At 66.3% G+C, this 57447-nt stretch carries 48 protein-coding genes and 1 other RNA gene (1 of these 49 only partly in view); 26 read left to right on the forward strand and 23 right to left on the reverse strand.

The genetic code is table 11. From position 1 onward, the window contains the following. Nucleotides 1-479: 479 nt before the first annotated feature. The gene (locus ABQZ09_RS19110; RefSeq protein WP_349777646.1) at nt 480-2585 is read right to left on the reverse strand and encodes a bifunctional DedA family/phosphatase PAP2 family protein; all 2106 of its coding nucleotides are present in this window, start codon (nt 2583-2585) and stop codon (nt 480-482) included. Nucleotides 2586-2748: 163 nt separating this feature from the next. Between ABQZ09_RS19110 and ABQZ09_RS19115 the strand changes: the two genes are divergently transcribed. The 4 genes from ABQZ09_RS19115 to ABQZ09_RS19130 all read left to right on the forward strand — a co-directional run bounded on the left by ABQZ09_RS19115 (nt 2749) and on the right by ABQZ09_RS19130 (nt 6643). Continuing rightward, the gene (locus ABQZ09_RS19115; RefSeq protein WP_039566131.1) at nt 2749-3408 is read left to right on the forward strand and encodes a serine/threonine-protein kinase; all 660 of its coding nucleotides are present in this window, start codon (nt 2749-2751) and stop codon (nt 3406-3408) included. A gap of 163 nt (nt 3409-3571) precedes the next feature. Then, complete coding sequence (locus tag ABQZ09_RS19120; RefSeq protein WP_349777647.1) at nt 3572-4387, forward strand: SDR family oxidoreductase; 816 nt, start codon at nt 3572-3574, stop codon at nt 4385-4387. Between the two features lie 222 nt (nt 4388-4609). Further along, complete coding sequence (locus ABQZ09_RS19125) at nt 4610-5593, forward strand: YiiG family protein (protein ID WP_503019474.1); 984 nt, start codon at nt 4610-4612, stop codon at nt 5591-5593. Between the two features lie 96 nt (nt 5594-5689). After that, nucleotides 5690-6643 carry a YiiG family protein gene (locus tag ABQZ09_RS19130; protein WP_228335808.1) on the forward strand — a complete coding sequence of 318 codons (954 nt, stop codon included), beginning with the start codon at nt 5690-5692 and terminating at the stop codon, nt 6641-6643. A gap of 608 nt (nt 6644-7251) precedes the next feature. Here ABQZ09_RS19130 and ABQZ09_RS19135 read toward each other — a convergent pair. Further along, complete coding sequence (locus ABQZ09_RS19135; protein WP_228335584.1) at nt 7252-8124, reverse strand: ion transporter; 873 nt, start codon at nt 8122-8124, stop codon at nt 7252-7254. 72 nt (nt 8125-8196) lie between these two features. On the opposite strand from ABQZ09_RS19135, the gene ABQZ09_RS19140 reads away from it, so the two are divergent. Further along, nucleotides 8197-9423: an acetylornithine transaminase gene (locus ABQZ09_RS19140; RefSeq protein ID WP_184389124.1), complete on the forward strand. Its 1227-nt coding sequence runs from the start codon at nt 8197-8199 to the stop codon at nt 9421-9423. Between the two features lie 319 nt (nt 9424-9742). On the opposite strand, the gene ABQZ09_RS19145 is transcribed toward ABQZ09_RS19140, so the two are convergent. After that, a complete protein-coding gene (locus ABQZ09_RS19145; RefSeq protein WP_349777678.1) occupies nt 9743-10360 on the reverse strand; it encodes an HAD-IA family hydrolase in 618 nt (205 codons plus the stop codon). Nucleotides 10361-10655: 295 nt separating this feature from the next. Here ABQZ09_RS19145 and ABQZ09_RS19150 point away from each other — a divergent pair, with 295 nt between their 5' ends. From ABQZ09_RS19150 to azu, 6 genes are all read left to right on the forward strand, one after another. Next, a complete protein-coding gene (locus ABQZ09_RS19150) occupies nt 10656-12938 on the forward strand; it encodes a TonB-dependent receptor (protein WP_349777679.1) in 2283 nt (760 codons plus the stop codon). A 94-nt stretch (nt 12939-13032) separates the two neighbouring features. Continuing rightward, nucleotides 13033-14616 carry a flavin monoamine oxidase family protein gene (locus ABQZ09_RS19155; RefSeq protein WP_349777680.1) on the forward strand — a complete coding sequence of 528 codons (1584 nt, stop codon included), beginning with the start codon at nt 13033-13035 and terminating at the stop codon, nt 14614-14616. Further along, nucleotides 14613-15038, forward strand: a complete 426-nt coding sequence (locus ABQZ09_RS19160) for a c-type cytochrome (protein ID WP_349777648.1) — start codon at nt 14613-14615, stop codon at nt 15036-15038. The genes ABQZ09_RS19155 and ABQZ09_RS19160 overlap by 4 nt, the downstream gene beginning before the upstream one ends. Before the next feature lie 23 nt (nt 15039-15061). Continuing rightward, on the forward strand, nt 15062-15565 hold the full coding sequence (locus tag ABQZ09_RS19165) for a RidA family protein (RefSeq protein WP_039411795.1): 504 nt from the start codon (nt 15062-15064) through the stop codon (nt 15563-15565). Nucleotides 15566-15595: 30 nt separating this feature from the next. Next, nucleotides 15596-16792 (forward strand): pyridoxal phosphate-dependent aminotransferase, encoded by a 1197-nt coding sequence (locus ABQZ09_RS19170; RefSeq protein ID WP_349777649.1) that lies wholly within the window; start codon nt 15596-15598, stop codon nt 16790-16792. 219 nt (nt 16793-17011) lie between these two features. Further along, the gene (gene azu, locus ABQZ09_RS19175; protein WP_349777650.1) at nt 17012-17461 is read left to right on the forward strand and encodes an azurin; all 450 of its coding nucleotides are present in this window, start codon (nt 17012-17014) and stop codon (nt 17459-17461) included. Between the two features lie 153 nt (nt 17462-17614). Here azu and ABQZ09_RS19180 read toward each other — a convergent pair whose 3' ends face one another. Both ABQZ09_RS19180 and hemL read right to left on the reverse strand, forming a co-directional pair. Continuing rightward, entirely contained in the window at nt 17615-20386 is a 2772-nt protein-coding gene (locus tag ABQZ09_RS19180) for a winged helix-turn-helix domain-containing protein (protein WP_349777651.1), read from the reverse strand. Nucleotides 20387-20924: 538 nt separating this feature from the next. Beyond that, nucleotides 20925-22214, reverse strand: a complete 1290-nt coding sequence (gene hemL, locus ABQZ09_RS19185) for a glutamate-1-semialdehyde 2,1-aminomutase (protein ID WP_228315411.1) — start codon at nt 22212-22214, stop codon at nt 20925-20927. A gap of 306 nt (nt 22215-22520) precedes the next feature. On the opposite strand from hemL, the gene ABQZ09_RS19190 reads away from it, so the two are divergent. Continuing rightward, nucleotides 22521-25700, forward strand: coding sequence for an outer membrane beta-barrel protein (locus ABQZ09_RS19190; protein ID WP_349777652.1), 3180 nt, complete (start codon nt 22521-22523; stop codon nt 25698-25700). 1018 nt (nt 25701-26718) lie between these two features. Here ABQZ09_RS19190 and thiE read toward each other — a convergent pair. Continuing rightward, the gene (thiE, locus tag ABQZ09_RS19195) at nt 26719-27339 is read right to left on the reverse strand and encodes a thiamine phosphate synthase (protein WP_349777653.1); all 621 of its coding nucleotides are present in this window, start codon (nt 27337-27339) and stop codon (nt 26719-26721) included. Nucleotides 27340-27390: 51 nt separating this feature from the next. Between thiE and ABQZ09_RS19200 the strand changes: the two genes are divergently transcribed. After that, nucleotides 27391-27603, forward strand: coding sequence for a rubredoxin (locus tag ABQZ09_RS19200; protein WP_503019476.1), 213 nt, complete (start codon nt 27391-27393; stop codon nt 27601-27603). Nucleotides 27604-27684: 81 nt separating this feature from the next. On the opposite strand, the gene ABQZ09_RS19205 is transcribed toward ABQZ09_RS19200, so the two are convergent. The 8 genes from ABQZ09_RS19205 to ABQZ09_RS19240 form a co-directional block, all read right to left on the reverse strand. Continuing rightward, entirely contained in the window at nt 27685-28566 is an 882-nt protein-coding gene (locus ABQZ09_RS19205) for a SirB1 family protein (RefSeq protein WP_039410446.1), read from the reverse strand. A 40-nt stretch (nt 28567-28606) separates the two neighbouring features. Continuing rightward, nucleotides 28607-29053, reverse strand: coding sequence for a DUF192 domain-containing protein (locus ABQZ09_RS19210; RefSeq protein ID WP_047696879.1), 447 nt, complete (start codon nt 29051-29053; stop codon nt 28607-28609). 423 nt (nt 29054-29476) lie between these two features. After that, the gene (rpiA, locus tag ABQZ09_RS19215) at nt 29477-30124 is read right to left on the reverse strand and encodes a ribose-5-phosphate isomerase RpiA (protein WP_349777655.1); all 648 of its coding nucleotides are present in this window, start codon (nt 30122-30124) and stop codon (nt 29477-29479) included. 100 nt (nt 30125-30224) lie between these two features. After that, a complete protein-coding gene (locus ABQZ09_RS19220; RefSeq protein WP_047696875.1) occupies nt 30225-30695 on the reverse strand; it encodes an EVE domain-containing protein in 471 nt (156 codons plus the stop codon). Next, nucleotides 30692-31312: a 5-formyltetrahydrofolate cyclo-ligase gene (locus ABQZ09_RS19225; RefSeq protein ID WP_228314860.1), complete on the reverse strand. Its 621-nt coding sequence runs from the start codon at nt 31310-31312 to the stop codon at nt 30692-30694. Before ABQZ09_RS19225 ends, ABQZ09_RS19220 begins: the two co-directional genes overlap by 4 nt. Nucleotides 31313-31689: 377 nt before the next feature. Beyond that, nucleotides 31690-31873: non-coding RNA, 6S RNA (ssrS, locus tag ABQZ09_RS19230), on the reverse strand. Nucleotides 31874-31969: 96 nt separating this feature from the next. Continuing rightward, nucleotides 31970-32269, reverse strand: a complete 300-nt coding sequence (locus ABQZ09_RS19235; RefSeq protein WP_039410433.1) for a cell division protein ZapA — start codon at nt 32267-32269, stop codon at nt 31970-31972. Then, nucleotides 32266-32487, reverse strand: a complete 222-nt coding sequence (locus tag ABQZ09_RS19240; RefSeq protein ID WP_039410450.1) for a TIGR02449 family protein — start codon at nt 32485-32487, stop codon at nt 32266-32268. Before ABQZ09_RS19240 ends, ABQZ09_RS19235 begins: the two co-directional genes overlap by 4 nt. Before the next feature lie 235 nt (nt 32488-32722). Between ABQZ09_RS19240 and ABQZ09_RS19245 the strand changes: the two genes are divergently transcribed. Continuing rightward, on the forward strand, nt 32723-33265 hold the full coding sequence (locus tag ABQZ09_RS19245; protein ID WP_039410430.1) for a YecA/YgfB family protein: 543 nt from the start codon (nt 32723-32725) through the stop codon (nt 33263-33265). Nucleotides 33266-33278: 13 nt separating this feature from the next. Then, complete coding sequence (locus ABQZ09_RS19250) at nt 33279-34607, forward strand: aminopeptidase P N-terminal domain-containing protein (RefSeq protein ID WP_349777656.1); 1329 nt, start codon at nt 33279-33281, stop codon at nt 34605-34607. A gap of 157 nt (nt 34608-34764) precedes the next feature. On the opposite strand, the gene ABQZ09_RS19255 is transcribed toward ABQZ09_RS19250, so the two are convergent. The 8 genes from ABQZ09_RS19255 to rph all read right to left on the reverse strand — a co-directional run bounded on the left by ABQZ09_RS19255 (nt 34765) and on the right by rph (nt 42510). Beyond that, nucleotides 34765-35163: an XVIPCD domain-containing protein gene (locus ABQZ09_RS19255; protein ID WP_349777657.1), complete on the reverse strand. Its 399-nt coding sequence runs from the start codon at nt 35161-35163 to the stop codon at nt 34765-34767. A 139-nt stretch (nt 35164-35302) separates the two neighbouring features. Beyond that, entirely contained in the window at nt 35303-36628 is a 1326-nt protein-coding gene (gene pepQ, locus ABQZ09_RS19260; RefSeq protein WP_349777658.1) for a Xaa-Pro dipeptidase, read from the reverse strand. Nucleotides 36629-36689: 61 nt separating this feature from the next. Beyond that, nucleotides 36690-37037: a PilZ domain-containing protein gene (locus tag ABQZ09_RS19265; RefSeq protein WP_349777659.1), complete on the reverse strand. Its 348-nt coding sequence runs from the start codon at nt 37035-37037 to the stop codon at nt 36690-36692. Beyond that, nucleotides 37034-39445, reverse strand: a complete 2412-nt coding sequence (locus tag ABQZ09_RS19270; RefSeq protein WP_349777660.1) for a DUF1631 domain-containing protein — start codon at nt 39443-39445, stop codon at nt 37034-37036. The genes ABQZ09_RS19265 and ABQZ09_RS19270 overlap by 4 nt, the downstream gene beginning before the upstream one ends. Nucleotides 39446-39625: 180 nt before the next feature. After that, entirely contained in the window at nt 39626-40783 is a 1158-nt protein-coding gene (hemW, locus tag ABQZ09_RS19275) for a radical SAM family heme chaperone HemW (RefSeq protein WP_349777661.1), read from the reverse strand. A 16-nt stretch (nt 40784-40799) separates the two neighbouring features. Then, nucleotides 40800-41399: an RdgB/HAM1 family non-canonical purine NTP pyrophosphatase gene (gene rdgB, locus ABQZ09_RS19280; protein WP_349777662.1), complete on the reverse strand. Its 600-nt coding sequence runs from the start codon at nt 41397-41399 to the stop codon at nt 40800-40802. After that, on the reverse strand, nt 41396-41788 hold the full coding sequence (locus tag ABQZ09_RS19285; RefSeq protein WP_349777663.1) for a VOC family protein: 393 nt from the start codon (nt 41786-41788) through the stop codon (nt 41396-41398). Before ABQZ09_RS19285 ends, rdgB begins: the two co-directional genes overlap by 4 nt. Beyond that, entirely contained in the window at nt 41785-42510 is a 726-nt protein-coding gene (gene rph / locus ABQZ09_RS19290; protein WP_005996762.1) for a ribonuclease PH, read from the reverse strand. The genes ABQZ09_RS19285 and rph overlap by 4 nt, the downstream gene beginning before the upstream one ends. 109 nt (nt 42511-42619) lie before the next feature. On the opposite strand from rph, the gene ABQZ09_RS19295 reads away from it, so the two are divergent. From ABQZ09_RS19295 to ABQZ09_RS19310, 4 genes are all read left to right on the forward strand, one after another. Beyond that, nucleotides 42620-43480 carry a YicC/YloC family endoribonuclease gene (locus ABQZ09_RS19295; RefSeq protein ID WP_039410400.1) on the forward strand — a complete coding sequence of 287 codons (861 nt, stop codon included), beginning with the start codon at nt 42620-42622 and terminating at the stop codon, nt 43478-43480. A gap of 152 nt (nt 43481-43632) precedes the next feature. Then, a complete protein-coding gene (gene gmk, locus ABQZ09_RS19300) occupies nt 43633-44244 on the forward strand; it encodes a guanylate kinase (RefSeq protein ID WP_005996765.1) in 612 nt (203 codons plus the stop codon). A 291-nt stretch (nt 44245-44535) separates the two neighbouring features. Further along, nucleotides 44536-44835 (forward strand): DNA-directed RNA polymerase subunit omega, encoded by a 300-nt coding sequence (gene rpoZ, locus ABQZ09_RS19305; RefSeq protein ID WP_002812428.1) that lies wholly within the window; start codon nt 44536-44538, stop codon nt 44833-44835. Nucleotides 44836-44963: 128 nt separating this feature from the next. Further along, a complete protein-coding gene (locus ABQZ09_RS19310) occupies nt 44964-47135 on the forward strand; it encodes a RelA/SpoT family protein (RefSeq protein ID WP_039410369.1) in 2172 nt (723 codons plus the stop codon). Between the two features lie 178 nt (nt 47136-47313). Here the strand turns inward: ABQZ09_RS19310 and ABQZ09_RS19315 are convergent, their stop codons facing one another. Beyond that, nucleotides 47314-48183, reverse strand: a complete 870-nt coding sequence (locus ABQZ09_RS19315) for a LysR family transcriptional regulator (RefSeq protein ID WP_039410367.1) — start codon at nt 48181-48183, stop codon at nt 47314-47316. Nucleotides 48184-48479: 296 nt separating this feature from the next. Here ABQZ09_RS19315 and kdgD point away from each other — a divergent pair, with 296 nt between their 5' ends. The 7 genes from kdgD to ABQZ09_RS19350 all read left to right on the forward strand — a co-directional run. Continuing rightward, on the forward strand, nt 48480-49397 hold the full coding sequence (gene kdgD, locus ABQZ09_RS19320; protein ID WP_349777664.1) for a 5-dehydro-4-deoxyglucarate dehydratase: 918 nt from the start codon (nt 48480-48482) through the stop codon (nt 49395-49397). Continuing rightward, complete coding sequence (locus tag ABQZ09_RS19325; protein WP_349777665.1) at nt 49397-50977, forward strand: aldehyde dehydrogenase (NADP(+)); 1581 nt, start codon at nt 49397-49399, stop codon at nt 50975-50977. Before kdgD ends, ABQZ09_RS19325 begins: the two co-directional genes overlap by 1 nt. Before the next feature lie 116 nt (nt 50978-51093). Continuing rightward, on the forward strand, nt 51094-52473 hold the full coding sequence (locus tag ABQZ09_RS19330) for an MFS transporter (protein WP_349777666.1): 1380 nt from the start codon (nt 51094-51096) through the stop codon (nt 52471-52473). 19 nt (nt 52474-52492) lie between these two features. Continuing rightward, a complete protein-coding gene (gene gudD, locus ABQZ09_RS19335) occupies nt 52493-53848 on the forward strand; it encodes a glucarate dehydratase (RefSeq protein WP_184556263.1) in 1356 nt (451 codons plus the stop codon). A 76-nt stretch (nt 53849-53924) separates the two neighbouring features. Continuing rightward, a complete protein-coding gene (locus ABQZ09_RS19340; RefSeq protein WP_349777667.1) occupies nt 53925-55196 on the forward strand; it encodes an OprD family porin in 1272 nt (423 codons plus the stop codon). A 36-nt stretch (nt 55197-55232) separates the two neighbouring features. Then, nucleotides 55233-56774, forward strand: a complete 1542-nt coding sequence (gene garD, locus ABQZ09_RS19345; RefSeq protein ID WP_349777668.1) for a galactarate dehydratase — start codon at nt 55233-55235, stop codon at nt 56772-56774. 347 nt (nt 56775-57121) lie between these two features. Further along, a protein-coding gene (locus tag ABQZ09_RS19350) for a RidA family protein (protein WP_349777669.1) crosses the window boundary here: on the forward strand, nt 57122-57447 show its 5' portion. Its footprint extends 55 nt past the window's final position; 326 of the gene's 381 nt are visible here — the first part of the coding sequence; it begins with the start codon at nt 57122-57124; the stop codon falls past the right edge of the window.

Raw genomic sequence — 57447 nt, forward strand, 5'->3', positions numbered from 1 at the left:
CACCGAGCCTACAGGGACGTACTTGCGGCGTGTCCCGCGAGCGGTGAGGGCGCCGCGCCCTCGACCAGGCTTGAAGAGAACCAAGCAATCACGATACGAAAGATGCAGTCGTCGCTACCTGATTGCTCAATACCCGCAGCAACGGCGCAGAGCGGATGATCTGCGCCGTTGCTGTAGGGCCCTTGCCCGCCCACCATCGCAGGACACGCTGCAAGTACATCCCTGTGGGCTCCGTGGCGGCATCCATGCCGCCAAGGGTCCCGCGACGGTGGGCGGGCAAAGACCCGTCGAGTTGGTCGGTCTGCATGGATTTCAACAGCGACTAGCAAGCTGCGACGCGGTGTCTTTGCTATTCCGCAGCCTTTCACCCTGAAAGTCCAGCTGCACCTGGGCGACGCCAGGACGTGACCGACAGCGAGACAGTCTTCAAGAGATAGCGCTGCCAGGTCTTTCCAAGCGGACTGCGCGAATGCAGGCCGCTAGCGATTGCTGCCCGATCGATCACCGCGCTGTGGCGGTCCTGATGTTGCCGGCCTGGACGTAGTGATTTCGGTTTGCGGTGCAGGTTTGTCCCTGTCCTCGCCACGTACCGCATTGCCCGAGGTGCTGTCTATCAGGATCACCGGGGCCTTGGAGCGTCGACGCTGTTCGACGCGATGCGGCAGCGGGCTCAGTGCATCGCGCAACGCGCTCAGCGCCGGGTCCACGCCACGCAGCGGATACCACAGGCCGATCAGGCTGAAGTGGCGGCTGTAGCGCAAGGTCTGCGTGCTGCCGACCCATAGCGGTTGTGCGCCGGGCTGCAGGCGCGCGGCCGCGGGCCACAGGCGCAGCACATGCACGTGCCCGGGCGCCGCGTGGCGCACCATCAGCAAGGCTTCGACCTGGGTATCGAGCGTGGCCGGCAGGATCGGCACTTCGTCCGGGCGACCGCTGGCATCGAGCAGATGCAGCGCCTGTTCCCAGCCGGCCTGCGGTTGGGCCCGCCAGCCGCGCGATTCCAGCTGGCGCTGCAGCGGTGCAAGCGGCCCGGCCACTTGCACGTCCAGCGGCCAACGCTGGTCGTCGTCGAACTCGTTGCGCCGCGCCGGCAGCAGGCGCCATTGGCTGTTCCACCAATCGCGGGCGGGCAGATCCATCAGCAACGGCGGCGGCGGTTCGAACTTGGCCAACTTGGTCTCGAGATTGCGCGGCGCAAAGAAGATCGCGCAGCACACGAACACGCCGTAGAAGATCCACGACACCGGCTTGACCCAGAACGCGCGCGTGGCGCGGCGACGGTAGGCGATACCGAGCACCAGCAGCCAGAAGATGCCGAACAACATGCCGCCGACCACGTCGCTGAGCCAATGCGCGCCCAGGTACAGGCGCGCAAAGCCGATCAGCGAAACGATGGCGCCGCTGACCAGGTACGGCCATACCCGACGACGCCCCGGCAGCTCGCGCGCGATCAGCAGCGCGAAGAAGCCGAAACCAATGGTGGCCATGGTCACCGCGACCGATGGAAACCCGAAGCCGCTGCTGGCTGCCGGCGGGCGCACCACCTGCACGGTGGCGCCCAGCAGCTGGGTCAGCGCCAGACCGAAGGCCAGCGCGATCACCCAGTGCGTCACTGCCATCCAGCGCTGGCGCCAGGCCAGGTAGCCCATGGCCGCGACAATCGCCGGCAGCAGCACCTGCCAGTCGCCCAGCGAGGCCAGCGCCACCATCGGGTAGTCGGCCAGCGGGTTGCGCAGGGCCAGCATCAGGTCGTGCACGGCCAGGTCCACACGCAGCGGTTCGCCATGCGCCAGCACCACCATCAGCAACACGAACCAGCCCCAGCCCAGCAGCAACAGCATCAGCGCCATCATCGCCAGCGGCACCGACTCGCGACGGCGCGGGTCGAACACGCTGACCGACCAGTTGCCCAGCACCGGGTGCCGGTGCGACCACTCCAGCAAGCGTGCCAGCAAGGCATCCAGATGGCCTGCCGACCAGCGATACGAATACAACACCACCGCCCAGGCCAGGCCGATGACCGCGGCCAGCAATGTGACGACAACGAACAGGCGCCCGGCCACGGCCGCCACCGCGTCGTAGGCGGTTCCCAGCACCCAGCCCGGGACCAGAAACAGCAAGGCCCACGACACGCAGGCAAGGCCGCTGGCAATCAGATAGCGCTTGAACGGCATGTGCGACATGCCCGCAATGGCCGGCACGAACGGCCGCACCGCACCGACATAGCGGGCGATCAGGATGCTCTTGAAGGCGTTGCGCCGGAACAGCAACTCGCCGCGTTCCAGCAATTGCGGATAGCGGCGAAACGGCCAATAGGTATGCAGCTGGTGGCCCCAGCGATGGCCGACCCAGAAGCTCAACGCATCGCCGACGAACGCGCCCAGCGTGGCGCAGACCACCGCATACGGTCCGTTGATCTGGCCGAGCCCGATCAGCACGCCGATGGCGAACAGCAGGGGCAGCGCGGGCACGATGGCACCGAGCACGATCACCGCATCACAGAATGCGATGGCAAAGATCACCACGCCAGCCAAGGTGGGGTGGTGTCCGATCCACTCCAGCGTGGCGTCGATCCATGAGTTCATCCCCGAATTATAGGTGGGCACGGCGACGGCTGACTTGCGCGGTGCTCACATCCGGCTGTCCGCTTCACCTGAGGTTGCATCCAGGCCGCCAGCGCCTGCCGGTGCCACCTGCAGGCACGCCCGGGGCGGTATGGCGATGCACGGCGCCCGCCTACAATGGGGGATGAGTGACGACCGCGCGGGCAATCTGCCACTGAAGTCCGATACGTTCGGACGCATCCTGCTGATCCGCGACGCCGGCCGGGTGTTCGTGCGGCGCGACCTGAGCGTGGCGCCGTGGCTGTTGCGTGGTGTGGCCTGGTGGCTGGCGCGTCGCGAAGCGCTGGCCTTGCGCCAGCTGGACGGCCTGCCGCGCACGCCACGGTTGCTGCGCTGGGACGGGCGTCATCTGGACCGCAGCTATCTGACGGGCGATGCCATGTACCAGCGTCCGCCGCGTGGCGACCTGGCCTATTTCCGCAGTGCGCGCCGGTTGCTGCAGCAATTGCATCGGCGTGGGGTTGCCCACAACGATCTGGCCAAGGAAGCCAACTGGCTGGTACAGGACGACGGCAGCCCGGCGGTGATCGATTTCCAGCTGGCCGTGCGCGGCAACCCGCGCGCGCGCTGGATGCGCCTGCTTGCACGCGAGGATCTGCGCCATCTGCTCAAGCACAAGCGCATGTACTGCCCGGCCTCGATCACGCCGGTGGAACGTCGCGTACTCAAGCGTACCTCCTGGGTGCGCGAACTTTGGTTCGCCACCGGCAAACCGGTCTACCGCTTCGTGACCCGTCGCGTGTTGCACTGGGAAGACAACGAGGGGCAGGGGCCGAAGCCCTGAGGGGCGGGGATTGGTTGTTCGGGATTGGGGATTCGTAAAGGCGGATGGTGCAGGGCTGGTGGCTGGTCGGTTGAATCCAGCAGCGGCACATGACGCGTTCCGATTCGGCGCCGGTCACCGGCTGTAAGCTCTGACGAATCCCTAATCCCGATTCCCCAATCCCATGACCTTAAAAGGCAAAACCCTCTTCATCACCGGCGCCTCGCGCGGGATTGGCTTGGCGATTGCACTGCGCGCGGCGCGCGATGGGGCCAATGTGGCGATCGCGGCCAAATCGGCGGTGGCCAATCCCAAATTGCCCGGCACCATCCATAGCGCGGCCGCGGCGGTGACTGCGGCCGGTGGGCAGGCGCTTGCGCTCAAATGCGATATCCGCGACGACGCGCAGGTGCAGGCCGCCGTTGCTGCAACCGTGGAGACGTTTGGCGGAATCGACATCCTGGTCAACAACGCCAGCGCGATCTGGTTGCGCGGCGTCCTGGAGACGCCGATGAAGCGCTTCGACCTGATGCAGCAGGTCAATGCGCGGGGCAGTTTTGTGTGCGCGCAAGCCTGCCTGCCGCATCTGTTACGGTCATCCAATCCGCACATCCTCACCCTCGCGCCGCCACCTTCATTGAATCCGGCATGGTGGGGTGCACATACCGGCTACACATTGGCGAAGATGGGCATGAGCCTGGTCACGCTGGGGCTGGCCGCCGAGTTCGGCCCGCAAGGCGTGGCGGTCAATGCGTTATGGCCGCGCACGGTGATCGCCACCGATGCGATCAACATGCTGCCCGGCGTAGACGCCGCTGCCTGCCGTCGCCCGGAGATCGTGGCCGATGCGGCGCATGCGGTGCTGACGCGCGAGGCGGCCGGATTCCATGGCCAGTTCCTGATCGACGACGACGTCCTGGCCAAGGCCGGCATCACCGACCTGAGCAGTTATGCGGTCGACCCGTCGCATGCGTTGTTGCCGGATCTGTTTCTGGATTGAGTGCAGCGAACATCACTGCCCGCGTCGTTGGCGGGCTGCGGAGCGCGAACGGGAAGCGGCGCACGCAGGTACCGCGATTTCAGCGTGTGGGTGCGTTCGACCAGCGGTCGCGCCGTGCAGATCCGGCAGCCTCGCATACCACCTGAAGCGAGCACACGAGGTTCACGGCAGGGTTTGCTATGGTGCCCGACTGAAAACGTTTCCAACAAGGATGTGTCGCGCGTGTCTCCGAAGTTCCGTGTGCTCGTCCTGGCGGCATCTGTCCTGGCGGCCGCGTGTGGCGGCAAGCCGCAGCAGCCTGCAACTGGTGCCGAACTTGCCGGTGCCAAAACGTCTGAAAGACAGGCGGATTCCGTGCAGGGCGTGACCGCCAAGCTTGCCGCTTACATCGACTGCTTCAACGGCGTCAACGCAAAGGTCCACGCCGGCGCCAGGTATTACACCGGCTGGATGCAGGACCCGTTCGCCGGTCCGACCGGTGGAGAGTCCGGCATGACCGGTCCGTACGATATCGACGATCACGACATGAAGCAGTGCGACGCACCGGTCCGCGCGGCCGCTGGGGCGACACCGGCGCTACCGGCATTGGACAAGGCAGCAGGCGACTATCGTGCGGCCCTGAAGGCACTGCAGCCGATCAGTCACGCGCTGGCCGATTACTACACGCGCCAGGACTACGAAGACGACCAGTTCGCCAAGGGCAAACAGCTGCACCCGCAGCTGATGGAGGCGCTGTCCGACTACGCCGATGCCAGTACCGCCTTCAGTGCCGAACTGGACCTGCAAAACGACGCGGTGCAGCGCGAAAAACTCAGAACACTGGAGCAGGGCGGGGGCCGTACGCGCGCGTACTACCGTCTGGCGATGATGCTCGACGCCAAGGAGATCGCCGATGCGCTGGAAGAAGAGTCGTTCGACGTGCCACGTGCCAACGCGCTGCTGGACGGCTTCAACCGTCTCTGCGATGAGGCGCACGCCCAGGTGGCCAATCAGGAGCCGGGCAAACTGAGCTGGAACAGCTTCGAAACCGCCGCGGAAAACTTCCGCAGGCAAGCCAAGGCGCGGGTGAAACGCGTGGTCGAAAAAACGCCGTATAGCAAGATGGAGCAGGGCTGGCTGGATAACCCCCTGATGGCGCCCGAAGGCTCGTCGCGCAAGTTGCTCGACACCTACAACGCGCTGGTGTCCGAAAGCAATCGTCAATAGTCAGTGCTGCCTCAGCCATCACACATGTGCCGGGCGATCGGCTGCGCCAGATACCTTTCGGCCGCACGCCGCGGCGGCCTTCTTCTTCAACCATCAATGGAACACAAGATGATCCACCAACTTCGTTATGTGCCACTCACCGCAGCGATCGCTTTTGCCGCGCTGTTTGCCGGCTGCCAGAAAAACGCACCTGCCGCTGCGGTGGAGGGCGCCGACAAGATCAATGCCTACATCGCGTGTTTCAACGGCGTCGAGCAGCCGATCCATGAGAGCTACCAGCAATATATCGGCTGGATGCAGAACCCCGAGGCGGGTCCGACCGGCAAGGAACGCGGTATCCGGGCCCCGGGCACGGTGCTGTCGCATCACGTGGACGAATGCGGCGCGCCGATGACCGCGGCGTTGGCGCAAACGCCGGCCAACCCCGAGCTCGACCCGGTGGCCAAGACCTATCAAGAACGCTTCACCACGCTCAACGACCGTATCGGGGAAGCGGTGCGCTACTACGACCGCGAGGATTATCTGCGCGATGACGGCAAGGGCATGAAGGCGCTGCACGCGCCGCTGATGCAGGCCTATCACGCATTCTTCGAGGCCGGCGAGGCCATGAGCGCCGCGCTTGAACATAACGAAGACACGCGTCGTCAGGCCCAGATCGATACGATCGAAAAAGAGGAAGGCCGCAGCGCGTCCTGGTATCACTTGAAGATTATCGGCGAGGGCAAGCAGCTGGTGCAGGTGCTGGACAACGACACGCCGGATCTTGCCGCAGCGCAGTCCCAGCTCGCGCGCTATCAAAGCATTCTGGAAGAGGCGCAGAAGGCCAAGGTCGGCCAGGGCGATGCGATGTGGGGCCACATGGAACGCTCTGCCGACAAGCTGGCGCGCGAGTCGGGGCGGTTGGTCGAGCGTATCCGGACCAAGACACCGTTGAACAAGAGCGAGCAGATGCTGCTGGAAAGCGGCTCGCTCCCACCGGGCGGCACGCGCCAGGCAGTGCTGGCCAGTTACAACGATCTGATCGACATGAGTAATCGCATGTCGCACTGAGGCTGTGCGCTTTCGCTGCCGCGTTGTGGATCGGATCGATCAGGTGAGTAGCAAGTTTCAATGGCACGGCTATTTCGAGTAGCCTGATTTAGATGGAGTTAAAAACCTAGTCGGTCGAGTGCGCGGTGCCCTCACCGCTTGCGGGACACGCCGTGAATCCGTCCATGGAGGACCCTTGGCGGCATCCATGCCGCCAAGGGTCCCGCAAGCGGCGAGGGCACCGCACCAGTAAGATTCAAGGTGGCTTCATTGGAAGCCTGCTCATTCTTGGATTGTTTTGGACAACTGAGTGGTGCGTCTAAGTGGTGGCGCTTTATACGAACACGCAGGTCATGCTCTGCTTGCACCGGCACACCGACCATCGTCGATGGTCCTCGCCCGCTCACCGTCGCGGGACCTTGAGCGGCACGGATGCCGCGCCAGAGCCTCCAGGGACGGATTCACGGCGTGTCCTGCGATGGTGAGCGGGCGAGGGCCCTGCAGCCAAGCGACAGATCATCGCTCTACGACTGATCTATCCGAACTATCCATCGCTACTCGGTGGGGCCTTGGGCTGTGGAAGGCCGCGAAGTAGTTGCGTTCGCCGCTCCAGGTCCGCAGCCCCCGCGTTAGCCGTTGGAGATATCCGGCAGCGGCTCGGCACATTGCCGGCAATAGCGTGCGTCGGCCGCGTGGCCTTCCAGCCCGCAGCGGGCGCAGTTGCGCGTATCGCGCTTGCCGGTGTGGCCACCGTCGCGCAGCGTGCTGGCCAGTTCGGCGGTGTAGATGCCAGTGGGCACGGCGATGATGCTGTAGCCGATCAGGATCAGCGCCGAGGTGACGAAACGGCCCAGCGTGGTCTGCGGCACCAGGTCGCCAAAGCCCACCGTGGCCATGGTGACGATGGCCCAGTACATGCTGGTGGGGATACTGGTGAAGCCGTGCTGCGGGCCTTCGATGACATACATCGTGGCGCCGGCGATCACGGTGATGGTGAGCACGCTGAACAGGAAGACCAGCACCTTGCGGCGGCTGCGCCATAGCGCGTCCACCAATTGCCCGCTTTCCTGAATGTAGCGGGTGAGCTTGAGAATGCGGAACAGCCGCAGGATGCGCAGCACGCGCACCACCAGCAGTGTCTGTGCGCCGGGCACGAAGAACGACAGATAGCTGGGTAGGATCGAGAGCAGGTCGATCACGCCCCAGATGCTGAGCGCGTAATGCAGCGGGCGCCGCACCACCGACAGCCGCAGCGCGTATTCGACGGTGAACAGCACCGTGAACGCCCATTCCAGCGGGACCAGCCAGTGCGCCGAGTGCGCATGGATGCGCGGCACGCTGTCGATCATGATCACCACCACGCTGGCCAGGATGGCCGCGACCAGCAACAGGTCGAAATTGCGCGAGGGGCGGGTGTCGTGCCGGTAGATGATGTCGAACCATTGCCGGCGCCAGCCGTCGTCGGTGGCGGGGGTGAGCTGAGGATCGGAGAAGGGGCGCATGCGCGCATTGTGCCGCAGCCGCGCGAATGCGCGAGAATGCCGGTCTCCCTTCCGCGTCTGTGACCCACCATCATGAGCACCGCTGCCGATTCGCCCCTGTCCCTCGCGCACTACTACCTGCCGGTGTATCGCCCGCGTCAGGTAGTGCTGGAGCGCGGTCAGGGCAGTCGCGTGTGGGACGATGCGGGGCGCGAGTACCTGGACCTGTCCTCGGGCATTGCGGTCAGCGGGCTGGGCCATAACGATCCGGACCTGGTAGCGGCGCTCACCGAGCAGGCCGGCAAGCTGTGGCACACCAGCAACATCTTCTATAGCGCGCCGCCGCTACGTCTGGCCGAAGAGCTGGTCACCGCCTCGCGCTTTGCTGAAAACGTGTTCCTGTGCAATTCCGGCACCGAGGCCAACGAGGCGGCGATCAAGCTGGTGCGCAAGTGGGCCAGCAGCCAGGGGCGCCCGGCCGACAGGCGCGTCATCGTGACCTTCCGCGGCAGCTTCCATGGCCGCACGCTGGCCTCGGTGACGGCCACCGCGCAGCCCAAGTACCAGGAAGGCTATGAGCCGCTGCCGGGTGGATTCCGCTATGTGGATTTCAACGACGTGGCGGCGCTGGAAACGGCGATGGCCTCGGGCGATGTGGCAGCGGTGATGGTGGAGCCGATCCAGGGCGAGGGCGGGGTGATGCCGGCCGCGCCGGGCTTCCTGGCCCGTGCGCGCGCGCTGTGCGATCAGCACGACGCCTTGCTGGTGCTGGACGAGATTCAATGCGGGATGGGCCGCACCGGCACGCTGTTTGCGCATTGGCAGGAGCAGGTGACGCCGGACATCGTGACGCTGGCCAAGGCGCTGGGCGGCGGTTTTCCGATCGGTGCGATGCTGGCCGGTCCCAAGGTGGCGCAGACCATGCAGTTCGGCGCGCACGGCACCACCTTCGGCGGCAATCCGCTGGCCGCGGCGGTAGCGCGGGTGGCATTGCGTAAACTGGCCTCGCCGGAGATTGCGGCCAACGTGGAGCGCCAATCGGCGGCGTTGCGCGCAGGGCTGGAGGCATTGAATGCCGAGTTCGATCTGTTTGCGCAGATCCGCGGACGCGGCCTGATGCTGGGCGCGGTGCTGGCACCGGCGCATGCCGGTCAGGCGGGGGCAATCCTGGATCTGGCCGCCAAGCACGGCTTGCTGGTGCTGCAGGCCGGCCCCGATGTGCTGCGCTTTGTGCCGGCACTCAATCTGACTGATGCCGAGCTGGCTGAGGGTTTGGCGCGTTTGCGGCTGGCGATTGCCGAGTATGTCGCGCAGTCGTGATGGATGCGTGCGTCCTGCGAAGTGCAGGATGATAGGGCTTGGCTTGGGGTGAGCGTGCGCAGTCTGGCGGGCAGGATTGCGAGGGCTGTCACTCGTTTGGTTTTGAGGTTCTGGCCTAATTTGGGGGCTCAGCTCGCTGCTGTGAGTTGCTTGTCTTCCGCCGTACCCTCACCCCAACCCCTCTCCCAAGGGGAGAGGGGCTGAAGGCATCGCTGTGGTGTCTGGTGGCGCGCACTGCTCGTGGGAGCTGCATGCAGTACCGCCGTTCGCTGCGGTTTGCGGCGCTTCCGATCCCCGAGCCCCGAATCCCGATATTTATTTATCCCAAGCCGTGACGTTTCAACACCCGTCGTAATGCGCGGGCGTCGCGCACCGTGTCGGCGTGCAAGCCGGCCGCGCGTGCGCCGCGCACGTTGACGAACAGGTCGTCGACAAACAGCGTGCGCTCGGCGCGTTCGCCGAGCTGCGCAAGCGCGCGCTGATACACCTGTACATCTGGTTTGCGGCCGCCGAGTGCGCCGCTGCATAGCACGCGGCCCTGCAGCAGCGGGAACAGCGGCGGCACGATCCGCTCGATCGCGTCCATCATCAGCGGGCCGTTGTTGGTGAGCACCGCCACCGCCGTGGTCGCCGCCACTGCCAGCACCTGCGCCACGACCGATGGGTCGGCGCGGCAGGCGGCGACGCGGGTCGCGAGCCAGGTGGCGCGATCGATCGTGTGCCCGAGCCCCTGGCTCAACTGCGCCAGGTACCCCTGCGTGTCGATCGTGCCGGCATCGTAGGCGCGCTCCAGGCCCTGCACGAACAACACCTCGTGCACCCGCTGCGGTGCGCAGCCCGCCGCCGCCGCCAGCGCGGCCATGCGCCGTGGCCGCGCGTAGTGCGCGAGCACGCCATCGAAATCGAGCAATAGCAGCGACGGTGGTGCGGGCGGCATCGGTGTGCTCATGCGGTGGCTGCGCAGCGTTGTCGATCTGTCGCGGCATGGCAAGCGCGCAAGACCTGTGATGCCCGAAACCGCCCAGGTAGGTCGCCGAGGCCTATTCAGAGTTTTGAATCCGATAGGAACCTACCCGCTTGCGCCGACCCTACCCTCCGCACCGCGGTTGCGGCGGAACTGTGCTGGTTATGGTCGATGCATGCCGCATTTGCGGTGTCAGCCGGTCTCGGGGGAGCGCCCGGTCACTCAGCACGCTACACGTCTCCAGGGGTTTGATTGCATGCGAAAGTGCCTGAATACCGATCACCTGGCGGCCTCGGTCGCCGCCCTCCTCAGCACCGCCCGCTCGCGCCGCACGCTGGCGTCGATGACCCTGTTGCTGGCCGGCGCACACAGCCTGCCAGCCGCCGCCCAGGATGCGCGCACGCTGGATGCGGTCAGCGTGGTGGGCACCGGCTCGACGCGGACCACCGCATCGATTTCGGTTGCCGAGATCCAGGCGCAGGTGCCGGGCGTGGCACCGCAGCAACTACTGGCCAGTTTGCCGGGCGTGAATGTGCAGACCACCGACCCGTTCGGGCTATACGAATTCGGCGATTCGATGACCATCCGCGGGTTCTCCGCCAACCAGATCGGCGTGACCCTGGACGGCATTCCGATCGAGACCTTCGACACCCGCGAAGGCGGGCCGATCACCCGGTACGTGTCCAGCGAGAACCTGCTCGATGTCACGGTGTCGGCCGGCTCGGGCGATGTCACCCAGCCGTCGTATCACGCACTCGGTGGTGCGATCCGCTACACCAGCCTGCCGCCGAAGGGCGGCGACAGCTGGAGCGGCAATCTCACCCAGACCATTGGTTCGGACGATCTGGTGCGCAGCTTCGTGCGCCTGGACACGCCGCAGTGGTGGGACGGCGGCCCGACTGCGTATGTCTCTGCCTCGCGCACCCAGGGCGGGGTGTGGGACATGGAGCCGGCCACGCAGAAAAGCGATCACTTCGAAGCCAAGATTCGCCAGGCCTGGGACGCGGGCACCCTGACGCTCGGCTGGATCTACAACAACCGTAAGGACTACGACGTGCAGTCGTACAACTCCGACGGGTCGGTGGCGTGGGACCTGCACGAGCGCATCACCGGCAACCCGGAAGTAGACGCCGAGCATTACAGCGAATGGCAGAACGGCCGGCGCGATTCGCTGCTCAGCCTGCATGGCGATTTCATGTTCAACGACGCCATCGGCGCCACGTTCACCGGCTACTACGAAAACAAGCATGGCTACGGCGTCGGCGGTACGCCGCCCAGCACCGCCACCGGCCTGTACAACGATGCGATCGCCGGCACGCCGGGGCGCACCGATATCGCCATCAACGACCCGCAGATCGTCGATGCCAACGGCAATGTCACCCGCGTCGGCGCCATGACACGGCGCGAAGAGATCATGGGCGGCGACCGTTACGGCATCACCGGTGCGGTGGCGTGGGACACCGAACACAACAAGCTCGAAGTCGGTGCGTGGTACGAAAACTACGATTTCGATCAGGTGCGCCCGCTCTACAACCTCGACCCGGCGACCGGTGCCTTGCTCAAGGGCTCGCGACCGGTCGTCATCTACTACGACAATCACTTCTCCACCGAAGTGAAGCAGCTCTACATCAAGGACACGCTGCGCCTGCTGGATGACCGGCTCACCATGGAGTTCGGCGCCAAGGGCCTGGACGTCAAACGCGACTACAACGGCATCGCCAACCTGGACGATTTCAATATCGGTGTGCGGCGCAATGTGACCATCAAGAACAGCGACTGGTTTCAGCCGCAGGTGGGTGCAAGTTTCCAGCTGGCCGATGGTGTGCAGGTGTTTGCCAACTACGCCGAAAACTTCAGCTCGGCGCCGCGCCTGGCGCTGACCTCCGGCGCGTTCAATCCGGACATCGCCCCGGAGGAGTCCACCAATATCGATATCGGCATCCGCGCCGAATCCACGCAATGGAGCGGCTATCTGGCCGCCTACAAGATCGACTACGAAAACCGCATCATCGCGCTGACCGACCCGGACCCGCTGGTGGTGGCTCCCACGGTATACGCCAATGTCGGCGACGTGCAGACCTATGGCGCGGAACTGTCGGGCATGTGGAAGCCGGCGCCAGGCTGGCGGTTGGGTGCATCGTTGACCTGGAACAGGTCCGAATTCCAGGACAACTATTTCGGCCCGGTCAGCGGCAATCTGGTACAGGTCAAGGGCAACGATGTGCCCGACGCACCGAAGGTGATGTTCAGCGTCAACGGTGGCTGGGAAGGCGAGCACTTCTTCGCCAACCTCGATACCAAATACACCGGCAAGCGCTACGGCGACACGCTCAACACCGATCAGGTGGATGCCACCTTCATCGTCAACGGCAGCGTGGGCTACCAGGGCGGCCACGCGGGATTCCTGGCAGGCGGCAGGTTGCAGTTGTCGGTCTACAACCTGTTCGACAAGGACGATGCGATCGGTGCGGTGTTTCCCAACGAAAGCTCCGGCTCGTATCAGCTGATCGCGCCACGCCAGTTGTTCGCCAGCCTGTCCTACCGGTTTTGAAACACAGCCGCGACCGGCCGTGCGGCCGGTCGCGTGCGTTTGTCCATGACATGCAGGGGACTATGCAGTGACGCAAGGCAATTACTCAGGAGCGATGACGCGGCGGCAATTGCTGGCGCGCATCGGCATGACCGCCGGCGGCGCCATGATGTACCAGGCGATGAGCAGCCTGGGCATGGCGGCCGAATCCAATTTCAAGGGGCCATTGCAGCTGGATGGCGACCCCAAGGGCGCATCGGTGTTGATCCTGGGCGCCGGTCTTGCGGGCATGAGCGCCGCCTTCGAGTTGCGCAAGGCCGGCTACCGCGTGCAGGTGCTGGAATACAACGGCCGCCCCGGCGGGCGTAACTGGACCCTGCGTGGCGGCGACCGCTACACCGAGCTGGGCGGTGCCGCCCAGCACTGCCAGTTCGACGAGGGGCTGTATCTCAACCCGGGGCCGTGGCGCATTCCGCATCATCACAAAGCAGTGTTGAGTTACTGCAAGCAGTTCGGGGTGGCGCTGGAGGCGTTCAATCAGGTCAACTACAACGCATTGCTGCACAGCCAGAAGGGTTTCGGTGGCAAGCCGCAGCGCTTTCGCGCCATCGATGCCGATTACAAGGGCCATGTCTCGGAGTTGCTGGCCAAGTGCACGCAGCAACACGCCTTGGACAAGAGCGTGAGCCGCGAAGACCAGGAAGTGTTGCTGGAATCCTTGCGCACCTGGGGCGCGCTCGATCAGAAGTTTGGCTACGTCAAAGGCAAGGACAGCAGCGAGCGGCGCGGCTTTGCGCGGTATCCCGGTGGCGGTCTGTCGGGCAAACCGGAGTTCTCCGATCCCTTCAGTGTGCAGGACGTGTTGCGCTCGCGCCTGTGGACCACGCTGGCGGCCGGCAACAACTACGAAATGCAGACCACCATGTTCCAGCCGGTGGGCGGCATGGACCAGATCGGCAAGGCGTTTGCGCGTCAGCTCGGCGATGCCATCACCTACAACGCCAAGGTCACCAGGATCGACCAGGACGGCAGCGGCGTGCGCGTGTCCTGGCAGGATGCGGCGCATGGCGGCGAAGAACGTATCGCCAGCGCAGAGTGGTGCATCTGCACGATTCCGTTGTCGGTACTCAGCCGCATTCCGGTGACCGCCAGCGACGCGATGACCACCGCGATCGGCAAGGTGCCGTACGCGGCATCGGTGAAGGTGGGGCTGCAATTCAAACGCCGTTTCTGGGAAGAGGACGAAGCGATCTACGGCGGCATCAGCTACACCGATCTGCCGATCACCCTGATCAGTTACCCCAGCACCGGCTATCACAGCCCCGGCAAAGGTGTATTGCTCGGTGCCTATGTCTGGGGATTGGATGCCTACCAGTTCACGTCGATGACGCCGGAGCAGCGCGTGCGCAAGGCGGTGGAATACGGTACGCAGCTGCATCCGCAGTATCCGAGCGAATTCGAAAACGGCATCGCCGTTGGTTGGCACCGCGTGCCGTTCACGCATGGCTGCTTCGGCATGTGGAGCGATCAGGCGCGCGCCGAGCATTACGAACCGCTGTGCCAGATCGACGGGCGCCTGGCGCTGGCCGGCGAGCACGTGTCGTACATCCCGGCCTGGCAGGAGGGCGCGATCCTGTCTGCGCACGATGTCGTCGGCCGTCTGCATCGCAGGGTGCTTGCCGCAGGAGGCCGCGCATGAGTCTGTTGCCACGCGCGCTGGTCGCCGCCGTCGCGCTGCTCATCGGCGCGTTGCTGTTGCCGCCGGGTCTGCGCGATGCGCGGGCGCAAAGTTCCGATGCCACCCAGCTGTTTCCGCAGCAGGGCTTTGCCAAGGCATCGGGACAGGAGGTGTACCAGGCCATCTGCCAGGGCTGCCACATGCCGGCCGGGCACGGTGCGCAAGGTGCGGGCGAGTATCCCGCGCTTGCCGCCAACCCCAAGCTGGCGGCCGGCCCCTATGTGACCATGATGGTGCTCGACGGCCACGCCGGCATGCCCGGCTTCGGTGACATGCTCGACGATCGCCAGGTGGCCGACGTGGTGAGCTATGTGCGCACGCATTTCGGCAACGATCACAGCGAACGTGTTACCGCCGACGACGTCAAGCTGCTACGCCATTGATCTTTCCCTGCCAAGGAGTTGCCATGTACCGCCCCATCGCACGCGCCCTCATCGCCACCCTCATCTGTTCTGCGGGTGTTGCCGCCGCCGACGCGGCCGAGGTGGTTCGACACAAGATTCCCAACAGCGATTTCCCCATTGCCGCGGCGGTGGAAATCCCCGCCGGCAAGGCCACGGTGTACGTCAGCGGAAAGGTGCCGGCAGTGGTGGATGCCAGCGCGCCCAAGGACTCCGCTGCCGCATATGGCGACACCAAGGCGCAGACGGTGAGCGTGTTGAACCAGATCAAGCAACAGCTGGCCGCGATCGGGTTGGGCATGGGCGATGTGGTGAAGATGCAGGTCTTTCTGGTCGGCGACCCCGCGCTGGGCGGGAAGATGGACTTCAACGGTTTCATGGAAGGGTATCGCCAGTTCTTCGGGACCAAGGAACAGCCCAACCTGCCGGCACGCTCGGCGTTCCAGATCGCGGCGTTGGGCAACCCGCTGTACCGCGTGGAGATCGAAGTGGTCGCCGTACGTCCCTGAGCCGGTATCGGCGCCTTGCTGGAGGTTGTGATGAAACCTGATATGTCGCGCCGCATGTTCCTGCGGGACTCGGCCCTGTTCGCCGGTGCTGCGGGTACCGGCACGGTGCCGCTACTGGCCAGTGCCGCCGAACGTTCCGTCGCCGTTGCACCGACCGCGGCCAACACGCTGGCACCGGTGATGATCGGCTCCAACGAATTCCCCGACGGACCGTCGGCGGCCGCAGTGAAGGCCATCGCGCAGATCGCACCGCAGGGCGGGCGTTATTTGCGCGATGTGCAGATGGAACTGATGAACACCCTGGCCGCGGAACTCACGCTGCCGGTCGACCACTTGATGGCCTACGCCGGCTCCACCGAACCGCTGGACTACACGATGCTGGCCTTCACTTCGCCGAGTGCGGCGTTGGTCACCGCCGACCCGACCTATGAATCGGGCTGGCGCGCGGCAACCCGCAATGGTGCGCGGCTGATCAAGGTGCCGTTGCGCAAGGATTTTTCGCACGACGTGCAGGCCATGTGCGCGGCCGACCCCAACGCAGGCGTGATCTACATCTGCAACCCCAACAATCCCACCGGCTCGGTCACTGCGCGCAAGGACCTGGACTATGCGCTCGCGCACAAGCCCAAGGGCAGCGTGCTGGTGGTGGACGAGGCCTACATCCACTTCGCACAGAGCACGCGCAGCGTAGTCGACATGGTCGCTGCCGGCGAGGACGTGGTGGTGCTGCGCACCTTCTCCAAGCTCTACGGCATGGCCGGCATCCGCTTGGGGTACGCGGCCGCACGCCCGGAGCTGCTGGCCAAACTGATGTTCTACAGCGTCAACAGCCTGCCGGTGACCGCGGCGGCCGCAGGCCTGGCCAGCCTGCGCGATCCGGCGCTGGTGCCGCAGCGGCGTGCACGCACCACGGCCACCCGGCAGGATGTCATCGGTTTCCTGGTCCGGCAGGGCTATGCCTGCACGGCCTCGGAAAGCAATTGCTTCATGGTCGATGTGAAGCGGCCGGCCGCAGGTTTCAAGGACGACATGGCAACGCATGGGGTCTTCATCGGCCGCAGCTGGCCGGTGTGGCCCACGTGGTCGCGGATCACCGTGGGTACCGAGGCGGAGATGGCACGCTTCAAGCAGGCATTCGTGCAGGTGATGGCCGGCAAGCGCGGCCCCTTGCCAGTGCCGCAGGTCGCGGCGCATGCGTCACTGGATGGCTGTTTCCATTACGCCTGAGGCAGGGATTGCGCGCTGGCATGGTGTGCGCGGTGGCAGGCGCGATCTGCAACACGTGGTGCCCCGGTGGATCTGCTCGCTGCGGGTGCTCGCTGCGCGCAGGCGAGCTGCAGCCGAGGTTCTGTAGATCGCGGCCAGGCGGTACCCTGGCAAGGCCGGCGCAGCGCGAGCGTCGGTGGGGTTGGATGCATCGCGTATTTCTTATCGCAGGAGTGTGCCTTGAAGCTGTTTTCGACGATTGCCGTGCTCGGCCTGGTGCTGATGGCACCTTCGGCCTGGGCCCGGACATGTGCGGTGACCATCACCGGCAACGACCAGATGAAGTTCGACCAGAGCGCCATCAAGCTGGCGCCCGACTGCACCCAGGTGAACCTGACGCTCAAGCACTCCGGCAAGATGGCCGCCACGGTGATGGGCCACAACTGGGTGCTGACCAAGTCCGCCGATTTCCAGGCGGTTGCCAACGCCGGCGTGCGCTCGACCATTGCCGACAGCTACCTGCCCAAGGGCGATGCGCGCGTGATTGCGCATACCAAGGTCATCGGCGGCGGCAACAGCACCACCGTCAGCTTTCCCACCAGCGCATTGACCAAGGGCGGCGCGTACACGTTCTTCTGCTCGTTTCCCGGGCACTGGGCGATGATGAAGGGCACGCTGAGTTTCGGATGACCGCGGCGCGCCACCGGGCCGGTCCCTGTGGCGCGCTGTATCGGTTGGCTGCCTCCGGCATCGTGTGAACGACGCTGCTGCCTCGCTACGTGGTCGCGCGCCGTTCCCCGCCATGTGAGGCACGCCAGGCAGGCGCCATGACGTGCACGCCCCTCACGGTGGCGGTGCGTCCATTGCGTGCTGGACGTCCCCGCCGCGTAACACGCCGCGTTGCAGCGCCTGCGCCAATGCGCCTTCGCGGCTGCGTGCATCGAGCTTGCGGTACAGATTCTTGAGATGGAATTTGACCGTGTTTTCCGACAGGTGCAGGTGGCGGGCGATCTGCTTGTTGGAATAGCCACGCGCCAGCTGTGCCAGCACTTCCAGCTCGCGCTCGCTGAACACGTCGCTGGAGGGATCGTCGTCGCCGCTGAGGCGTTCGAGCAGGGCCTGGATGGTCAAGGCACGCGTGGTGCCGCCCACGGTGTGCGGGTCGTGCTGCCGGAGCGAGCGCAGCATCGCCTTGGCGGGCAGGCCGAGTTCGACGATCGCCTGCCAGCTCTGTGTCAGCGCCACGTGGTCCAGGGCGCTGTACAGGTAGGGCAGGGCGGCGAGCAGTTCGCCGCGTTGCTGCAGCACCAGCGCGATGCGGGCGCGGGTGCGCGCGAGATGGCACAGGTTGTCGTTGCTCAGGCAGGCCTGCTCGATCTGGCCGAGGATGACCAGCGCTGCGCTGCTGCGTCCGGCCAGGCGGTGCCAGCGTGCCAGTGCGAACCCCATCGCCGCGCGATCGCGCCACCGGTGCGCCGCGCGCAATGTGTGTGCCAGCGAGGATTCGCCGCCGGTGCGTGCGATCAGCACATCGATGGCCGCGTTGCCGGGATGTTCCAGCAGCAGCATCAAGCGCCACGCCGACGCCAGCTCGGACAGCCGCATCAGCTTGCGCCCGTGGGCGATCTGCTCGATATGGTCGAGCACCGCCAGGGCGCTGCGTCCGCTATGGTCGCGCACGCGCTCCAGTCCCAATGCGGTGTCGTACGCGGCTGCCAGCACATCCACGCCGGCATCGTGTTGCTCGAGCGTTTCCAGTGCCGGGTGCAGCAGGTCCGCCGCATCGTCGTGGTGGCCACGCTCGTAATGCAGCTGCGCGAGCAGGCAGCGGCCGGCCGCCTCCAGCACGCGGTCTGGCTGTGGCGTGCGCGCGCACCCGTGCAGCGCTTGCCGGTAGCATGCCTCGGCGTCGCCGAGCTGCCCACGGTAGAAAAAACTCTGGCCCAGCGCCAGTAGCGCCTGGCCGGCGCCCGCATCACTGCCGCCGCGCTGCATCGCCTCGCGTGCCGCCAGTGCGTAGCGTTCTGCCACTGCAAACGCCCCCTGTGCGATGGCGGTGGTGGCGCAGATGCAGAGCAGCATGCCGCGGCCAAGCTGGTCGTCCTCGTCCAGCGCGCGCGCCTGTGCCGCGATCTGGGTCAGGCCATGGGGGTTTCCGCAGATTTCGTCCAGGCGGTCGCGCAGCACGGCCACCACCACGGTGTAGTCGCGCTGCAGGGGTTCGCGCAGGGCCGCCGGGAAATCGCGAAAGCGTTCCAGCAACAGGCGCGCATGGCTGAACTCGCCCAGCTTGATGTGCAGATGCGCCTGGGTGAGGTTGAGCGCCGGCGTCTCGCGGATGGTGCGGTGGTCGAAATGGCGCAGCAATGCACGCACCTCGTGCAGGCCGTGCGTCAGCAGCAACTGCCAGGTGCCGGCGCGCGCGATGTAGCTGGCCGCCAGATCGCCGCACTGGCCATGCGCGGCGTGTCGTACCGCGTCGGCCAGGTGCTGATGGTCGCCAAACCAGCGGGCTGCACGCTGATGCAGCTGGACGGCCTGGCCAGGGTGCTCGCGATCGAGCAATTGCTGCAGGAAGTCGGCAAACAGGGGGTGATAGCGGAACCATTCGCCTTCGCCATCCAGCGGCACCAGCAGGCCGTGGAAATGCTCCAGCCGGGCGAGTAGCCGGCCACTGTCGTCGCGCTGGCGCAGCGCATCGGCCAGCGAGGCATTGAGGCGTTCCAGCAGGCTGGTACGCAACAGCAGGTCGCGCGTTGGTGCATCCAGGTCGTTGACCACCTGCTCGGCCAGATACGCGGCAATCTGCGTGCTGCGCCCGGAGAAGCGTGCGGTCACCTCCTGCTGACGTTGTGCATCGCCCTCCAGCCACAGCCGCGCCAGATGCAGCGCCACCGGCCAACCTTCGGTGTAGTGCAGCAGGGTCTCCACCACCGGCGCCGCGACCTGCGGCCCCAGCAGCGTGCGCGCTTCGTCGGTGTCCAGTGCCAGTTGCGCGCTGCCGATGCGGCCGAGCTGTGCCTGCAATTCCAGCCGCGCCAGCGGCAGCGCCGGCACGCGACGGGTGGCAAGCAACAGATGCAGGCGCCCGCCGCTGTGTTCCACCAGGCGCAGCACCAGCTCATCGACCAGGCCGCTGCCGAGCCGGTCGTAGTCGTCGACGATCACGCTGATGCGCCGCGGTGCCGCGCGCAGGGCGCGAATCAGCACCGCGACCGCATCGCGCGGGTCCTGCTCGCAGTGGTGCATCACGCTGGTGCACAGCGCGGCATCGGCGCCTGCACCCTGCAGCGCCAGGGCGAGATGACCCACAAAGCGCGCGGCATCGGCATCGGCTTCGTCCAGCGACAGCCAGGCCACCGACGCCGCATCACGCGCGCGCAGCTGCGCATGCCATTGCGCCAGCAGCGTGGTCTTGCCGAACCCGGGCGGGGCCAGTAGCAGGGTCAACGGGCGCATCTGGCCCTGATCCAGTGCCCTCAGCAATGCCTCGCGCACCACCGCGCCCGGGTGCGGCGCGGGCGGCTCCAGCTTGCTGGCAAGCAGCCAATCGGGAAGAGCGGGGGCGCGCGGCGGTGACGGGCGCGGAGTGAGCAACGCAACAGGCTTGAGCATGAGGCGAGGGCGGCCGTGGCAAGCGTCAACAGCGCGCCGGCTCGACACGCTGCACAACGTGATGAAACAGCGGCGACGGCACGCAGGTCACCGAGACGGCGACAACGACGGATCGGCTGCTTCGCGGGTCCCCACCCATGCCCGTCCCTGAGCACCTTTCAGAAAGGTATGACAGCCTCACGACAAAAGCAAAGTGTGTAGCGGTTTTCGCCCCATCGCCGCCAGGATCGAGGCGGGCCATCGGGTGGATCGGGTTGTGGTTGCGTCTGCCCGCGCCAGCGGCGTGCGCAGAACAGGTGTGTCTGACCCGGCGTCACCGACCGGCGCGCCCAGTCCGCGGCGTGCGCATTCACTTCGGCCCCTGCGGTACATGCCGGGGCCCGCTGGGCCCGCGCCGGCATCCACGTCCGGCGCCATCGGGGCGGCCGTTATCGGCTGCCGACGTCTGGTTTGGCTGGCTGTCTCAGCGCCGCACCTGCGCCCTCGGCACGTGCTGAAGGCGAAGCGCGGCGCGGACGCCGTCTTACCCAATGACGCGTCAGCGTGCGACGTCTGCAAACGCTTCGCGTGCTGCGGCGAGCGTGGCCTCGATCACGGCCTCGTCGTGCGCGCTGGACATGAAGCCGGCCTCGTACGCCGACGGCGCCAGGTACACGCCCCGCTGCAGCATCGCGTGGAAGAAGCGGTTGAAGGTCGTGGTGTCGCAGGCGGTGGCCTGCGCGTAGCTCTCCACGATCTCGTCGCTGAAGAACAGCCCGAACATGCCGCCCACCTGGTTGGTGGTGACGGCAATGCCGGCCGCGCGCGCGGCATCTTCCAGGCCTTCGCACAGCACGGCGGTCGCCTCGCTGAGGCGGGCGTGGAAGCCCGGGTCCTGCACCAGTTCCAGCATCGCCAGGCCGGCGGCCATGGCCACCGGATTGCCCGACAAGGTGCCCGCCTGGTAGATCGGCCCGGCCGGGGCGATCTGCTCCATCAGCTCGCGCCGGCCGCCGTACGCGCCCACCGGCATGCCGCCGCCGATGATCTTGCCGAAGGTGGTCAGATCCGGTGTGACGCCATAGAGCGCCTGCGCGCCACCCAGCGCCACGCGGAAGCCGGTCATCACTTCGTCGAAGATCAGCAGCGCGCCATGCCGCGTGCACAACGTGCGCAGGTGCTGCAGATAGCCCGCCAGTGGCGGAATGCAGTTGGCATTGCCCACCACCGGCTCGATGATCACTGCCGCCACGTCGGCGCCGATCTCGTCGAACAATGCGGTGGCGCCTTCGAAGTCGTTGAAGCTGAGCGTGGCGGTCAGCTCGCTCAAGCCGGCCGGCACACCCGGCGAGGTGGGCACGCCCAGGGTCAGCATGCCGCTGCCGGCCTTGACCAGGAACGAGTCGCCGTGGCCGTGGTAGCAGCCTTCGAACTTGATGATGCGGCTGCGCCCGGTGGCGCCGCGCGCCAGGCGCACCGCCGACAGCGTGGCCTCGGTGCCGGAGTTGACCATGCGCACCATCTCGCACGAGGGCACCAACCGGGTGATGGTCTGCGCCATCGTCACTTCTGCCGCGCACGGCGCGCCGAACGACAGCCCGTCGCGGATCGCGCGTTCCACCGCCTCGCGCACCGTCGGGTGGTTGTGCCCGGCAATCATCGGACCCCATGAGCCCACATAGTCGATATAGCGGTTGTCGTCGACGTCGTACAGGTACGGGCCGTCGGCACGGGCCACGAAGAACGGCTCGCCGCCCACCGACTTGAACGCCCGCACGGGTGAGTTGACGCCGCCGGGCAGCAGCGTCTGCGCCTCGGCGAACAGGGCGTGGGAGCGGGTGTGGTTCATGCGCGCAGATCCTTGAGGAATACCAGTGGGGGCATCGATGCCCGGCAGCGGGCATCGCGTTCGCCATTGTCAGGCCTGCGGCCTCGCGCGCCTACCCGGCAGAGGCCCGCCTACCCGTCGGAGCCGGCGGGTAGGGCAACCCGGCTGCCTATGATCGGACACAAGGGGGATCGGGCGATTGGGCATGAGCTGATGGCATGCGGTCATTGGCGCCCCGCTGCAGATGTTCAGAAAGTGTGATTCCGGTGGCCGTTGGCCCCGTTCATCCAGTCGCCTTGCCGACCGTTCCAGACTTGGGGAGAAAGCATGAACCGTAGTATCCAGAAGCGTGCGCTGGCGTTGGCCCTGGTGGTGGCCATCGGCGGTGCACACGCGCAGTCGACCACCGGCAGCATCGTCGGCAGCGTGGGGCAGGGCAGCGGCACCAGCGTGGTGGTGGAAAACAACAGTGGCCTCAGCCGCGAAGTGCCGGTGGACGCGCGTGGCCGGTACACCGCCGGCAATCTGCCGTTGGGCACCTACAAGGTGACGGTCAAGCGCGACGGCGCGGTAGTGGAAACCCGCGAGAACGTGGCCATCACGGTGGGCGCCAACACCGACGTCTCGTTCGCCGCCAGCGCCGCGGGGAGCGGCGTGCAGACCCTGGACAGCGTCACCGTCAACGCGGCCAGCCTGGCCACCATCGACGTCAGCAGCGTGGATACCCGCACCGTGGTCACCGCCGAGCAGCTGGCGCAGCTGCCGTTGGGCCGTACCGCCGAAGCGATCGCGCTGCTGGCGCCGGGCGTGGTGGTCAATAGCGGCGGTTTCGACAACGGCCCGCTCGGCGGCTCGCTGCCCAGCTTCGGCGGCTCGGCCGCCAGCGAAAACGCGTATTACCTCAACGGTTTCAACACCACCACCATCAGCAACAATCTCGGCGGCCTGACCCTGCCGTACGGCGCCATCGACCAGCAGGAAATCTTCACCGGCGGCTACGGCGCGCAGTACGGCCGCGCCAATGGCGGTGTGATCAACCAGATCGGCAAGCGCGGCACCAACGAATGGAAGTTCGGCGCGGCGGTGATCTGGGAGCCGAACGGCCTGCGTGCCAACCAGCGCGACATCTACTGGCGCCCGGACAGCCAGGCCAGCACCGTCAACAACGCCGCCTACCGCTACGCGCGTGCGGCCAATGGCCTGTACCAGCCGGCCAGCGAAGCCGAGGCCAACCAGACCACTTACAGCGCCTACGTCGGTGGCCCGATCATCCAGGACAAGTTGTTCTTCTTCCTGGCTGCAGAGCAGGTGGATTCGGACGGCGTACGCGTGGGCACCAATCGCGACACCGACAACGGCCGCACCGGCGGCCTGACCGACTACGACTACAAGCAGAAGCGCTGGTACGCCAAGGTGGACTGGAACATCACCGACAACCACCTGATCGAGGTGACCGGTGCCAGCGATGAGGCGGAGACCAACGGTTCGATTTATCGCTACGACTATGTCAACCGCACGCGTGGCAGCTATTTCACCGACGAATCCACCTGGAAGACCGGCCCCACCCTGTTCACCGGCAAGTACACCGGCTACCTGGGTGACAACCTCACCGTGACCGCGCTGTACGGAAAGATGCGCACACCCGACGAGCTGACCCCGTTCAACTACAACGCGGCCGGGGGACCGGTGATCAATAGCGCGGCATTGCAGAATCCGGCCTATACCGGCGGCACGCCACGTATCGGTAACCAGCTGGTCACCTCGGTCAGTTCGCCGGACCGCGAATACAAGAAAGACAATCAGCGCCTGAATCTGGAGTGGCGCCTCGGCCACCACACGCTCAATTTCGGTATCGACAACCAGAAGTCCGAAGGCATCGACGTCGGCTCGGTGCTGTCCGGCCCGGGCTTCGCCTGGACCTACGGCCAGACCAACGACCCCAACGGGTTGGCCACCGGCGGGCTGGTCAGCCAGTCTGCCAACGAAGCCGGCGGCATCGGCGCGCCAAGCCCGGGCCTGGTCGATCCGGTCAACGGGTCCAGCGGCTACTACGTGGTGCGCAACATCAATACCAGCCTGTACTCCTACGAGGCCAAGCAACGCGCCTATTACATCGAAGACAAGTGGCAGATCACCGACAACCTGTTGTTGAGCATCGGCCTGCGCAAGGACGAGTTCACCAACTACACCCCGTTCGGCGACCCGTACATTGAAGTGGATAACGCGTGGGCGCCGCGCTTGGGCTTCAGCTGGGACGTCAATGGCGATTCCAGCCTGAAGGTGTTCGGTAACGTTGGCCGCTATTACCTCGGTCTGCCGCTGTCGGCCGTCAGCTTGTTCACACCGGCCACCACCACCGATACCTATTTCACCTACAGCGGCATCAATGCCGACGGCACACCGGTGTTGGCGCAGCAGCTCGGCTCGGCCGTGTCGGCCAATTCGCGCTTCGGCCGCATCGCCGATGTGCGCACCGCAGTGGCCAAGGACATCGAAGGCGAGAACCAGGACGAAGTCATCCTGGGTTTCACCAAGCAGCTCGAAAGCGGTTGGGTGCTCGGCGTGCGCGGCACCCACCGGCGTCTCAACGCCGGTATCGACGACCAGAACTACGACGTCTCCAACACTGCGCTGATCAACGCGGCCGCCGCGCAGGGCGTGACCATCGACTTCTCGCAAGTTGCAGGCGCCTCGCTGATCAATCCCGGCCAGACCAACACCTGGGGCGTGATCGGCACCGATGGCCAGTTCCACGAGGTGTCGGTCAGCCGCGAAGCGGCGGGCTTCCCGAAGTTCAAGCGCAACTATTCGGCCGTGGAATTCAACCTGGAACGTCCGTTCGACGGCCAGTGGTACGCCAAGGTCAACTACGTGTGGTCGCATAGCTACGGCACCACCGAAGGCCAGGTGCGCTCGGACCTGTGGCGTACCGGCGGCGCACTCGGCAGCTATCAGGGCCAGGCCTCGGTCTCGACTACGCAGAGCTGGGACCATGCAGCGCTGATGGAGCACTTCAACGGCGATCAATCCAACGATCATCGCCATCAGCTCAAGCTGTTCGGCTTCTACCAGTTCAACCCGCAATGGGGCGCCTCGGCCAATTTCAGCCTGATCTCCGGCGCGCCGCATAACTGCCTGGGCAATTACTACGGCACCGAATACAGCGGCCGCGATCCGGCCGGCTACGGCGGTAGCGCCATCACCGGCGGTCCGTACCACTACTGCTACAACCCGGAAACCGGCACTGGCGTGGCATCGCCTCCGGGCTCGCAGGGGCGCCTGGGCTGGATCGCCCAGCTCGACATGGGCGTGACCTACAAGCCGGCCTTTGCCGACGGCAAGCTGGCCTTGCGCTTCGACGTGTTCAACATCACCAACGAGCAGACCGCGACGAACATCTATCCGTTCTCGCAGCTGCCCGACAACACCATCAATCCGCTATGGAATCAGGTGGTGGCCTACCAGGCACCGCGCTCTGGCCGGGTGACGTTGAGCTACGATTTCTGATCGGATCACGCGACAAGGGCAGTTCCGGCAGCGACGCGTGAAAGCACGCGTCGCTGTTTTGTTTTGGGTGATGGCGGCCGAATTGACGTCGCCGTGATGAGTGACGGCAGGCAGCCTGGGTGATCGCTTGGCTAAGCAGATTGTCCGATGCAGTCGTCGCTACCTGATTGCTCAATTCTGGTAGATCAGGCAGAGAGCGGATCATCTGCGCCTTTGCTGCAGGGCCCTTGCCCGCCCACCATCGCGGGACACGCCGCAAGTACGTCCATGTAGCTCCTTGGCGGCATCCATGCCGCCAAGGGTCCCGCGACAGTGGGCGGGCAAGGACCAGTCGAGTTGGTCGGCCTGCATGGATTTCAACAGCGACTAGCAAGCTGCGACGCGATGTCTTTGCTTTTCCACAAAGCTTTTCAACAAAACCACCAGCCAACTGTCTGGCGTGGTGTCCTTACCGATTGCGGGACCGTGTGGCGGCATGGATGCCGCCACCGAGCCTACAGGGACGTACTCGCGGCGTGTCCCGCGAGCGGTGAGGGCACCGCGCCCTCGGCCAGACTCGAAGACAGCCAAGCGCTCGCGATACGCACGATGCAGGCGTTGCTATCTGATTGCTCGCTACGGACAGGTCAGGCGCAGAGCGTACGGTCTGCGCCATTGCTGCAGGGCCCTTGCCCGCCCACCATCGCGGGACATGCCGCAAGTACATCCCTGTACTCTTTGGCGCGCGCTCAAGGTCCCGCGACGGTGGGCGGGCAAGGACCAGTGGAGATGGTCGGTGCGCACAGGTTTCAACAAGCAGCCGGCAAGCTGGCGACGCGGCATCTTCGTTTTTCAACAAAACGACCAGCCAGGTGCGTGATGCGGTGTCCTCACCGATTGCGGGACGCCAAGGGTCCCGCGACGGTGAGCGGGCAAGGCCGGTCACGATGGTCGGTGTACCTGGTGCAAGCAGGCATCAATCCTGCGCGACGGCGTACGACGCAGCCAGCATCAATCGTCTTCAACGCTTGCCGCACTATCACGCAAATCCTGCGCGATATGCCTGCACTGCTGCGACCGGATCTGGCGCCGCATACACGCCGCTGACCACGGCAATCAGGTCGGCACCTGCAGTCACCAGCGCGGGCACCTGCGCAGCGGCGATGCCGCCGATCGCCACCCGGGGTAGACCAAGCTCGGCCGCTTGCTGCAGTAGCGCCGGCGTCGCGCGCCGGGTGGTCTGCTTGGTGGTGGTCGGGAAAAACGCACCGAACGCGACATAGCTGGCACCCGCGACGGCGGCGGCGCGCGCGCGCTCGATCTCGTCGTAGCACGACACCCCGATGATCGCCTGCGGCCCCAGCCGCGCGCGTGCGGCTGCCACCTCGCCATCGTCTTCGCCCAGATGCACGCCCTGTGCACCGACCTGCGCGGCCAGTTGCGCATCGTCGTTGATGATCAAGGGCACACCGTGCGCCGCGCAGGCCTCGCGCAGGGCGCTGGCCTGGCGCAACCGCAGCGCCCCATCGGCCTGCTTGTTGCGATACTGCAGCCAGGTGATTGCTGGCAATAACGGCACGGTGCGCAGGAGCAGGCGCTGGGTATTGGGCTCGTCCGGGGTGATCAGGTACACGCCGCGGGCGTCAAGGCGGTGGGGCATGGCAGCGCTTCCGAAAGCGGTGGATGGGATGGGACAATGCTGGCCCCACCGTTGCGTGACCGCGATTATCCGATGAGCGACACATCCACCACCACCTACCGCACCTGGATGTGCGTGGTCTGCGGGTTCCTCTACCACGAGGCGGACGGCATTCCCGAAGAAGGCATCGCGCCCGGTACCTCTTGGCAGGACGTGCCCGAGAGCTGGACCTGCCCCGATTGCGGCGTCACCAAGGACGACTTCGAAATGGTGGAAGTCGACTGACCGCTTGCCTGCTCGGACTGGGCATCGACCACCTGCCGCGCCATGCCGTGACGGCTGAGCGAGTAGAAGTGCGCGGGGGGCTCAGTGCGCCCGCGCGCGCTGGCTGTTCAGTTCCACCAGGTGCTCGTGCAGATGGGCCGCGTCCTGCGCGCTCGGGTTGAGTAACAGGTAGCGCGAGAGATCGTGGCGGGCGCCATTGCGATGGCCCAGATGCAGATAGGCCATGCCACGGTCGCGCAGCGCCTCGGGTTGGTCGGGCACCAGCTTCAGGATGCGGTCGGCGCTGCGTGCGGCGCGGTCCCAGTGCTCGGCATCGGCGTACACGCCGTGCAGGTTGCGCAAAATGCGGATCAGGATCGCGCGGTGCGGTGCCGGGTCGAGAATCTGCGCCAGCGCACGGTCGTCGGGGATTTCGCCGCCCAGGTGCGGGCGCGCGCGCTCGCGCAGCTCGTCCACGCCCAGCGGGCGACCACCGTTGAACGGGTCCATCACCAGGACCCCGTCGTCGACCGGCAGGCGCACCAGGAAATGTCCCGGAAACGACACCCCCGCCAGCGGGATGCCCAGGCGCCGGGCCACCTCGATCTGCACCATCGCCAGCGAGATCGGATTGCCCAGCCGGCGCTCGAACACCTGGTTCAGATAGCTGTTGCGGGGGTCGTAGTACTCGTCGTGATTGCCCGAATAACCCAGTTCATCGAACAGGTAGCGGTTGACTGCCGCCATCTTCAGCGGCCACAGATCGATCGCCTCCACCTCGCGGCGCAGGTGCTCGACGTGGCTCTGCACCAGGGTGTCATACAGCTCGGCATCCAGCTGTGGATACTCGTCGCGTGCGATCAGCAACGCGGTGGACATCAGTGGCACCGCATCGTCGTCCAGGCTGGCGAGCGCGGTCCAATGGGGAAGTGGGAGCATGTCGACCATGCTGACAAGAGTGTCGGCAAGCGGCGCGGGGTTCAAGTCCGGTACTTCCTGACAGGAGACACCGCATCGCTGTGAATCACTTCAGCTTGGGAATATCCGGGCTGAAAGTGAGTTCGGCGCCGTCCTGGAGGTTGAGCCTGGCGGCCTGGCCGGCATTGAGCTCCAGCACATAGCGGGCCGGCGCCTTGCTGGGGTAGGGCGGGCAGGCGTCGCCGGCCGAGCACGGCGGCACATCGCGCTGTTGCGACACCAGCCGGCGCTGGTTGTCGAAATACAGGATATCCAGCGCGATCTTGGTGTTCTTCATCCAGTACGCCATCGGTTCCTGGCGGTCGTGGATGAACAGCATGCCGCGGTCTTCGTCCATGGCGTCGCGGAACATCAGGCCCTTGGTCCGGTCGGCATCGTTCTGTGCCAGTTCCACCTGATAACGCGTACCGGCCAGTTCCACCCAGGAGCCGCCGCTGGCGCAGCCGCCAAGCAGGAGCAGACAGGCAAGACCAAGGAAGCGGGCAGGGCGCATGCGGCAAACCGATGAGGCGGGGATGGCGCACCTTCTGCCATGCACCCGGCGTGCGTCAAGTCGCGGCAGCAGGCGATGCAGTGCGGTGCCGGGCAAGGCATCGGGACGGGCCGATTGCCCGCTGCGCATCGCGCGGCCACGGTGCCGTACCGCCAAGCGCGCGGGATGCGGGAAGGTCGTTCCGCAACGGTAGCGCGCTGCATCTGCCTGAAAGCGGGGAGGCACGTTCCGCTTGCAGATGCGCCGCGTGCGGACTTCTGTATGCAGACAGCGAGCAAGTTGCGCCGGGCGGGCAGCGTTCGAGAGTCGTGGCACTGGCCACTGCTGTGAAGAGACCACCTGCAACGCCGCGTTGCCGGCGCGGCCCCGGTGTCGGAAAGTCTGCGCGCCGTCGGGCGCACGAACAATCGTCCGCGTCGTGCCTCAGAGCACGCGCGGCGGTGTGCCGCCGACGATCACCACATCGGCCGGGCGGCGCGCAAACAGGCCCACGCAGACCACACCCGGAATCTGGTTCAAGCTGCGCTCCAACGCCACCGGATCGATGATCTGCAGGTTGTGCACGTCCAGCACCACGTTGCCGTTGTCGGTCACCACGCCGTCGCGCCACACCGGCTGGCCGCCGGTCAACGCCAGGATCTGGCGGGCGACCAGGCTGCGTGCCATCGGAATCACCTCCACCGGCAGCGGAAACTTGCCCAGCACCGGCACTTGCTTGCTCGGGTCGACGATGCAGATGAAGCGTTCGCTGGCCTCGGCAACGATCTTCTCGCGCGTCAGTGCCGCACCGCCGCCCTTGATCAGGCAGCGGTTCGGGTCGCACTCGTCGGCGCCGTCCACATATACCGACAGATTGCCGGTGTGGTTGAGATCCAGTACCTCGATGCCGTGCTGGCGCAGGCGTGCGGTGCTCTGTTCGGAGCTGGAGACCGCGCCCTTGATGCGGTGGCCGATACGGCCCAGCGCATCGATGAAGTAGGCCACCGTCGAGCCGGTACCAACACCGACGATCATGCCGTCTTCCACGTAATCGAGTGCCTTCTCGGCGGCCAGGCGTTTTGCGTCGGACATTTGGGAGCTCGGGATTGGTGATTGGGGATTTGGGATTCGTAAGAGCAGGTCACACGGGGCGGCGATGGACGAATCCCCACTGCCGAATCCCCAATCACGGCTACTCCATCGCCAGCAACAGCTTCCACTGCGCGGCGGTCACCGGCAGGATCGACAGGCGATTGCCGCGCGCGATCAGCGGAAAGCCTTCGCCCAGTGCATCGGCGTGTTGCTTGATTTCATCCAGCGCAATCGTGCGCTTGAGTTTGCGCTCGAACGCCACGTCCACCAGCATCCAGCGTGGGTCTTCGCGCGTGGACTTGGGGTCGTGGTAGTCGGATTTTGGGTCGAACTGGGTGTCGTCTGGATACGCAGTGCTGGCGACCTTGGCGATGCCGACGATACCGGGCACCTTGCAGTTGGAGTGGTAGAAGAACACCCCGTCGCCCACCTGCATGCCGTCGCGCATGAAATTGCGCGCCTGGTAGTTGCGGACGCCGTTCCACGGCTCGGTGCCGACGCGTTCCAGATCATCGATGGAGAACGTGTCCGGCTCGGACTTCATCAACCAGTAGCGCTTGCGGGCAGTCATGCAGAGAGGCTGTCGTCTTTCAGGAAAGTGGCGTGTTCGGTACATATGGCGTCCACGCCCACGTCCCAGGATTCGGTCGGCAAGGCAGGCACCTGCTGCGCGGCAAAGCCGACGCCCACCAGCCAGGGCGGCGGCGCCTGGCGATGCCGGAACGCGAAGCTGCGATCATACCAGCCGCCCCCCATGCCCAGCCGCCGGCATGCCGCGTCGAAACCGGTCAGCGGTGTCACCACCAAGGCCATGTCCTGTGGCGCCAGCGTGTCGGCCAGATCCACGTCCGGCTCGGGAATCCCGTAGCGATTGCTGACCAGTCCCTGGCCCGGTCGCCATGGTGCAAAGCGCAGCACGCGTCCGTCCAGCACCGGCAGGCAGTAGCGCACGCTGGCCGGCAAACTCAGCTGCCAGCGATGCAGCGCGATCTCGCCATCCGTCGCCCAATACCCGGCCACCGCACCGGCCTGCGGCGCGAACGGCAGCGCCAGCAAGCGCTCGGCCAATGCATCGGCAGCGGCCAGTCGCTGCGTGGCCGGCAGGCTGCGGCGTTGCGCACGCAACTGCCGACGCAGCGCGTCTCGGTCCTGGGTCATCGGTGTCTCGCAGCGGTCGAAGGCGCACATTGTCGATGGCCCACGTCCAGCTGCCTAGCGCCATGTCCGCAATGTTCAACATCCCGTTCGAACGTCCGGCGTCCGGTCGGAACGTCGGGCGCCAGGTCTGGATGTGCCGCCGGGCAATCGCCTCGTGACCGGTTGGCGGGGCGCGGTGCTCACGCGCTTGGCGTAGAGGACATGTCTTCGTGCGTTCAGTCCGATGATGCTGCGCACGTGCGCTCCCGAGGCTGCCCTCCAGGTTGTCGCATCATCGACAGGCCAATTTTTCCGCAGCAGCGCCCCAGGACACAAAGGCTGCATCGCTGCGCGCGGCAGGCGTCATGCCCAAACGCTTCGCCAAACACACAAAAAGAAACGACGCCCGAAGGCGCCGTTTCAGATTTGCATTCTCCGCGGTGACGATGCGGGCGAAACGACCTTGAACCCGGGGTTCAAGTGGGGACGTTGTGAGGCCATCGGGCTTCCCGCTACAAGGCGGACTTGCACACCCGGCTTCGTCGCGCCCCCGTGGTCGTAATTAAGGGACAAGGCGAATGTTTTGCACGCTGTCGTTTACAGCAGAGAACGCAGGTGAAGTATAGACCTCTGCTGCGCGATGGCTAGCCCATTCGTCGGCACGCGGTCGCAAAAATTCATCTTTGCGACGGCAGTGCGACGTCGCGCTCAACGCGGCGTGTCGGCCAGGCCGTCCAGGCGACGGTTCAAGCTGTCCAGCGTATTCGCCAATTCACGATCGTAGAGCGCCTGTTGGTCGCGCAACTGCTGCAACTCATGGGCAAGATTGAGTGCAGCCAGCACCGCCACACGGTCGACCGCTGCCATGCGGTTGCTGCCACGGATCTCGCGCATGCGCAAATCCAGCAGGCGTGCTGCAGCCGTAAGGCTCTCGCGTTCGTCGGCAGTTACGCCCACCGTGTATTCACGATCCAGAATGCGCACGCTGACCGGTTCGTTGCTGCTCACGTGTGCTGCTCCAGTGACTTCAACCGCACGATCATGGCTTCCACCCGTGAGCGTGCCTGCTCGTTTTTGGTCAGCAGTTGCGAGCGCTCGCCGATCAATTGTTCCTGCTGATGGCGCAGGCTGCGGTTCTCGTCGGTCAACCGTTGCGTCCGCTCTACCAGCGCCTCCACGCGGGCGGCGAGTGCGCGGATCTGAGCGAGGGCGGCAGCGTTGTCCATGCGCTCACGATAGGGGCGCGCGCGCGTCACGGTCAAGCGCCGCTCACGGGCCGGTCACGCGCCATGAAGCCAAGCCTGCCAAGGGCTGCCGCCGGCCTGGCCCGCTGCAGCGCGCTGCCCATGGAACGCTGCATGAAGCGACCGGATCGCGGTTGGGACGGGCGGCCTTGATACACTGGAAAGTCTCGTCGCCCGCCTCGCGCGGGTGCCTTCTGTTCCTAGCCTGGATGACCCGATGGATCTGCCTGACGTAACCGCTGTGCAAACTGAAAGCCGTCAGCTCGGGCTGGCGTCCTCTGCGGCGGAGTTGCACGGCGGGCTATGCGGGTGGTTGTCCGGTGGTGGAGCCGACAGTGGCGACTGGCTGGCCCGCATCCTGGCCGACAACGCCCAGGCGGCGCCCAAGCAGGGCGGCGCGCTGGATCGGCTGCGCCAGGCCACCGTGGCACAGCTGGAAGACCGCGACTTCGCGTTCGACCTGCTGCTGGTCGAAGATGGCGCCCCGTTGCCGGCGCGTACCGATGCGCTGTTCGATTGGTGCCGCGCGTTTCTGGGCGGCTTCGGGCTGGCCGCGCAGCAGCGCCCGGCGCTCACCGAAGAAGGCGAAGAAGCGCTGCAGGATCTGGCCCGCCTGGCGCAGGCATCCAGCGACGATTTCGATGCCGGCGAAGAAGACGACACCGCCCTGGCCGAGATCGAGGAATTCGTCCGCGTGGCGGTGCTGTTGCTGCACGGCGACTGCGTCATGGGGCCGCGTTTTCGCCAACGTCTGAACTGATCGTCGTCCCGTCATGAAGAAGCTCACCGGGATCGGCGCGGCCGAGTATGCGCGCCGGCGCAAGCAACTGATGCAGATGGCCGGCGAGCACGCCATCCTGATCCTGCCCGCCGCTCCCGAGCGCGTGCGCAGCCACGACACCCATTACCCGTACCGGCAGGATTCGGACTTCTGGTATCTGAGCGGCTTTCCCGAGCCCGAGGCGGTGCTGGTGCTGGTGCCCGGGCGCCGGCACGGCGAAGCCATCTTATTCTGCCGCGAGCGCGATGCCGAGCGCGAAGCCTGGGACGGCCCGCGCGAGGGGCAGGAAGGGGCGGTGGAACGCTACGGCATGGACGATGCGTACCCCATCGACGATGTGGACGAGATCCTGCCGGGTCTGCTGGAAGGGCGCAGCCGGGTCTATTACCACTTCGGCCGCGATGTCGATTTCGATCTGAAGCTGATCGGCTGGCTCAAGCGGGTGCGCGAGCAGGTGCGTCATGGCGCGCAGCCACCGCATGAATTCCTGGAGCTGGGACATCTGCTGCACGAGCAGCGCCTGTTCAAGTCGCGCGATGAACTCGCCTTGATGCAGCAGGCCGCCGACATCAGCGTGCGTGCGCACCTGGCCGCCATGAGGCTGGCACGCCCGGGCGTGCACGAGTACGAACTGCAGGCCGAAGTGGAGCGCGAATTTCGCGCCGCCGATGGGTGGCCGGCCTACGGCAGCATCGTCGGCACCGGCAGCAACGCCTGCGTGCTGCATTACCGCGCCAACAACGCGCGCAGCCGCGACGGCGATCTGGTGCTGATCGATGCCGGCGCCGAATACCGTGGCTATGCGGCCGACATCACCCGCACGTTCCCGGTCAACGGCCGCTTCACGCCGGCACAGCGCGCCCTGCACGATCTGGTGGGTGCGGCGCAGGCGGCGGCGCTCGCGCAGGCGCGCCCCGGCGTGGCCTATGAGGCGGGGCATCTGGCCGCGGTGGAGACCTTGACCGAGGGCCTGCTATGCCTGGGCCTGCTCAAGGGCAAGCTGCAACGCAACATCGCCGAGGGGCATTACAAGCGCTTCTATCGACACAAGACCGGCCACTGGCTGGGCCTGGACGTGCACGATGTCGGTGATTACCGGCTGGCCGGCGACTCGCGCCTGCTGGAACCCGGCATGGTGTTCACCATCGAGCCGGGGCTCTATGTCTCTGCCGACGACACCACGGTGGAGCCCAGGTGGCGCGGCATCGGCATCCGCACCGAAGACAACGTGCTGATCACCGGCGATGGCCACCGCGTGCTGACCGATGCACTGGCACGCAGCGCCGACGAGATCGAAGCGGTGATGGCCGGCAGCGCGTAACCGCCGGCGCGCGGGATGGTCGCAGCGGCCAACACACCGCAGCGAGCGTCATGAAGGCGCAGGCAAAACGCAGTCGCCGCAATGGACGCGTGCTACGCCGATCCCAGGCACCAGCTGCGCCCGCCTGGCGACCGCACAGGCGCTTTGTCGGCTGCGTTCATTGGCCCAGCTGCGGCGTCTGGGTGCGTTCGGGGTGCTGCACCGGCTCGCTCGGCCCGGCGAGTTGATGCGCGCGCTCGAACGATTGTTCTTCCGGTGTGCCCAGCGCCTGTTCGGTTTTCATGTGCGCACGCAGGTGCGCCGGATTGGACGGGTCGCCTTGCACCACGAACACGTTCTCGCCGCCGTGCACGCCGCGATGGTTTGCTTCGCTCATCAGCACGTGATCCACGCGCGACAGCCCGCCTTCCTTGGCCAGCGGCAACAAGGCGGCGGTGAGGCGTGCGCTGGTCTGATCGGGCGTGCGACCGTGCGCCGCATCGATCGCATGCACGCCGCGTTCGATCTGCTGATACATCGCGTGGTCCGGGTGCGCGCTCTGGCGTGGGTCGTTCATGGCAGTGTTCCGTGTGGTGGTGCTGCAACGTAGCGGGGCGTGATCGGGTGGTGGATGGCGCGGTTGGGCGCCCATTTCAGGTCTTTCGCCATTGTGGGCCGGCATTGCCCACTGTGGTGTGGTCGGCCGCGCCTGCTGCTCAAGCGGCGGCGAAGACCGGGCGGGTCAGGTTTTCCGGCGCGGCGTCGGTACACACCACTTCATCTTCGATGCGAATGCCGCCATACGGTTTGAACTGCTCCACGCGCTGCCAGTCGATGCTGGCGGCGTGGCCGTTCTTCTTCACTTCGTCCAGCAGCATGTCGATGAAGTACACACCCGGCTCGATGGTCACCACCATGCCAGGTTCCAGCACGCGGGTCAGGCGCAGGTAGGGATGGCCTGCCGGGCGTTCGATGCGACCGCCGCGGTCGCTTGCCGCAAAACCGGCCACATCGTGTACCTGCAGGCCGATCAGGTGGCCCAGGCCATGCGGGAAGAACGCGGCACTGACGCCGGTGGCCAGAGCGGCCTCCGGCGACACGGTGATGATGCCGAACTGCTGGAGGATGCCCATCAACGCCAGATGCGCATCGATGTGCAGCTGCTTGTAGTCCACGCCGGCGCGCACGGCCTGGCCCATGCGGGTCTGCGCGGCGTCGACTGCATCGATCAGGGCCTGGAATTCGCTGCCGGTATCGGCGGCGTAGGTGCGGGTGATGTCGCTGGCATAGCCATGTGCCGAGGCGCCGGCATCGATCAGGAAGCTGCGCAGCGGCTGCGGTGGCTGCTGGCCGAGCTCGGTGTAATGCAGCACTGCGCCATGCTCGTTGAGCGCGATGATGTTGCCGTATGGCAGCGTGTTGGCATCCTGGCCGACCGCCGCGCAGTAGGCCATATGGATGCCGAATTCGCTCTGGCCGGCGCGAAACGCCGCTTCTGCGGCACGATGGCCGCGCACTGCCAGCTGCTGGGCGATGCGCATCAACGCCAGCTCGTACGGGGTCTTGAAGGCGCGTTGATAGTCCAGGTAGTCGAGCACCGGCTGCGGGTTGTTCGGCACGTAGGCGCCGAGTGCGCTGCGCGCCTCGCCGAGGATGGCGCAGCGCTCGACCTGCCTGGGCAGCAGCGCCAGCGCCTGTTCCGGGGTGCGGATGATATGGATGTCGCAGTGCTCCACCCACCAGCCGCCGGGCGCGTCGGGCACCACGTGCCAGTAGTCGAATGGTTGGTGGAAGATCACCGTCGGCCGCTGGCCCGGGGTGTAGACCAGCCAGCTGTCGGGCACCCGCGTCAGCGGCACCCAGGTCTTGAACTGCGGGTTGACTGCATACGGGTAATCGCGGTCGTCGAACACCTGGTAGTGCGTGCTGCCGCTGGGGACCACCAGATGATCGAAGCCGCCGCGTTGCAGCGCCTGGTCGGCACGCGCGGTCAGCGTGCGCAGGTGGTCGGAATACAGGTGGCTCAAGGAGGGCTGGGTCATGCGGGACTCGATCGGCAATGCGAAGCAATGCGCAAGTTTGCCGCAATCGCAGTGCGCTGCGTCAGCCGACCATGTGTTCTTCGGCGATCCAGGCGCGCAGGCGCTGGCGATGCGGCTCGGACATGCTCAGGAACCGGAAGCCGGCCCAGGCTTGCCCGGGCGCATGCGCCGCCTCCGACCACAGCAGGTGCACGCCGACGTCGATCGCGGTGGCGCGGCCAACGCGTTCGGGCAGGCTGAAACGCAGCTGGTACAGCGCGTCGTCATGCAGGGCAACCGAGGCCAGCAGCAGCATGCCGGTTTCCGAGACATTGCCGACCCGGCCGATCTGCGCTTCGCTGAGCATGTCGATCACCGGCACCATGTCGTTTGGTTGGCGGCGCGGCGCACGGCGGGTGTCCTGGATCATGGCAAGGCCTCTGCGGGAGCGTGGCCGGCCAGGCTGCGCAACGTACGCACGGTGGCATGCCAGGCACGGTCGATCAGGCGGGATTTTTCTTCGACCAGCAGGCGCGCCTGGCCGCCGGCCATCAGCCGCGCCAGCCCGTCAAGCGAGTGCTCGCCGATCTTTTGCCCGCGCTGATTGACGAACAATGCATGGCCGGTCATCGGGCTGTACCAGGATAGGCGTTGCCGGCGCAGGTCGCCTTGCTGGTTGATCACGAATTCGAACCAGGTCCCGAACGGCAGGCTGCGCAGCTGCGCGTAGCAGGCATCTTCGGCCGGCGTGCGCGGTATGGCGGCGGGCTTGTTCGCTGCACTGTCGGCCTGCTCGCCCAGGCGCGCGCGCGCCTTGAGCTTGGCGGCCAGTTCGGTGCGCGAGCCGAGCGCATCGTCGCCGCCGGGCGTGGACAGGCGCCGCGCAATCGCGGCCGCTTCGTCGTGGTGATAGCCCACCTGCAGCAGCGCGGTTTCGACATCGGTGCCGAGCGCAATGTCTGTGGGCTCGCCCTTGTTGCGGCAGGTGACCTCGGCGATGCGCGTGGTCAGCGCCAGGCGCTCGTCCCACTCCGGCGACTGCTCGCCTTGCCGCAGCAGGGTGAGCGTGAGCACGTCGGACCAGGCCTGGCGCAGCAGCGATTGCACGAACCGCGGCGGTGCGCTGTTGTCGCACACCTGCTCGATCCGCGCCTGCGCCTGCTGTTTGGCAGTTTCCAGCCGTTCCTTGCCGCGCGCGGCATCCACATGCCGGCGTTCGGCCACGTCGGCCTTGCGCGCCAGGGTGCGCAGATGCGCCTGGATGTCATCGTTGGCAGCGGCGAAGGTCGCCTCGTCGCCCTGGTAATCGTTGACGATGGTGTCGACCGCGGCGCCCAGCTTGTGCAGCAGCTGCGGGTCCACATCGTCCTCGCCCAGCCACATCGCGCCGGACTCGGCCACGGTGTTGAGCAGCTCGCGTACCGGGTGCTGGTCGCGCACGAAGAAATGCGTGTCGGCCAGGGCTGCACGTACCACCGGCACCTGCAGCCTGGCGAGCAGGGCTTGCGCAGGTGTGTGATCGCGCACTTCGCGTTGCATCTGTGCGTAAAGCAGGCCAAGCAGGTCGAAGGTGTCGTTGTCCTGCGGCGACAGCGTGGCGTCTGCGCCGTGCTCGGCGCGCAGCAGCTCCAGCACCTGGCGCTGCACCGCATCGATACCGGGTGCCGGCGACAACGCACCCGGGCGTGCGCCCGTCGCGCCCTGCAGGCTGGCCAGTGCCTTGCCCAACGCGGCCTTGGGCACGTTGGGCGCAGCGCTGGCTGCCGGCGCTGCAGCCGGCTGGGCGGCGGCCTGCAGCAAGCTGCCCGGGGCGGTAGTGCCGTGCGCGCCAGCGGTGCCGGCTGCCTGCCAGTGGCGTGCCGAGGACATCAGGCCGCCAAGTGCGTGTGCGGCCTCGTTCAACCCGGGCGAGGCCGCGTGCATGCTGCTGGTAGCACCCGACGCTGCAGGGGGCAGGCCTTGCGGATCGAGCAGGGCACTCTGCCAGGCGTTCGGAGTGGCGTGCCCGTGCCAGCCGTTGGCCGGCCGCGGGGGGCGCTGCGCGCTGCCGTGTGTGCCTGCCGCGGCGTTGCCTGCAGGTGTCGCCGCACCCGCTGGCGCGGTGCGGCGCGTCTGCACATGGGTGGGCTTGACCAGGTAGGGGTGATAGATCAGCCCGGGCAGGATGCCTTCCTGCGCGAGCGTGGCATTGGCGCTCTCGTAGACATCGCCCAGGCGATCCATCACCTGATGCTCGAAGACCTTGTACAGCGCGAGCTGCCCATCCAGGCCGAGACCCAGGCACTGGCCGCACTCACGCACGATCCGGCACAGGGCATAGGGCCCGAGCGGCAGGGCGTCGAGCTCGAATTCCGGCACTGCGCCGATCACCGCCAGACGTTGCGCCAGCAGTTGCAGCGCATCGGCACGCCGCGAGGTCTCGCGGCGGGCGATGTCGCTGAGCACGATGTCGCGATCGATATCGGTGTCTTCCACCAAGGTCAGCGTCTGCGGTGGCGTGGACGCATCGGCGGGCGGCATCAGCGCAGGGCGCTCCTGCAATGCCGCCAGGTCCTGCGCCAGATGCTGCAGGAACAGCTGCGGAAAGCGGTCGATGTGATCGCGCAAGCCGCGCATCTGCGCGTAGGTATCGGCCTGAATCTGGCTGTTGCGTGCGTGCTCGGCCTGATGCAGCAGCGCGCGTTCCAGCTCGACGATGGTCAGCCGCAGCGGGCCGCCGAGCGCCTGCACCCACTGCGCATGCAACATGCCAAGCAGGCGCCGGCCGCGCGCGGAAACGGGCGCGTCGGCGATCGGGCCGCTGAGCGTGGGCTGCAGGGAGGACAGGGGCGTGGACATCCGGGGAGATGGGCTCGGTGCGAAGCGTGAGCTATGTAGCATGTTTTCCGGCGGCGCAGCGATCATCGCGATGTGAGGTGCCAGGAGTCCGGTGCCGGCCGCGCCGCCTCAATGGGGCACGAGCCCACGTTGGCATGTTCGCCGCACCGCTATGTTGCCGGCGAAGCAGGTGGCGCGTGCTCAGGTCAAGAACAGCTCGACCACGTCGTTGGTGAAGCGGCGGCCCAGCTCGGTGGGCAGCACGCGTCCGTCCTGTTCGACCAGCCAGCCCTGCGCCACCGCACGCGCGACCGGTGCGGCGATGGCCGACGCGGCCAGGCCGGTGCACGCTTCGAAATCGCCCAGGCGAAAGCCTTCGTGCAGCCGCAGCAGGTTGAGCATGTATTCGAACGGCAGCCGCTTGCGCGGCACGACCTCGTCGCCGCCGACCGATGCGGGCGTGCCGGCGCTGGCCAGGTAGCTCTGCGGATGCTTGTGCTTCCAGCGCCGCAGCACGTGTTGTTCGGCGCCGGAACTGATCTTGCCGTGCGCACCTGCGCCGATACCCAGGTAGTCGCCAAACCGCCAGTAATTGAGGTTGTGCGCGCACTGCCGGCCCGGCTTGGCATAGGCGCTGACTTCGTACTGCGCATAGCCGGCCCCGGCGAGCAGCGCTTGGCAATGTTCCTGGATATCCCAGGCCGCATCGTCGTCGGGGATGCCCTTGGGCGGCCGCGCGAAGAACACCGTGTTCGGCTCCAGCGTGAGCTGGTAATGCGACATGTGGGTGGGCTGCAACGCGAAGGCGCGTTCGAGGTCGCGCTCGGCCTGTGCCAGGGTCTGCTCGGGCAGCGCGTACATCAGGTCGATATTGACATTCTCGTAGCCGGCATCCTGCGCCAGCTTGATCGCACGCTCGGCCTCGGCGCTATCGTGGATGCGCCCGAGCCGCTGCAATGCCACATCGTCGAAGCTCTGCACGCCGAAGCTCAGGCGGTTCACGCCGGCGGCGCGGTAGTGTTCGAAGCGGCCATGCTCGGCGGTGCCCGGATTGGTTTCCAGGGTGATTTCAAGATTGGGTGCAAAGCGCAGCCGCGCTGCAGCCGCCTGCAGGAATCGGTCGATCGCCTGCGGCGGAAACAGGCTGGGCGTGCCACCGCCGAAGAACACCGAATGCACCACCCGGCCCCAGACCAGTGGCAGGTCTGCATCCAGGTCGCGGATCAGTGCATCGACGTATTCTTCGAACGGCAGCACGCCCTTGGCCGCATGCGAGTTGAAATCGCAGTACGGGCATTTGCGCACGCACCAGGGCAGGTGCACGTAGAGCGAGAGCGGGGGCGGGATCAGGGCGGGCACTGCGTGCGGTCGTCGGTTACAGCGTGAGCGCGTGCAGCTTGTGCTGCAGCGTTGCCAATGCCACTGCGCGGTGGCTCAGGCGGTTTTTCATGTCGCTGTCCATTTCCGCCGCGGTCAGGCCATGCACCGGATCCAGAAACACCGGGTTGTAGCCGAAGCCGCCATCGCCACGCGGTTGCGTGGTGATCACGCCCTCCCAACTGCCTTCGGCGATCAGCGGCTGCGGATCTTCCGGGTGACGCAACAGGACGATCACCGCGTAAAAGCGCGCACTGCGGCGTTCGGCGGGCACGTCGCGCATGGCATCGAGCAACTTGGCGTTGTTGGCCTGCGCATCGGTCGGGCTGCCGGCGTAGCGCGCGCTGTACAAACCGGGCGCACCGCCCAGCGCATGGACGATCAGGCCGGAGTCGTCGGCCAGCGCCGGCAGGCCGGTGACTGCGCTGGCATGGCGTGCCTTGATCAACGCGTTCTCCACGAAGGTCAGGCCGGTTTCCGGCACGTCTTCCACGCCCAGCTCGCCCTGCGCGACGATGCGCAGCGGCAGTGCCGCCAGCATGGCGCGCAGTTCTTCCAGCTTGCCGGCGTTGCCGCTGGCCAATACCAGTTGCTTCATTGCTTGGGCTCCAGCAGATCCCACTTGGTGCCGTACAGATCGCGGAACACCACGACCGTGCCGTACGCCTCCTCGCGCGGGGTTTCCAGGAATTCCACGCCGAAGGCCTGCATGACTGCATGGTCGCGCCAGAAGTCGTCGGTGTAGAGAAAATGATCCACGCGCCCACCGGTCTGATCGCCGATGCGCGCGCGTTGCGCGGCGTCGGCCGGCTGCGCGAGCAGCAGGCCGGCGTCCTGCGTGCCGCCCGGGCCGATCACCACCCAGCGTTTGCCATCGCCCAGTGCGCGATCTTCCAGCACGTGGAAGCCCAGCGCGCCGGTGTACCAGGCAATCGCCGCATCGTAGTCGGCAACCAGCAAGGTGGTCAGGGCGATGCGACGGCTCATCCGGCCAGTGCGGCGCGTTGCAGCGCGAACAGCTCGCCCATGCCCTTTTCGGCCAGGGCAAGCAGCGCGTTGAGTTCGTCGCGGCGGAAGGCATGGCCTTCGGCCGTGCCCTGCAGCTCGATGAAGCCGCCGCCATCGTTCATCACGACATTCATGTCGGTATCGCAGTCGCTGTCTTCGGGGTAATCCAGGTCCAGCACCGGCTCGCCGCGATAGATGCCGACCGACACCGCAGCCACCGCACCGATCAACGGATGCTTCTTGATGTCGCCGCGCTTGAGCAGCAGGTTCACCGCATCGGCCAGCGCTACGTAGGCGCCGGTGATGGCGGCGGTGCGGGTGCCGCCATCGGCCTGCAGCACGTCGCAGTCCAGGGTGATGGTGCGCTCGCCCAGCGCGTTGCGGTCCACGCAGGCGCGCAGTGCGCGGCCGATCAATCGCTGGATTTCCAGCGTGCGCCCGCCCTGCTTGCCACGGGCGGCTTCGCGATCGGAACGGGTGTGGGTGGAGCGCGGCAACATGCCGTATTCGGCGGTGACCCAACCTTCGCCCTTGCCGCGCAGGAAGCCCGGCACGCGGTTTTCCACGCTGGCGGTGCACAGCACGCGGGTGTCGCCGAAGCTCACCAGCACCGAGCCTTCGGCATGGCGGGTGAAGGCGCGTTCGATGCGCACCGGGCGCAGCTGGTCGGCCGTGCGGCCGCTGGGACGGGAAAAGGTCATGCGATGAGTCCGGAAGTCGGGAGGTGGGTCGGGCGTCAGTGCGCGGCGTGCAGGCAGCCGGCAAGGGCGGCTAGGGTACCATTCGCGCTTTGACGGCACGGGATTCACGATGATCCGAAGCATGACCGCGTTTGCTGGCGGCGAACGCATCACGCCCTGGGGCACGCTCGGTTGCGAGCTGCGCTCGGTCAACCACCGCTTTCTGGAAGTGGGCACGCGCCTGCCGGAAGAATTGCGTGCGCTGGAGCCGCTGCTGCGCGAGCGCGTGGCTGCCAAGAACAGCCGCGGCAAGCTGGACCTGACGCTGCGCCTGCGCGCGCCGGACAACGCGCAGACACTGGCCGTCAACGAAGCACTGCTGCAGGAACTGGGCGCGCTTGCCGCGCGGCTGGATGGCGTCTTCCCCAAGCTGCAGGTGGGCTTCACCGACCTGCTGCAGCTGCCCGGCGTGCTGCAGGTGCAGGACGTGGATGCACCCGCGCTGCAGGCGCAGGCGCTGGCCTTGCTGGACGAGGTGGTCGACAGCTTTGTTGCTGCGCGCGAGCGTGAAGGCAGCAAGCTGGCCGCGGCGATCAGCGAGCGGGTGGATGCGATCGAACGTATCGCCGCCGAGGTGCGCACGCTGATTCCGGCAATTCGCGAAGGGCAGCGCGTCAAGCTGGCCGCACGCCTGGCCGATCTGCCGCATCCGGTGGACCCGGGCCGCACCGAGCAGGAACTGGTGCTGTGGCTGCAGAAGCTGGACGTGGACGAGGAGCTCGACCGCCTCTCCAGCCACATCGCCGAGATCCGTCGCGTGCTCAAGCAGCGCGAGCCGGTGGGCCGCCGCCTGGACTTCCTGCTGCAGGAGTTCAACCGCGAAGCCAACACACTGGGCTCCAAGTCGGTGGACAGCCGCACCTCCAACGCCGCCGTGGATCTGAAGGTGTTGATCGACCAGATCCGCGAGCAGGTGCAGAACATCGAGTAGCCGGGATTCGGGATTCGAGATTCGGGATGGGGCAGTTGCCGGTTCCCGATGTCTGCGGGCCGCGGCCAATCCCGGTAGCATGTCGACCCCGGTGGTACCGGTCCGCAGCCTGTTCGCGAATCCCGACTCCCCAATCCCGAATCCCTGATCCTATGCGCGGCACCCTCTATATCGTTGCGGCCCCCTCGGGCGCCGGCAAGAGCAGCATCGTCAACGCTACCCTGGCGCGTGATCCCAAGATCGCCCTGTCGATCTCGTTCACCTCGCGCGCGCCGCGGCCGGGCGAGCGGCATGCCGAGCACTACCATTTCGTCTCTGCCGACGAATTCCAGGGCATGATCGAGGCGGGCGACTTTTTCGAGTACGCGCTGGTGCATGGCGACTGGAAGGGCACTGCGCGGCAGTCGGTGGAGCCGCAGCTGGCCGCCGGGCACGACGTGTTGCTGGAGATCGACTGGCAGGGCGCGCGCCAGGTGCGCCAGAAGGTGCCCGATGCGGTGAGCGTGTTCATCCTGCCGCCGTCGCGCCAGGCGCTGGACGAGCGCATGCGCAAGCGCGGGCAGGACAGTGAGGACGTGATGGCACAGCGTCTGGCTGCCGCGCGCGAGGAGATGCTGCATTTCGAAGAGTTCGACTACGTGATCATCAACGAAACCTTCGACACCGCCGTGTCGGAGATGTGCGCCATCTTCACCGCCAGCCGGCTGCGCCGGCAGGCCCAGCAGCAGCGGCATGCCGGGCTGATCCAGGCCTTGCTGGACTGAGAGCGCATGCGTGAACGTCGCCCGCAGCGCGGGTGGCGTGACGGGCACTGATCCGGCCATGCGACAGGGCGCCAGGCGGTTCGCATTCGGGTGCAGTGGACGCGCTCAGCGGGTGGGCAGGGGCCCGGGTCTGCGCACCGGCAACGATCCCTTGGCCGGGCGCACGGGTCCAAGTCGCTGATTCCAAAGGTAACTAAATGGCCATCGGTTGCCCATTCAACTGCACAGGCGTACACTCCGCCCCCTTTCCCTCATTCGATGCGCGGCCGTTGCTGGTCGCCGGGAGCCCGCATGGCCCGCATTACCGTAGAAGATTGCCTGGAAGTCGTGAACAACCGTTTCGAGCTGGTCATGATGGCCTCCAAGCGCGCCCGTCAGCTCGCCAACGGCGTGCAGCCGCTGATCGAAAATGCCGACGCCAGCGACAAGCCCACCGTGATGGCACTGCGCGAGATCGCCGCGCGCCGGATCGACAACGCGCTGATCGATGAAGTCGAGAAAGCCGAGCGCGAGCGTGCCGAGCGCGAAGCACTGGAATGGGCCGCCGCCGAAGTGGTCGCCGACGAAGACATGTCCAAGAACGACGATTGATTGCCCGCGTCACGGCGATCAATTCGAACAGCCCGCATCCACGCGGGCTGTTTTCGTTTTGGGGCCCGGCAGTACGCCGGCGTGTGCAAACGTTTGCCGTCACTGCGCCGCTGGCATAGTCTTCCGCCATGAACCCAGGCCCCACTGCCCAGGCGACCGTCGTGACGTCTCCGTCTTCCGACCAGGCCATTCCCGACTACGTCCTGCACTTCGAACGCGCCGCCAGCTACCTGCCCAGCGAGCAGCTGCCGATTCTGCGCCGTGCCTGGGAGGTCGGCGCCACCGCGCATGCTGGCCAGACCCGTAAATCCGGCGAGCCTTACATCACCCATCCGGTGGCCGTGGCCGGCGTGCTGGCCGAGCTGGGCCTGGACATGGAGTCGCTGATCGCCGCGATCCTGCACGACACCATCGAAGACACGCCGCTGACCCGCGAGGAGCTGGCGTCCGAATTCGGCGAAGCGGTGGCCGAGCTGGTCGATGGCGTCACCAAGCTGGACAAGCTCAAGTTCCGCGACCGCCAGGAAGCGGCGGCAGAAAGTTTCCGCAAGATGCTGCTGGCGATGTCGCGCGACCTGCGCGTGATCATGATCAAGCTGGCCGACCGCCTGCACAACATGCGCACGCTTGGCGCGCAGAGCACCGAGGCGCGCGGCCGTATCGCCCGCGAGACACTGGAGATCTACGCACCCATCGCCCAGCGCCTGGGCATGAGCCTGATCAAGTCCGAGCTGCAGAACCTGGGCTTCCGCGCGTTGTACCCGTGGCGCCACGCCATCATCGAGAAACACATCCGCAGCCAGCCGGTGGTGCGGCGCGAATCGATGGCGCAGGTGGAAGTGCAGCTAAGCCAACGCCTGGCCAAGGAAGGGCTGGAACATCGGCTGGTCAGCCGCATCAAGACGCCCTGGAGCATCTATTCCAAGATGCACGAAGAGAACAAGTCCTTCGACCAGGTGATGGACGTGTTCGGCTTCCGTCTGGTGGTGCGCTCGGTGGCCGACTGTTACCACGCCCTCGGCGCGGTGCATGCCACCTTCAAGCCGCTGGACGGGCGCTTCCGCGATTTCATCGCGATCCCGAAGGCCAATGGCTACCAGTCGTTGCACACCGTGTTGTTCGGCCCCTACGGCTCGCCGATCGAAGTGCAGATCCGCACCGAAGAAATGGACCTGATCGCCGAACGCGGCGTGGCCGCGCATTGGACCTACAAGGTCGGCTCGGCCTCGCCCAATAGCGCGCAGAGCCGCGCGCACGATTGGATCGTGGAGCTGATCGATTCGCAGCGCGCCGCCGGCTCGTCGCTGGAGTTCCTGGACAACGTCAAGGTGGACCTGTTCCCGGACGAGGTCTATCTGTTCACGCCCAAGGGCAAGATCCTGGCGTTGCCGCGCAATTCCACCGCGCTGGATTTCGCCTACGCGGTGCACACCGACGTGGGCAACCGTGCGGTGGCCTCGCGCGTGGACAAGAAACTGGTACCGCTGCGCACCAAGCTGGTCAGCGGGCAGGCGGTGGAAATCATCACCGCGCGCTCGGCTACGCCCAAGCCGCAGTGGCTGGAATTTGTGGTCAGCAGCAAGGCGCGCACCGCCATCCGCCACCAGCTCAAGCAGCTCGAGCACGAAGATGCCGTGCAGCTGGGCCACCGCATGCTCGATCGTGCGCTGGAGGCGATGGACTCCTCGCTGGAGCGGCTGCCCAAGGGTCGTCTGGACGCCTTCCTCAACGAGCACCGCTACCCACGCCTGGAAGCCTTGCTAGCCGATGTGGCACTGGGCAACTGGATGCCGACCCAGGCCGCGCAGGCGTTGATGGCTTACGCGGAATTGCGTGGTGGCGGCCATTCCAAGCATTCGCACGAAAAGATCCTGATCGACGGCAGCGAACGCGGCGTGATCAGTTTCGCCAACTGTTGCCAGCCGATTCCCGGCGACGAGATCATGGGCTACCACACCGCCGGCAAGGGCATCGTGGTGCACCGGCTGGATTGCCCGAACCTGGCCGAGTTGCGCAAGTCGCCCGAGCGCTGGGTGCCGATCGACTGGGATTCCAGCGTGACCGGGGACTACGACACCGCGCTGGTGGTGGAAGTGGAAAACCGCACCGGCGTGCTGGCGCAGTTGGCCGCGGCCATTGCGCAGAGCCAGTCCAATATCGAACGCGTGGATTACCTGGACCGCGACTTCAATGCGGCCGTGCTGCGCTTCAATATCCAGGTGCGCGACCGCCGCCATCTGGCCGAAGTGATGCGCCGGCTGCGCCGCCTGCACGTGGTGCAGAGCGTGGGGCGGCAGTGAGAGCTGGCCGTCGTCAGTGAGTCGCGGACGAAGTGAGTCACGAACGATAGGCAGCAACTGCCGTGCACGCGTGGCACATGCGGCCGGGGTATCGCCCCCGCTAGCCTGCCGGTGAGCGCCGTCGTTGTGCCTGCCGCTCGACGTTGCTGGCGGTGAACATGCGCTTCAATCGTTGCGCTCAGGCAATCAACCGGCGCAGTGCGGGGTTGTCGTTGTCCTGCTTCCACACCAGATGCAATTCCACCGGCGTGGCCGGCGTTTCATCGCGCAGCGGCAGGTAGACGATGCCGGCGTAGCGCAGGCCGCTGGCGCCTTCCGGTACCAAGGCCATGCCCATGCCGCCGCGTACCAGCGCCAACACCGAATGGATCTGGCTGACGTACTGCACCGAGCGCGGTGCGATGCCGCGTGCGCCGAACAGCTGCGCCAGCAGGTCGTAGAAATAGCGCGCTTCGTCTGGCGCGTAATTGACCAGTGGCTGGCCGTCGAAATCCTGCAGGCGCAGACTGTCGTGTTGCGCCAGCGGCGAGTCTTCCGGCAGCGCGGCGATCAGCGGTTCGCGGGCCACGCAGCGGCTGTGCAGGCCCTGGCGCTGGATCGGCGGACGCAGCAGGCCAATATCCAAGCGGCCGGCATCCAGCGCATCCAGCTGCGCCAGGCTGACCATTTCCTTGAGTTGCAGGTCCACATCCGGCGCTTCGCTGCGCCAGCGCGCAATTGCCTCGGGCAGGAAGCGATAGCTGGCGCCGGCGGTAAAGCCCACCGATACGCTGCCGGCATCGCCGGTGCCGATCCGCCGCGCACGCAGGCCGGCGTTCTCGGCCATGCGCAGGATCGCGCGCGCTTCGGCCAGCAGGCTGCGCCCGGCCTGGGTCAGTCGCACATGGCGGCTATTGCGCTCCAGCAGCGCGGTGCCAACGCTGTGCTCCAGTAGCTGGATCTGCCGGCTCAGCGGCGGCTGGGTCATGTTCAGGCGCTCGGCCGCGCGCCGAAAGTGCAGCTCGTCGGCGACGGCCACAAAGCAACGCAGTTGCTGCAGATCGAACATGGCGAAGGTCTTGGCTGGCGACATGCTGGAATTGGATGCTGCACCCGCAACATCTGTGCATCGCCAGCGCCGATGAATGGGCGCGTAGGCGGACGTGGCGTGGCTGACGAGCGCAACCATTGGTAATTACACAGGCTCAAGAAAACCGTTGTAAAGCAGGCATTTGCGGGTCATTGCAGCGGCTGGTGAGGCGATTGATTTAATTGATGTATCAAACAATACGTCCTTTGGTTTGGACCAGCAACGATCTCCCGTCCCAGGATCAATCGCATCCCCCGTCCAGGAGCGTTTGCCCAATGAGCAGCAGATACACACCGACCGAAATGGCCCAGGCGCTTGGCGCCGGGTTGCTGTCATTTCCGGTCACCCATTTCGATACCGACCTGGCCTTCGACGAGCCCGCCTACCGCAGCAACCTGGACTGGCTGTCCTCGCATCCAGCTGCCGGCCTGTTTGCCGCCGGCGGCACTGGCGAGCTGTTTTCCCTGACCCTGGACGAAGTGAACCGCGCGGTGCGTGCCGCCGTGACCCAGACCGCCGGGCGCATGCCGGTGATTGCGCCGGCCGGCTACGGCACTTCGATCGCGATCGAGATGGCGCAGGCCGCCGAGCGCAACAACGCCGATGGCATCCTGCTGTTTCCGCCGTACCTGACCGAGTGCGATGCCGACGGCGTGGCCGAGCATGTCGAGCGCGTGTGCAAGGCGACCTCGCTGGGCGTGATCGTCTACGGCCGCGCCAACGCCAAGCTCGACGATGTGACCCTGGCGCGCGTGGCCGAGCGTTGCCCCAACCTGGTGGGCTACAAGGACGGCATCGGCGATGTGGATCGCATGACCCGTATCTACGCGCGCCTGGGCGACCGCTTGCTGTACGTGGGCGGCCTACCCACTGCCGAAACCTTCGCGCTGCCGTATCTGGAAATGGGCGTCACCACGTATTCGTCGGCCATCTTCAATTTCCTCCCCGAATGGGCGTTGGACTTCTACGCAGCCGTGCGCGCGCGCGACCACGCCACCATCTACCGCGAGCTCAACGACTTCGTGTTGCCGTACACGGTGCTGCGTAATCGCCGCGCCGGCTATGCGGTGTCCATCGTCAAGGCCGGCATGCGCGCGGTCGGCCGCCCGGCCGGGCCGGTGCGCACGCCGTTGGCGGACCTGACCGATGAAGAATTCGCGCTGCTCAAGCAACTGATCGGAGGGCGCCGCTGATGCATGCCATCACAGGTCAATCGCTGATCGGGCAGCGCTGCGTGCAAGGCAGCGGCGCGCACTTTCATGGCGTGGATGCAGCCAGCGGCGAATCGCTGCAGCCGGCCTTCGGCTCGGTGAGCGCGCAGGAGCTGGAGCAGGCTTGCGCATTGGCGCAGTCGGCCTTCGACACTTACCGCGAAACCACGCTGGAAGCACGCGCGGTCTTTCTGGAAACCATTGCCGAGCAGATCCTGGCGCTGGGCGATGCCTTGATCGAGCGCGCCATGCGCGAAAGCGGGCTGCCGCGCGCCCGGCTCGAAGGCGAGCGCGGTCGCACGGTCGGGCAGCTGCGCCTGTTCGCCACCGTGGTGCGCGAAGGCAGCTGGTTGCAGGCGCGCATCGACCCGGCACTGCCGCAGCGCGCACCGTTGCCGCGTGCGGATCTGCGCCAGCGGCATATCGCGCTGGGGCCGGTGGCAGTGTTCGGCGCCAGCAATTTCCCGCTGGCGTTTTCGGTGGCTGGCGGCGATACGGTGTCGGCGCTGGCAGCCGGGTGCCCGGTGGTGGTCAAGGCGCATGGCGCGCATCCGGGCACCTCCGAACTGGTGGGCCGTGCGATCCAGGCGGCCGTGGCGCAATGCGGCCTGCCCGAGGGCGTGTTCTCGCTGCTCTTCGACGCAGGCATCGAGATCGGTACGCAGCTGGTGGCCGATTCGCGCATCAAGGCGGTGGGCTTCACCGGCTCGCGCGCTGGCGGCCTGGCGCTGGTCAAGATCGCTGCCGCCCGCCGCGAGCCGATCCCGGTGTACGCGGAAATGAGTGCGATCAACCCGGTGTACCTGTTGCCGCAGGCATTGCAGGCGCGCGCGCCGGCCCTGGGCAAGGCCTTCGTCGGTTCGCTGACCCTGGGGGCCGGGCAGTTCTGCACCAATCCCGGCTTGCTGCTGGCCGTCGATTCTCCGGCGGTGGATGCCTTCATCGCGTCTGCGACACAGGCGCTGCAGGACGTTTCGCCGGCGGCGATGCTGACCGCAGGCATCGGCGATGCCTTTGCGCAAGGCGTCCAACGCCTGGCGGCACATCCACAGGTCGCCACGCTGGCGCGCGGCGCTGCGGCGGAATCCGGGCGCTGCCCTGCTGCGTTGTTCGGCACCGATGCCGATGCATTTCTGGCCGACGAGGCACTGCAAGCCGAAGTGTTCGGTGCCTCGTCGTTGCTGGTCCGCTGCAGGGATATCGATCAGCTGCGCGCGCTGAGCGAGCACCTGGAAGGCCAGCTCACCGCCACCTTGCACATGGATACCGACGACACCGCGCTGGCTGCCACGCTGCTGCCGGTGCTGGAGCGCAAGGCCGGCCGCATCCTGGTCAACGATTGGCCGACCGGCGTGGAGGTCTGTCACGCCATGGTGCACGGTGGCCCGTCCCCGGCCACCTCCGACAGCCGTAGCACCTCGGTGGGCACGCTGGCGATCAATCGCTTCCTGCGGCCGGTCTGCTACCAGGACCTGCCCGCCGCGTTGCTGCCTGCGGCGGTGGCGCACGGCAATCCGCTCGGCGTGTGGCGACGCGTCGACGGCGCACTGGGGCACGACTGACAGCACCGGCGGCAACCATGCCTGAGGCGTGCCGGAGGAGGGTCCGGCATGCCAGCTGCAGGCGCCATTTGGAGTACCGAAGCGCACTGCGCTTCCATCGTCATAGGTGAGGAACGATGATGGCTACCGATTCAACGACCGTCGGTTCGACGACAGTTCCGCGCAGGCGCTATTTGATCCTGCTGATGTTGTTCGTGGTGACCACGATCAACTATGCCGATCGCGCCACCTTGTCCATCGCAGGTTCCGCGGTCCAGGATGCGCTGGGCATCGACGCGCTGCAGATGGGCTTCATCTTCTCTGCGTTCGGTTGGGCGTATGTGGCCGGGCAGATTCCCGGTGGCTGGCTGCTCGACCGCTTCGGCTCGCGCCGTGTGTATGGCCTGTCGCTGCTGATCTGGTCGGTCTTCACGGCGTTGCAGGGCTTCATCGGCTGGGTGCCGGTGGCCTGGGCGGTCACCACGTTGTTCGTGCTGCGCTTTCTGGTCGGCATTGCCGAAGCGCCGTCGTTCCCGGGTAATAGCCGTATCGTGGCGGCCTGGTTTCCCACCGCCGAACGCGGCCTGGCCGCGTCCATCTTCAATTCCGCGCAGTACTTCGCCACGGTGGCATTTGCGCCGCTGATGGGCTGGCTGGTGCATGCCTGGGGTTGGGAACACGTGTTCCTGGTGATGGGTGGCGCGGGCGTGTTGCTGGCAGCGCTATGGCGCAAGACCATCTACGCACCGCGCGAACATCCGCGCCTGAGCGCACAGGAGCTGCACTACATCCAGCGCAACGGCGCACTGGTGGACATGGAGCAGGGCAACAAGCCCGGCACTCAGCCCAAAGGCACCCAGTGGCATTACGCCAAGCAGCTGCTGTGCAACCGCATGTTGCTGGGCGTGTATATCGGCCAGTACTGCATCACCACGCTGACGTATTTCTTCCTGACCTGGTTCCCGGTGTACCTGGTCAAGGAGCGCGGCATGTCGATCCTGGAAGCGGGCTTCGTGGCCTCGCTGCCGGCGGTGTGCGGCTTCATCGGTGGCGTGCTGGGCGGCTATGTGTCCGACTGCATGGTGCGGCGCGGCTATTCGCTCACCGTCTCGCGCAAGACGCCGATCGTGATCGGCATGCTGATGTCGGTGACGATGATCGGCTGCAACTACGTGCAGGCCGAATGGATGGTGGTCGGGCTGATGGCGCTGGCGTTCTTCGGCAAGGGGATCGGCGCGCTGGGCTGGGCGGTGGTGGCCGACACCTCGCCCAAGGAGATCGCCGGCTTGTCCGGCGGCCTGTTCAACACCTTCGGCAACATCGCCGGCATCACCACGCCGATCGTCATTGGCTACATCGTTTCCACCACCGGCAGCTTCGAGTGGGCCCTGGTGTTCGTCGGGCTCAACGCATTGCTGGCGGTGGTGTCCTATCTGGTGATCGTGGGCGACATCAAGCGCGTGGAACTCAAGGCGCCCCCCGGCGGCCCGTCCATGCCCGTGCCCGCACCGCTGTGACCATCCTCGGAGAATCCTCATGACCATCCACACATCACCTGCAGCCATCGGTACCACGCCGCGCATCACCGACGTGCGCGTGGTGCCGGTCGCCGGGCAGGACAGCATGCTGCTCAATCTCAGTGGCGCGCATGCGCCGTACTTCACCCGCAACGTGCTGGTGCTGCGCGATTCGTCCGGGCGCACCGGCGTGGGCGAGGTGCCTGGCGGCGCTGCCATCGCCGGGTTGTTGAACGAAGCGGCCGTACTCATGCGTGGCCGCTCCATCGCCGAGTACCAGCGCATTCTCAACCAGGTACGCACCGCCTTCGCCGACCGCGACAGCGCCGGGCGCGGGCTGCAGACCTTCGACCTGCGCATCACCATCCACGCAGTGACCGCGATCGAAGCGGCATTGCTGGATCTGCTGGGGCAGTTCCTGGATCAACCGGTGGCTGCGCTACTCGGCGAAGGCCAGCAGCGCGACGCAGTGGACGTATTGGGCTACCTGTTCTTCATTGGCGACCGCCGCAAGACCGGGCTCGATTACCGCGACGGCAGCGATGCAAGCGATGCCTGGGAAGCGGTGCGCGACCGGGAAGCCTTGACGCCGGCAGCGGTGGTGCGGCTGGCCGAAGCAGCCTATGAAAAATACGGTTTCCGCGATTTCAAGCTCAAGGGCGGCGTGCTGCGCGGAGAAGACGAGATCGAGGCCATCCACGCCTTGCATGCGCGTTTTCCGCAGGCGCGCATTACGCTCGATCCCAACGGCGCATGGTCGTTGCAGCAGGCCATCGCGCTGTGCCGCGACATGCACGGGGTCATGGCGTATGCGGAAGACCCGTGCGGGGCCGAGCAAGGCTATTCCGGTCGCGAAGTCATGGCCGAATTCCGCCGCGCCACCGGCCTGCCCACCGCCACCAACATGATCGCCACCGACTGGCGGCAGATGGGGCACGCCATCCAGCTGCAGTCGGTGGACATCCCGCTGGCAGATCCGCATTTCTGGACGCTGCAGGGCTCGGTGCGCGTAGCGCAACTGTGCCGCGACTGGGGTCTGACCTGGGGCTCGCATTCCAACAACCATTTCGATATTTCGCTGGCGATGTTCACCCACGTGGCCGCTGCCGCGCCGGGGCAGGTGACGGCGATCGATACGCACTGGATCTGGCAGGACGGCCAACGGTTGACGCGCAACCCGTTGCAGATTGCAGGCGGCCAGATTCAGGTGCCGGCCAAGCCCGGCCTGGGCGTGGAACTGGACCTGGATGCACTGGACGCGGCGCATCGCACCTATCAAAGCCTGGGCCTGGGCGCGCGCGATGACGCGGCCGCCATGCAGGCGCTGATTCCCGACTGGACCTTCGACAACAAGCGGCCGTGCCTGGTGCGCTGAAGCGTGCCGATGCTGGCTGCCCGCGCCCGGGCAGCAGCGCCTGACCGCGTGGTCAACGCAGGTGGAGAACCGAGCAATGAAAAGCATGATGGCACTCAGCGGCGCGGCGCTGCTGGCGGTCGGTGCGGGCGGCCGTGCGCGGGCGCAGGAACCGGACGCGGGATTCTGGAATGGCGCAACGGCCGAAGTCACCGCGCTCAACTTCTACTACAACCGCGATTTCCGCAGCGGCGACGGGCAGGGCAAGCGCGCCGAATGGGCACAGGGCTTCGTGGTGGATGCCAAGAGCGGTTACACGCGCGGCCCGATCGGTGCCGGGCTGGATCTGCTCGGCATCGGCGACTTCAAGCTCGATGGCGTGCGTGCCGAAGGCGGCACCGGGTTGCTGCCCAACAATGACGACGGGACCGCGCAACATGCGTTGGTGCGCGTGGCACCCACGCTCAAGTTGCGCGCCTCGCAGACCGAGCTGAAATGGGGCAGCTTCATTCCCAACGAGCCGCTGGTACGCGCCAGCATCACCCGCATCATGCCGGAGACGTTCCAGGGCGTGACGCTGGAATCCAAGGACATCCCCAAGCTCGACCTGCTGCTTGCCCGCTTCACCAGCGCCTGGTATCGCGATGGCGATTCGCGCGTGCCGATCACCTTGACCAACAAGAACCGGCGCTTTCTGGGCACGCCGGATTCGGATGCGCTCAACCTGGTATCGGCCACCTACACGCTGGCGCCCGGAACGCAGCTGCGCTATCAGGGCGCGGTGATGGAAGACATCTACCGCCAGCAGCTCTACAACCTGATCCAGACGCACACGTTTGGCAAGGACCAGCTCCGCGTCGACCTACGCTATTTCCGCACCGACGACATCGGTCAATCACGTGCCGGCCTCATCGACAACCGCATGTTCAGCAGCATGCTGTCCTGGCGCACGGGCGGGCAGGAATTCGGCGCCGGCTATCAGAAGCTGACCGGGCCCAGCGCCATGCCGTGGCCGGGCGGCACCGACGGCAACGTGTTCAACTGGACCTTCATCAACGATTTTCTCGAACGCGGCGAACGCAGCTGGCAGCTGCGCTACAGCATCGATGGCAAGCGCATCGGCATCCCCGGGCTCAGCATCATGGCGCGCTACATCAGCGGCGACAGTGCACGCCCGGCAACCTATGCGGGCGAAGGCCGCGAATGGGCGCGCGATGTGTTGACCACGTATCAATTCCAGGGCGAGCGTTTCAAGCATGTGAGCGTCATCTGGTTCAACGGCACCTTCCGCTCCAATTACCAGCGCAATGTCGATGAAAACCGTCTGATCCTGCAATACCGGCGCCAGTTCGACAGCCCCGACCGGTAATGCAGTCCACCCCACGTCTTGCAAGGTAGCCCCCCGATGTCCGCAACCCAGCAATCCACCCGTTGGCTCAGCATCCGTGCTCATGCGCGCGACAACGTCGCCATCGTCGTCAACGATGATGGCGCGCCGGCCGGCGCCACCTTCGCCGATGGCCTGACCGCCATCGAGCACATTCCGCAAGGCCACAAGATCGCGCTGGTGGACCTGCCCGCAGGCGCGGCGGTGATCCGCCTGGGCGCGGTGATCGGTACCGCCAACGCCGACATCGCGCGCGGCGCGTGGGTCAGCGAGCAGTTGCTGGCGATGCCCGAGGCACCCGAGCTGGCTGCACTGGATCTGGCGCTGCACCCCGCGCCGGAGCCCGAGCCGCTGCACGGTTATACCTTTCAGGGCTACCGCAATCGCGATGGCAGCGTGGGCACGCGCAACATCCTGGGCATCATGACCAGCGTGCAATGCGTGGTCGGCGTGCTCGGCCATGCGGTAGAGCGCATCCGCACCGAGCTGCTGCCCAGGTATCCCAATGTCGATGACGTGGTGGCGATCAATCACGTCTACGGCTGCGGCGTGGCGATCACCGCCCCGGAGGCGATCATTCCCATCCGCACGCTGCGCAATATCGCGCGTAGCCCCAACTTCGGCGGACAAGCGCTGATCGTGGGACTGGGCTGCGAAAAGCTTGCCCCCGAACGGCTGCTGCCGGACGACGCCAGCGTCGACGACAGCGGCGTCTACCGCCTGCAGGAAGCCAGCCTGGGCTTTGCCGACATGGTCGGCTCGATCATGACCATGGCCGAAGAACGGCTGCGCCATCTGGATACCCGCCGCCGCGAAACCGTGCCGGCCAGCGAGCTGGTGGTGGGCATGCAGTGCGGCGGCAGCGATGCGTTTTCCGGCGTCACCGCCAATCCGGGTCTGGGCGTGGCCGCCGACTTGCTGGTGCGTGCCGGCGCCACGGTGATGTTCTCCGAAAACACCGAAGTGCGCGACGGCATCCACCTGCTGGTGCCGCGCGCGGCCAATGCCGATGTGGCCAAGGCACTGGTGCGCGAAATGGCCTGGTACGACGCCTACCTGGCACGCGGCCAGGCCGACCGCAGCGCCAACACGACACCGGGCAACAAGAAGGGCGGGCTGGCCAATATCGTGGAAAAGGCGATGGGCTCGATCGCCAAGTCCGGCTCCTCCCCGATCAACGGCGTGGTCCCGCCGGGCGAGCGCGTCAGAGGGCGCGGCCTGCAGTACTGCGCCACCCCGGCCAGCGATTTTGTCTGCGGCACGCTGCAGGTGGCGGCCGGCATGAACCTGCATGTGTTCACCACCGGGCGTGGCACGCCTTACGGCCTGGGCATGGTCCCGGTGATCAAGGTCGCCACCCGCAGCGAACTGGCGCAACGCTGGTCCGACCTGATGGACATCGATGCCGGCGGCGTGGCCACCGGCACCAAGACGCTGGAGCAGCTGGGTTGGGAGGTGTTCCAGCGCTATCTGGATGTGGCCAGCGGCCAGCGCACCTGGACCGAGCACCACCGCCTGCACAACGACCTGGCGCTGTTCAATCCGGCGCCGATTACCTAGTCCTGGCCCTCTCGCGGGAGAAGGCGCGCCTCCCTTCTCCCGTCGGGGCATTGTCCCCTTCATGGGGGAGAAGGTGCCCCGAAGGGGCGGATGAGGGTACGTGCGCAGCCTCACGCACTACGTCACAAGCGTCCAGCAGCGCACACCTATAGCCTCACTGAAACCATGGCGCGCGCAAGCGAAAGCCAGCCGCAACCAATACCACGGCAAGACGCCCAGTCCACCGAGCAACGCGCCGCTAGTCCGCCAGCGACCGCCCGCGCGCAGCCATCCCCCATTCCCCATTCGCCCGTCAACCGCATGCGCCGATACAATGCGCGTTCGTTTTCAGCGTTGACGGAGTCGCCATGTCCCAGATCATCCATACCGACCAGGCGCCCGCCGCCATCGGCCCGTATTCGCAGGCCGTGCGTGCCGGCAACACCGTGTATTTCTCCGGCCAGATTCCGTTGGACCCGGCCACCGGCGACATCGTGCCGGGCGACATCGGTGCGCAGGCTCGTCGCGCGTTCGACAACCTTAAGGCGGTGGCCGAAGCGGCCGGCGGCTCGCTCGACAAGATCGTGCGCCTGGGCCTGTACCTCACCGACCTCGGCCAGTTCGCCGCCGTCAATGCGGTGATGCAGGACTATTTCCAGGCCCCGTTCCCCGCGCGCTCCACCATCGAAGTGTC

It is taken from the genome of Xanthomonas sp. WHRI 6106 (assembly GCF_040202405.1).
In the GTDB taxonomy this organism is placed as follows: Bacteria; Pseudomonadota; Gammaproteobacteria; order Xanthomonadales; family Xanthomonadaceae; genus Xanthomonas; species Xanthomonas cannabis.

What these genes read in the sequence shown, in the direction of transcription:
- ABQZ09_RS19240 (WP_039410450.1), bottom strand. Translation starts at nt 32,487, where the DNA reads ATGGACAACGCTGCCGCCCTCGCTCAGATCCGCGCACTCGCCGCCCGC.
- ABQZ09_RS19155 (WP_349777680.1), top strand. Translation starts at nt 13,033, where the DNA reads ATGACGCGGCGGCAATTGCTGGCGCGCATCGGCATGACCGCCGGCGGC.
- ABQZ09_RS19255 (WP_349777657.1), bottom strand. Translation starts at nt 35,163, where the DNA reads ATGAACGACCCACGCCAGAGCGCGCACCCGGACCACGCGATGTATCAG.
- ABQZ09_RS19165 (WP_039411795.1), top strand. Translation starts at nt 15,062, where the DNA reads ATGTACCGCCCCATCGCACGCGCCCTCATCGCCACCCTCATCTGTTCT.
- ABQZ09_RS19330 (WP_349777666.1), top strand. Translation starts at nt 51,094, where the DNA reads ATGATGGCTACCGATTCAACGACCGTCGGTTCGACGACAGTTCCGCGC.
- rpoZ (WP_002812428.1), top strand. Translation starts at nt 44,536, where the DNA reads ATGGCCCGCATTACCGTAGAAGATTGCCTGGAAGTCGTGAACAACCGT.
- ABQZ09_RS19120 (WP_349777647.1), top strand. Translation starts at nt 3,572, where the DNA reads ATGACCTTAAAAGGCAAAACCCTCTTCATCACCGGCGCCTCGCGCGGG.
- hemL (WP_228315411.1), bottom strand. Translation starts at nt 22,214, where the DNA reads ATGAACCACACCCGCTCCCACGCCCTGTTCGCCGAGGCGCAGACGCTG.
- ABQZ09_RS19130 (WP_228335808.1), top strand. Translation starts at nt 5,690, where the DNA reads ATGGAACACAAGATGATCCACCAACTTCGTTATGTGCCACTCACCGCA.
- kdgD (WP_349777664.1), top strand. Translation starts at nt 48,480, where the DNA reads ATGAGCAGCAGATACACACCGACCGAAATGGCCCAGGCGCTTGGCGCC.
- rdgB (WP_349777662.1), bottom strand. Translation starts at nt 41,399, where the DNA reads ATGAAGCAACTGGTATTGGCCAGCGGCAACGCCGGCAAGCTGGAAGAA.
- garD (WP_349777668.1), top strand. Translation starts at nt 55,233, where the DNA reads ATGTCCGCAACCCAGCAATCCACCCGTTGGCTCAGCATCCGTGCTCAT.
- ABQZ09_RS19270 (WP_349777660.1), bottom strand. Translation starts at nt 39,445, where the DNA reads ATGTCCACGCCCCTGTCCTCCCTGCAGCCCACGCTCAGCGGCCCGATC.
- thiE (WP_349777653.1), bottom strand. Translation starts at nt 27,339, where the DNA reads ATGCCCCACCGCCTTGACGCCCGCGGCGTGTACCTGATCACCCCGGAC.
- ABQZ09_RS19225 (WP_228314860.1), bottom strand. Translation starts at nt 31,312, where the DNA reads ATGTGCGCCTTCGACCGCTGCGAGACACCGATGACCCAGGACCGAGAC.
- ABQZ09_RS19145 (WP_349777678.1), bottom strand. Translation starts at nt 10,360, where the DNA reads ATGCCGCCCGCACCACCGTCGCTGCTATTGCTCGATTTCGATGGCGTG.
- ABQZ09_RS19265 (WP_349777659.1), bottom strand. Translation starts at nt 37,037, where the DNA reads ATGATCCAGGACACCCGCCGTGCGCCGCGCCGCCAACCAAACGACATG.
- ABQZ09_RS19315 (WP_039410367.1), bottom strand. Translation starts at nt 48,183, where the DNA reads ATGTTCGATCTGCAGCAACTGCGTTGCTTTGTGGCCGTCGCCGACGAG.
- ABQZ09_RS19210 (WP_047696879.1), bottom strand. Translation starts at nt 29,053, where the DNA reads ATGCGCCCTGCCCGCTTCCTTGGTCTTGCCTGTCTGCTCCTGCTTGGC.
- ABQZ09_RS19295 (WP_039410400.1), top strand. Translation starts at nt 42,620, where the DNA reads ATGATCCGAAGCATGACCGCGTTTGCTGGCGGCGAACGCATCACGCCC.
- gmk (WP_005996765.1), top strand. Translation starts at nt 43,633, where the DNA reads ATGCGCGGCACCCTCTATATCGTTGCGGCCCCCTCGGGCGCCGGCAAG.
- ABQZ09_RS19170 (WP_349777649.1), top strand. Translation starts at nt 15,596, where the DNA reads ATGAAACCTGATATGTCGCGCCGCATGTTCCTGCGGGACTCGGCCCTG.
- ABQZ09_RS19110 (WP_349777646.1), bottom strand. Translation starts at nt 2,585, where the DNA reads ATGAACTCATGGATCGACGCCACGCTGGAGTGGATCGGACACCACCCC.
- gudD (WP_184556263.1), top strand. Translation starts at nt 52,493, where the DNA reads ATGACCATCCACACATCACCTGCAGCCATCGGTACCACGCCGCGCATC.
- ABQZ09_RS19285 (WP_349777663.1), bottom strand. Translation starts at nt 41,788, where the DNA reads ATGAGCCGTCGCATCGCCCTGACCACCTTGCTGGTTGCCGACTACGAT.
- ABQZ09_RS19180 (WP_349777651.1), bottom strand. Translation starts at nt 20,386, where the DNA reads ATGCTCAAGCCTGTTGCGTTGCTCACTCCGCGCCCGTCACCGCCGCGC.
- rph (WP_005996762.1), bottom strand. Translation starts at nt 42,510, where the DNA reads ATGACCTTTTCCCGTCCCAGCGGCCGCACGGCCGACCAGCTGCGCCCG.
- ABQZ09_RS19310 (WP_039410369.1), top strand. Translation starts at nt 44,964, where the DNA reads ATGAACCCAGGCCCCACTGCCCAGGCGACCGTCGTGACGTCTCCGTCT.
- ABQZ09_RS19250 (WP_349777656.1), top strand. Translation starts at nt 33,279, where the DNA reads ATGAAGAAGCTCACCGGGATCGGCGCGGCCGAGTATGCGCGCCGGCGC.
- rpiA (WP_349777655.1), bottom strand. Translation starts at nt 30,124, where the DNA reads ATGTCCGACGCAAAACGCCTGGCCGCCGAGAAGGCACTCGATTACGTG.
- ABQZ09_RS19325 (WP_349777665.1), top strand. Translation starts at nt 49,397, where the DNA reads ATGCATGCCATCACAGGTCAATCGCTGATCGGGCAGCGCTGCGTGCAA.
- ABQZ09_RS19140 (WP_184389124.1), top strand. Translation starts at nt 8,197, where the DNA reads ATGAGCACCGCTGCCGATTCGCCCCTGTCCCTCGCGCACTACTACCTG.
- pepQ (WP_349777658.1), bottom strand. Translation starts at nt 36,628, where the DNA reads ATGACCCAGCCCTCCTTGAGCCACCTGTATTCCGACCACCTGCGCACG.
- ABQZ09_RS19220 (WP_047696875.1), bottom strand. Translation starts at nt 30,695, where the DNA reads ATGACTGCCCGCAAGCGCTACTGGTTGATGAAGTCCGAGCCGGACACG.
- ABQZ09_RS19135 (WP_228335584.1), bottom strand. Translation starts at nt 8,124, where the DNA reads ATGCGCCCCTTCTCCGATCCTCAGCTCACCCCCGCCACCGACGACGGC.
- ABQZ09_RS19160 (WP_349777648.1), top strand. Translation starts at nt 14,613, where the DNA reads ATGAGTCTGTTGCCACGCGCGCTGGTCGCCGCCGTCGCGCTGCTCATC.
- ABQZ09_RS19340 (WP_349777667.1), top strand. Translation starts at nt 53,925, where the DNA reads ATGAAAAGCATGATGGCACTCAGCGGCGCGGCGCTGCTGGCGGTCGGT.
- ABQZ09_RS19245 (WP_039410430.1), top strand. Translation starts at nt 32,723, where the DNA reads ATGGATCTGCCTGACGTAACCGCTGTGCAAACTGAAAGCCGTCAGCTC.
- ABQZ09_RS19115 (WP_039566131.1), top strand. Translation starts at nt 2,749, where the DNA reads ATGAGTGACGACCGCGCGGGCAATCTGCCACTGAAGTCCGATACGTTC.
- ABQZ09_RS19190 (WP_349777652.1), top strand. Translation starts at nt 22,521, where the DNA reads ATGAACCGTAGTATCCAGAAGCGTGCGCTGGCGTTGGCCCTGGTGGTG.